The organism is Saccharothrix sp. DSM 118769, assembly GCF_052936295.1.
Window position 1 is genome coordinate 339,740 of the sequence record NZ_CP193627.1, and the last position, 56,065, is coordinate 395,804.

Sequence of the window (56,065 nt, forward strand, 5' to 3'; positions counted from 1 at the left end):
CCCGACCGAGCGGGTGAACCGGGGTGACGCGGCGGCCAGGCAGGCGCCCGCCCCGGCGGAACCGGCGAAGGCCGAGCACACCGCGCAGCGGCGCAGCCGGGTCGCCGAGCGCACCGAGATGATCAGCCGCGAAGCGGTGGCGCAGCAGGCGGTGGCGCAGCAGGCCGAGGCCGCCGCGCCGCCCGCGCGCCGACCCGAGCCGCCGCGGGGCGGGGCCGCGCCGGTGCGCCGGTCGCCCGCCGAGCGCGCGGCCGGGCGTCCCCCCGCGGAGTCGACGGGCGAGCACCGGCCCGTCCAGCCCCGCCGCGCCGAGCTGACGGGTGAGCACCGGCCGGTGCAGGCGCGCCGGGCCGAGGCGACCGGTGAGCACCGGCCGGTGGCGGGTCCCGCCGAGCCGCGCCGGGTGGACCTGGCCGGCGAGCACCGACCGGTCACGTCGACCACCGGGCGTCGCCCGGGGCTCGAAGCCCGCCGCGCCGAGCTGACCGGCGAGCACCGCCCCGTGTCGGGTGACCGGCGCACGGCGTCCGAGTTCACGGGTGAGCACCGTCCGGTGTCCGGCGATCGGCGCACGGCGTCCGAGTTCACCGGCGAGCACCGGCCCGTGCAGGCGCGTCGGGCGGAGGCGGCCGACGAGCACCGGCCGGTGCAGGCGCGCCGGGCCGAGCTGACCGGCGAGCACCGGCCCGTGTCGGGCACGCGGTCGGAGCAGAGCGGCGTCCAGCGGCCCGTGGCCGCCGAGGGCGGGCGCCGGTCGGCCGAGCGGCGGCCGGAACCCGAGGCCAAGCCCGGTCGCCGGTCGGCGGAGCGCCGCGAGCCGGACGCCGCGGTTGGTCGGTCGGCGGACTCGGCGTCGGCCTCGGTGGCCGGTCGCCGCCGCGCGCCGGAGCCGGAGACCGGTGGCCGTCGCCGCGCCGACGAGCGCGGTGACACGTGGGAGGAGATCTCCAAGCCCGTCCGGCGCACCGCGCCGACCCCGCCGCCGCCCCCCGCGCCGGTCGAGCCCGCCGGGGCCCACGCGGACGGCAAGTCGGTCAGCGAGCTGCTCGCCGCGTTCGGCGGGGGCGACTCGCCGCGCCGCCGGCGGCGCCGCGAGGACTGACCCGGCGAGGACTGACCCGGCGAGGACTGACCCGGCGAGGACTGACCCGGCGAGGACCGACCCGGCGAGGACCGACCCGGCGAGGACCGGCCCGGCGAGGACCGGCCTACTTGTCGATGTCGCCCACGACGACGGCGAACGACCCGAGCACGGCGGGCAGGTCCGCCACCCGCGTGCCGGGCAGCAGGGCGGACAGCGCCTGCACGTTGTTGAACGACGGCGTGCGCAGCTTGAGCCGCCACGGGGTCTTCTCGCCGCGCGACGCGAGGTGCACGCCGGACGTGCCCAGCGGCGCCTCGACCCACGTGTAGACCGACCCCTCGGGCGCCTTGACGGCCTTGGGCAGCCGCAGGTTCACCGGTCCGGCCGGCAGCGCGTCCAGCAGCTCCCCGGCGAGGCCGACGGACAGCCGCACCTCGTCCACCAGGCACCTGACCCGGGCCAGCGCGTCGCCCTCGGTGCGCACCACGGGCCGCACGTCCAGGTTCCGGTAGCCGGGCAGCGGGTCGTCGCGGCGCAGGTCGAAGTCCACCCCGGACGCCCGCCCGATCGGACCGGTCACGCCGTGCGCGAGCGCCGCGTCCCGGTCGAGCACGCCGAGCCCCGCCAGGCCCTCGGGCGCCTCGCCGGGGTCCACCGCGGCCAGCACCTCGCGCACCCGGTCGGTCCAGCCCGCCGGGACGTCCTCGCGCAGCCCGCCGATCCGGTTGAACATGAAGTGCACGCGCCCGCCGGACGCCTCCTCCAGCACGGCCTGCACGGCGTCGCGGTCGCGGGTGCCGGTGAGCGGGGCGAGGAACACCAGGTGCGCCATGACCCGGTTCAGCTCGCACAGCAGCGCGCGCAGCACCTGGGCGCGGGGCGGGACGTCCATGCCGGTCATCCGCTCGACGGCGAGCGCGACGGCGAGTTCGTTGCAGAACGCGGCGAGCCAGTCGTGCCGGTTCGCGAGGGTCAGCACCTGCCGGTAGTCGCGGACCTCGAACAGCTTCTCCGCACCCCGGTGGAGGTGCCCGACCAGCGGTTCGGCGGCGGTGATGACCTCGTCGTCGCGGACGGTCAGGCGCAGCCGGTACGCGCCGTGCGCCGACGGGTGCAGCGGCCCGAGGTCGACCACGCGGTCCACCCCGAGGTGCCGCGCGCCCGCGCCCACGCCAACGGTGATCTCCACCCGGTCATGCTCGCACGGGCCTCAGTCGCGGGTGACGGCGAACAGGTAGCACCCGTGCGAAGCACTGCGCACCTGGACCGTGTGGATCGCCGGATCGTTCAACAATCCGGCGATCCTCTCGTTCACCTCGTGGACCTGGGCGGTCTCGCCGTCGTGGATGCGGCCGTCGGCGGTGTAGGCGCGCAGGGTGCGCGGGGCGCGGACCAGCTCGGCGGGGAGGTCGGTGGTGCCGGCCGGGCCGCCGCACGGTTCGGCGTGGGCGAAGACGGGGCCGACCTCCTCGTACGGGCCGCGGCCGGAGGGTGGGGAGTAGCGGAACAGGACCAGCGGTTCGCCGGGGGCGGCCTTGCGCAGGCAGCAGCGCAGGGGACTGCCGGGGGCGTCGGGGTGCAGCTCGTGGTGCTCGTCGGTGCCGGCCAGGGCTCGGGCGCGGGTCAGGACGTCGGGGGGAAGCGGGTGGACGCGCATGGTCGCCGGCGTCGTCCGCGGCGGTGGCGGGGGCCGGCGGTCTTCGGCCGTGAGGGTCGTTCTAGGGCCGCCAGGGCGGCAGGGGTGGGAGCAGGGCCGACACCGGTACGCCCACGCCGTGCAGGAGCCAGCCGAACGAGCCCAGGCCGCCCTCCGCGCGCAGCTCGGCCACGCGGGACGCCCGTTCGGCCGAGGCCAGCCAGGCCATCGGGTCCACCGGCTCCATCCGACCGCTGGGCCCCGGCTCCACCCGACCGGTGGGCCCCGGCTCCACCCGACCGGTGGGCCCCGGATCGACCTGGCCGGTGAACCCCGGGTCCACCCGGCCGGTGAGCCCCAGGGCGGCCAGCGCGTCCCGTTGCGAGACCAGCACGCGGTCACCGCCCGCCGCCGCGCCGCACGCGTCCAGCGCCACGTGCGCGGTCAGGTCGCAGCTGCCGTCGAACACCGGCTCGACCCGCCGCCCGCCCCGGTAGGCCGCGAACGTGCCCGCCGCGTACCGGCCCGCCACCCGGTCGGCCAGCACGTGCCCGTAGTCGACCGCCAGCGCCGCGCCCGCCGCCACCCGCGATACCGCGTCCGCCCACGCCCGGTCGCGCGGCTCGCCCACCTCGGCCCGCTCACCGGGCCGCACGGGCCACCACCGGGCCAGCCACGGGTCGTCCGACGGGCCCTCCACCAGCGGGCACGGGATCGCGTCCAGCCACTCGTGCCCGACCAGCAGGCCGCGCACCGACGACGGCAGGGCCGACGTCCACACCACCCCGTGCAGCGACCGCGCCGGACCGACGTCCACCGCCGTCACCACCAGCCGCCGGGCCAGGGACGGGGGCGCGAGGGAGCGCACCGACGCGGACAGCTCGCCGCCGCCCGCGCCGACGTCCACGAAGTCGAGCCGGGCGGGCCGGTCGAGGGCGGAGTCCACCCGGTCGAGCAGCACGAGGAGTGCTTCGGCCAGCTCAGGGCCCACGAGGGGCGAGGTGCGGAAGTGGTCGGCGGGCACCGCGCCGCGGGTGAAGAAACCAGCCGGTCCGTACAGCGCCCCCCGCCACAGGGCTTCCGGGTCAACCACGGGTCAAGTGTCCCTTTAAAGTTCCACACCGTGACCACTCCCGCCCGCAAGCGCGTCGACCAGCGCCGGTGGACCGTGCTGCTCCCGGTGATCGGCCTGATCGCGCTGGGCGTGTGCGGCCTGGTGCTGCTCGGCCTGGGCACGAGCGCCATCGGGCTGCTGCCCATCCTGGTCGGCGCGGTCGCCGCCCTGGTGCCCGTCGCCGCGGTGATCGGCGCCTGCCTGTGGGTGGACCGGTGGGAGCCGGAACCGGCGCGCATCCTGCTGCTGGCGTTCCTGTGGGGCGCGTGCGGCGCGACCATCACGTCGCTGGTGTTCAACCAGACCGCGCACGTGCTGGGGGAGCTGCTCAACGGTGACGGGGCGACGTTCGCGGCGGTGGTCGGCGCGCCCATCACCGAGGAGGCGGCGAAGGCGGCGTTCATCGTCGTGCTGTTCCTGCGCCGCCGCCAGGAGTTCGACGGCGTGGTCGACGGCATCGTCTACGCGGGCGTGGTCGCCGCGGGCTTCGCGTTCACCGAGAACATCTGGTACTTCGGCCGGGTCTTCTCCGACAGCGGGTTCGGCGACCTGGGCAGCGGCGTGATCGCGCTGTTCATGCTGCGCGGCGTCCTCTCGCCGTTCGCGCACCCGCTGTTCACGGCGATGACCGGCATCGGCGTCGGCCTCGCGGCGCTGACCGGCAACCGCACGCTCAAGGTGGTCGCGCCCGTCCTGGGCTACCTGGGCGCGGCCGGGCTGCACTCGCTGTGGAACTTCTCCACGACCGTCGGCACCGGCTCGACGTTCATCAACCTGTACTTCCTGATCATGGTGCCGATCTTCGCCGGCATGGTGTTCCTGGTGGTCTGGCAGCGCCGCCGGGAGCAGCGGATCGTCGCCGCGCAGCTGCCCGCGATGGCCGAGCGGCGCTGGATCGCCTCCAGCGAGGTCACGCTGCTCGCGAGCCTCCAGGGCCGCAGCCGCTGGCGGCGGGCCGTGCGGCGCAAGGCGGGCGACGCGGCGGCCAAGGCCGTCGCCGGCTACCAGGTGGCGGCGACCGAACTGGCGTTCCTGCGGCACCGGATGGCGCTCGGCACGGCCGGCGCGAACGCCGAGGAACGTCACTCGACGATGCTGGAGGCCCTCGTCGCCGCACGTCAGGCCGCGATCGACGCACCGGGGGCGATGAAGGCCGCAGGTGGCGTTCGTCGCAGTTGAGGGCCCCTCGCCCCGCACCGGATTACGCTCGCGGCCGTCGTCCGGTACCCGCCCAACAGGGACTGGAACGCCGCATAAGGAGTACGTCGCATGGACGCGACCCCCCGCCCCGCGCGGCTGGCCGTGGGAGTGATCTCCGCCGGCCGGGTGGGCTCGGTGCTGGGCGCCGCGCTGTCCCGGGCCGGGCACGTCGTGAGCGCCGTGTCCGCGGTGTCCCGCGACTCGCTGCGCCGCGCCGAGGACCTGCTGCCCGACGTCCCCGTGCTGCCGCCGCCCGAGGTCGCGGCCTCCGCCGACCTGGTGCTGCTCGCCGTCCCGGACGACGCGCTGCCGGGCCTGGTGCGCGGGCTGGTGGCCACCGGTTCGCTGCGCGCCGGGCAGATCGTGGTGCACACCAGCGGCGCGCTGGGCGTCGGAGTGCTGGCCCCGGCCGCCGACGCGGGCGCGCTGTGCGTGGCGCTGCACCCGGTCATGACGTTCACCGGCCGGCCCGAGGACGTGGAGCGGGTCACGGCCTGCTCGATCGGCGTCACCGCGGCCGACGGCGACGAGATCGCCTGGAGCGTCGGCGAGGCGCTGGTGGTCGAGATGTCCGCCGAACCCGTGCGGCTGCCCGAGGCCGCCCGCCCGCTCTACCACGCCGCCCTCGCGCACGGCGCGAACCACCTGGTCACGCTGGTCGCCGACTGCGCGGACCTGCTGCGGGAGGCGGGCGTCGCCAACGCCGAGCGCGTGCTCGGGCCGCTGCTGTCCGCCGCCCTGGACAACGCCCTGCGGCACGGCGACCGCGCCCTCACCGGCCCCGTCGCGCGCGGTGACGCGGGCACCGTGGCCAAGCACCTCGCCGTGCTCGACGGGCACGACACCCTCCCCGCCTACCGGGTCCTGGCGCTCCGCACCGCGGCCCGCGCCCAGGCCGCCGGGCTGCTCAGGCCCGAGGCGGCGTCCGACGTCCGCTCCACCCTTCACGAGGACTGACACAGGCATGACCAAGCCGCTCACCAAGGACGACTACAAGCCCGGCGACGTGACCGTGCACCACGACCCGGAGCGCCTGCACCGGGTGGTGAAGGCGCTGCGGGCCGCAGGCCGCAACGTCGCGCTGGTGCCGACCATGGGCGCGCTGCACGAGGGGCACCGCAAGCTCATCCGCGAGGCCCACGTCATGCAGAACACCGTGGTCGTGGTCTCGATCTTCGTGAACCCGGCCCAGTTCGGGCCGGGCGAGGACTACGAGCGCTACCCGCGGACCCTGGAGTCCGATGTGGACATCTGCCGCGACGAGCGGGTCGGGCTGGTGTTCGCGCCCTCCGCCGACGACGTGTACCTGCCGGGGGCGTCGGTGACCGTGCACCCCGGCCCGCTCGGCGACGAGCTGGAGGGCGCCAGCCGGCCCGGCCACTTCGCGGGCGTGCTCACCGTGGTGGCCAAGCTGTTCAACATCGTGCAGCCCACCTACGCGGTGTTCGGCGAGAAGGACTACCAGCAGCTGACGCTGGTCCACCGGATGGCGCGCGACCTGAACCTCCCGACGCACGTGGTGGGCGTGCCCACCGTGCGGGAGGCCGACGGCCTGGCGCTGTCCTCGCGCAACCGCTACCTGTCCGAGGAGGAGCGGCACTCCGCGACCGCGCTGTCCGCCGCGCTGGTGGCGGGCGCGCACGTCAGCGGCCAGGGCGCGGACGCCGTGCTGGCCGCCGCCCGCGCCACCCTGGACGCGGTGCCCGGCGTCGACCTCGACTACCTGGAGCTGCGGGCGCCCGACCTCGGTCCGGCGCCCGAGAACGGCGACGCCCGGCTGCTCGTCGCCGCCCGCGTCGGCTCCACCCGACTGATCGACAACATCGCCGTGCTGCTCGGCACCGGTGACGAGTAAGGGGGCAACGATGTTCCGCACCATGCTCAAGTCGAAGATCCACCGCGCCACCGTCACCCAGGCCGACCTGCACTACGTCGGCTCGGTCACGGTCGACGAGGACCTGATGGAGGCCGCGGACCTGCTCGCGGGCGAACAGGTCGCCATCGTGGACGTCACCAACGGCGCGCGCCTGGAGACCTACGTCATCCCCGGCGAGCGCGGCACCGGCGTCATCGGCATCAACGGCGCGGCGGCGCACCTGGTGAAGCCGGGCGACCTGGTGATCCTCATCGCCTACGGGCAGATGGACGACGCCGAGGCGCGCGCGTACGAGCCGCGGGTCGTGTTCGTCGACGCGGACAACAAGGTCGTCGAGCTGGGCGCCGACCCGGCGCACGCGCCCGAGGGGTCGGGCCTCGTCAACGGCTCCGCGTCGGGGGTCGTGGTGGTCGAGACGGTCCCCCAGGCGGAGACCGAGGACGCGGCGGCGCTGGACGCGCTGATCCAGGCCGAGAACTAGCGAGAACTGGGGAAACGCACGTGCTGCTCGCCATCGACGTCGGCAACACCAACATCGTCCTGGGCCTCTACGACGGCACCGGGGACTCCGCCGCGCTCATCCGCGACTGGCGGATGCGCACCGACGCGCGGATGACGGCCGACGAGCTCGCGCTGACCATGCGCGGCCTGCTCGGCGAGTACGCCGACAAGATCACCGGCATCTCGGCGCTGTCCACCGTCCCGGCGGTGCTGCGGGAGCTGCGCGTGATGCTCGGCCGGTACTACTCGGCGGTGCCGAAGGTGCTGGTCGAGCCGGGCGTGCGGACCGGCGTGCCGCTGCTGGTGGACAACCCCAAGGAGGTGGGCTCCGACCGGGTCATCAACACCCTGGCGGCGCACCACCTGCACAGCACGGCGTGCGTGGTCGTGGACTTCGGCACGTCGACGAACCTCGACGTCATCTCGGCCAAGGGCGAGTTCCTCGGCGGCGCGCTCGCGCCGGGCATCGAGATCTCGGTGGACGCGCTGGCGGCGCGCGCGGCCCAGCTGCGCAAGGTCGAGCTGGTGCGGCCCCGGTCGGTGATCGGCAAGAACACCGTCGAGTGCCTCCAGTCGGGCATCGTCTACGGGTTCGTCGGCCAGGTCGACGGGCTCGTGCGGCGGATCGTGGACGAGCTCCAGACCGTCGACCCCGGCCCGGTGACGGTGCTCGCGACGGGCGGGCTCGCGCCCCTGGTGGTGGCCGAGTCGGCCACCATCCAGGCGCACGTGCCCGACCTGACGCTGCTCGGGCTGCGGCTGGTGTTCGAGCGCAACATGAAGTGAGCCGAGCCCTCCCCCGGCGAGCGGGCCCCGGGCGAACGATCGACGGGCACCGCCTCAGGCGAGGGCGCGCAGCCGTTTCACGTAGGTCCGGAGGGGGAGGTCGAACTCCCCCTCCGCCGTCTCCGGGGTGGACCTGAGGAACGCGAGCATCCGGGCGTTCAGCGCGGCGCGCTCCTCCTCCGGGATCACCAGCAGGTGCGAGTGCGTGTTGATCGTCGCCACCAGCGACTCGGCGGTGCGCCGCTGCGCGTGCGGGAACAGCTGCTCGGCGGCGCCGGTGAACAGCCCGTGCCCGGGCATCCAGTCGGCGCGGGCGTCCTCCGCGCTGACCGTGGACGTGCCGAGCCGCTTGAACTCCGCCATCCACGGGACCGAGGGGTCGTCGTCGTTCCACAGCCCCGCGAGCACGCCGCCGGGCCGCAGCACGCGGGCGATCTCCGGCATCGCCCGCGCCGGGTCGAACCAGTGGAACGCCTGGCCGACGAGCACCGCGTCCACGTCGTCGTCCGGCAGCGGGACCCGCTCGGCGGTGCCCGGCAGCGCGCGCACGTTGCGGTGCCGGCGCACCAGTTCCGACAGCATGTCCTCGTCCGGCTCGACGGCCGTCACCTGGTGGCCCTCGGCGAGCAGGACACCGGTGAGCTTGCCGGTGCCGGCGGCGAGGTCCAGGACCCGGTGCGGCCCCGCGCCCAGGGGTTCCAGCGCCCACCGCACGGCGGCGACGGGGTAGTCCGGTCGGTGTTCCGCGTACGCCGAGGCCGCCGTCCCGAAGGAGTTGGCCCGCCTCGTCCGCAAGTCTTCTCCGGTCACCACCCACAGCGTAGTGAGATCCGGTTCGATTTCCCGTCGGGTCTTTCCGTACGCTGCGCGTCGTGAGCGAGCAGCCTGCGACCGGTTCCCCGACCAGCGACGACGATCTCCCCGAGCAGCTCCGGGTGCGCCGGGAGAAGCGGGCGCGACTGCTGGAGCGCGGTGTCGATCCCTATCCCGTCGAAGTGCCCCGCACGCACTCGTTGCGCGAGGTCCGGGAAGCGCACCAGGGCCTGGAGCCCGACACCGCGACCGGTGAACTCGTCGGCGTCACCGGGCGCGTGATGTTCATCCGCAACACCGGGAAGTTGTGCTTCGCGACGCTGCGCGAAGGCGACGGCACCGAACTCCAGGCCATGCTGAGCCTGAACGCGGTCGGCGAGGAGCGGCTGGCCGAATGGAAGTCCGACGTCGACCTGGGCGATCACGTATTCGTCCACGGCGAGGTCATCACGTCGCGCCGCGGCGAGCTGTCCGTCATGGCCGACGCCTGGGCGCTGACCGCGAAGGCGCTGCGCCCGCTGCCCGTCGCGCACAAGGAACTCGCCGAGGAAACCCGCATTCGGCAGCGGTACGTCGACCTCATCCTGCGCGAGCAGGCCAGGAACACGGTCCGCAGCCGGGCCGCCGTGGTGCGGTCGTTGCGGGAGTCGTTCCACCGCCGCGGTTTCGTCGAAGTCGAGACGCCGATGTTGCAGACGTTGCAGGGGGGCGCCACCGCGCGGCCGTTCGTGACGCGGTCCAACGCGCTCGACATCGACCTGTTCCTGCGCATCGCGCCGGAGCTGTACCTCAAGCGGTGCGTGGTCGGTGGTATCGAGAAGGTCTTCGAGATCAACCGCAACTTCCGCAACGAGGGCATGGACTCGTCCCATTCGCCCGAGTTCTCCATGTTGGAGTACTACGAGGCGTACGCCACCTACGACTCCAACGCGGTGATGACCCGCGAGCTGATCCAGGAAGCCGCGCTGGCGGTCGCCGGTTCGCACGTGGTGACGCTGGCCGACGGTTCCGAGTACGACCTCGGCGGCGAGTGGACGACGTTGGGCATGTACGAGTCGTTGTCCGGCGCGGTGGGGGAAGACATCACGCCCGAAACCTCTTCCGAGCACCTGAGGAAGTTGGCCGAGAAGCACGGCCTGGAGACCGATCCCAAGATCGGCCACGGCAAGCTCGTCGAGGAGCTGTGGGAGCACCTGGTCGGCGACACCCTGCACGCGCCCACGTTTGTGCGCGATTTCCCGGTCGAGACCTCGCCCCTCACCCGGCAGCACCGCACCCGTCCGGGGGTGGCCGAAAAGTGGGACCTGTACGTGCGCGGTTTCGAGTTGGCCACGGGTTACTCGGAACTGGTCGATCCGGTGGTGGAACGAGAGCGGTTGGAAGCCCAGGCCCGCCTCGCCGCCGGCGGCGACGTCGAGGCGATGCCGGTGGACGAGGACTTTCTGCGATCGCTGGAGTACGGAATGCCACCGAGCGGTGGTGTGGGAATGGGCATCGACCGGCTGCTGATGGCGCTCACCGGCCTCGGTATCCGGGAGACGATCCTGTTCCCCCTCGTGCGCCCGGAATGAGTAACTTCTCGGACTCCGGGCGGCGCATTCCGGTAGTTGTGCGCTAACCTGCACTCGCCAATGCTTTAGGTCGCGGTCGGGGAACGCCGCGCATTCGAGTCCAGGAGGATACGCATGGCGCAGAAGGTCACCGTGACCCTGGTCGACGACCTGGACGGCGGGCAGGCCGAGGAGACGGTCGGTTTCGGCTTGGACGGTGTGTCCTACGAGATCGACCTTTCCGGTGCCAATGCGGGCAAGCTCCGCGATGCCCTCGCCGACTTCGTCGCCAGTGCCCGCAAGGCGGGGGGTCGCAAGCGCGGCCCGGGTCGACCGGCCGGTGTGAAGGCCGCACGTCCGGCTTCGGCCGACAGGGAGCAGAACCAGGCCATTCGGGAGTGGGCGCGCAAGCAGGGGATGAAGGTCTCCGACCGCGGGCGCATCCCGGCCGAGGTGCTGGAGGCTTACCACCAGCAGGGCTGAGGCCCGCATTGCCGTGGTGACCGTCACTCCGCCGGCGGTCGGCTCGTGTCCGGGGCAATGAAAACGTTGTTCTGTGAAGGGGTGCCGGTTTCCGGTGCCCCTTCACGCGTTTCGGGTCACCGGTGGCGGGTGGTGCGGGTGGTGGTGCGGAAGATCCATTTCCCGGACCGTTCGCCGTTCGCCGCGGGTCCTTCGCGCGGGCCTTCATGCGGGCCGTTCGCCGTGCGGTGATCTTCTGTTCGGGCGGCTTCCGTCTCGATTGGTGGCGGCCGGGCCGTTGTCGTCGCGGTGCGTGGGGAACGATCGACCGAACGCGTTCGGTTAGGCTTACCTCACTACGGTCGTCGCACAGGAGGAGCGGGACGTGGCCCTCCGCAGCAGTCGCCTGCTCTTGTTGCTCGGCCTGCTGGTCGTGGTCGTGCTCGCCGGCATCGCCCTGGGCGCGAAGGACATCCCCCTCGCCGACGTGTGGCACGCCCTCGTCTCGCCGACCGGGACCGAGAACGACCTGGTCGTGCGCGAGCTGCGGGTGCCCCGGACGGCGCTCGGCGTCCTCGCCGGGGTGGCCCTCGGCGTCGGCGGGGCGCTCATGCAGGGGCACACCCGCAACCCGCTCGCCGACCCCGGCGTCCTCGGCGTCACCCAGGGCGCGGCGTTCGCGGTCGTGCTGTCGATCTTCACGCTGGGTGTGACCAGCCTCTACGGGTACGTGTGGTTCGCGTTCGCGGGCGCGCTGGTGGCGAGCGTCGTGGTGTTCCTCCTCGGCTCGGGCCGGTCCGGACCCACACCGGTCACCCTGGCGCTGGCCGGCGCGGCGGTGTCCGCCCTGATGCACGGCCTGGTGTCGGCGCTGGTCCTGCTGGACAAGCAGAGCCTCGACGCGTTCCGGTTCTGGCAGGTCGGCGGCCTCGCCGGGCGCGACCTGGCGGTGCTGTGGCAGGTGCTGCCGTTCGTGCTGGTCGGGCTGGTGCTGGCGGCGTTCAACGCGGGCGGGCTGAACGCGCTGGCCCTCGGGGACGAGGTCGCCCGGTCGCTCGGGCAGCGGGTGGTGCTGACCCGCGTGCTGGGCGTGGTGGCCATCACCCTGCTGGTGGGCGGCGCGGTGGCGGCGTGCGGGCCGATCGGGTTCGTCGGGCTGGTCGTGCCGCACGTGGCGCGGGCGATGACCGGGCCGGACCACCGGTGGCTGCTGCCCTTCTCGGCCGTGCTCGGCGCGGTGGTGCTGCTCGCCGCCGACGTCGTGGGGCGGGTCGTGGCGCGGCCCGGGGAACTGGAGGTCGGCATCGTGATGGCCCTGCTCGGCGCGCCGTTCTTCGTCGCGCTGGTGCGGCGGCGGAAGTTGGTCCGGCTGTGAAGCCGGCGGGTGGGACCGCCGGGTCGGCGGGTGTGCCCGTGCGGGTCGGGGCCGTCTCGTGGCGGCTGCGGTGGCGGCCGGCCGCGCTGGTGCTGGTGGGGCTGGTGGCGGTGCTGTTCGCCGGCGCCCTGAGCATCGCCTTCGGCGACTTCCCCCTCGGGCTCGGCCAGGTGTTCGACGTGCTGCTCGGCGGCGGGGCGCGGAGCCATCGGTTCGTCGTGGTCGACCTGCGGCTGCCCCGGGCGTCGACGGCGGTGCTCGTGGGCGCGGCGCTGGGCCTGTCGGGGGCGATCTTCCAGGCCATCGCGCGCAACCCGCTGGCCAGCCCCGACATCCTCGGGGTGACCTGGGGCGCAGGCGTCGGCGCGGTGTCGGTCATCACGTTCGCCGGCTCGCTGGGCGCGGTGGGCGGGTCGCTGTCCGCGGTGGGCGTCCCGCTGGCGGCCCTGGCGGGCGGGCTGCTGGCCGGGCTGCTCGTGTACGGGCTGGCGTGGCGGCGGGGCATCGAGGGCTTCCGGCTGGTGCTCGTCGGCATCGGCGTCTCGGCGGTCACCGGCAACCTCACCCACTACCTGCTGACGGTCGGGGACGTCACCGACGCGGCGCGGGCGATGGTGTGGATCACCGGCAGCCTCAACGGGCGCGGCTGGGAGCACGTCGTGCCGGTCGGGCTGGCGCTGGCGGTGCTCGCCCCGGCGGCGCTGGTGGGCAACCGCCTGCTCGGCGCGCTCCAGTTCGACGACGACACGGTGCGCGGGCTGGGCGTGCGGCTCAACGGCGCGCGCAGCGCGATGCTGCTGCTCGCCGTGGTGCTGGCGGCGGTGGCGACGGCGGCGGCCGGGCCGGTGGCCTTCGTGGCGCTGGCCTCGCCGCAGGTCGCGCTGCGGCTGGCGGGCACGGCGACGCCCCCGCCGCTCGGGTCGGCGGTGGTCGGCGCGCTGCTGGTGGTGGGGTCGGACCTCGTGTCGCGGCTCGCGTTCGGCGGGCTGGAGCTGCCGGTGGGCGTCGTGACGGCCGTGCTGGGCGCCCCCTACCTCATGTACCTGCTGGTTCGGAGCCGTCGGGAGGCTCGGGTATGACTGCGGTTCGACTCCAAGCGCGGGACCTGTCGGTCGGCTACGGGGAGCGGTCGGTCGTGTCCGGGCTGGACCTGGACGTCGTGGCCGGGTCGGTGACGGCCGTCATCGGGCCGAACGGGTGCGGGAAGTCCACGCTGCTGCGGGCGCTGGGGCGGTTGCTCCCGGCGCGGGGCGGGGCGGTGCTGCTCGACGGCGAGCGCATCGACCGCACGCCCACGCGCGAGGTCGCCAAGGCGCTGGCCGTGCTGCCGCAGTCGCCGCAGGCGCCCGAGGGGCTGACGGTCGCGGACCTGGTGGCGCGGGGCCGCCACCCGCACCAGTCGTGGTACCGGCAGTGGTCGGCCGCCGACGAGGAGGCCGTGGGGGAGGCGCTGCGGATGACCGGGATGGCCGACCTGGCGACCCGGACCGTCGACGAGCTGTCCGGCGGGCAGCGGCAGCGGGCGTGGATCTCGATGGCGCTGGCGCAGGGGACCGAGCTGCTGCTGCTCGACGAGCCGACGACCTACCTGGACCTGGCCCACCAGATCGACGTGCTCGACCTCGTGCAGCGGCTGCACGTCGAGTTCGGCCGGACGGTGGTGATGGTGCTGCACGACCTCAACCTGGCCGCGCGGTACGCGGAGCGGCTGGTCGCGATGAAGGACGGCCGGATCGTGGTCGCCGGGACGCCGGACGAGGTGCTGACCGAGGCCACCCTGCTGGAGGTGTTCGGGCTGGAGGCCCGGGTGGTGGTCGACCCGGTGGCGGGGACGCCGCTGGTGGTGCCCATCGGGCACCGGCACCGGTGAGGCGGGCGACCCGGCCCCGGGAGGGGCGGACCCGCGGGTTTCAGGAGGAGCGGACCCGCGGGCAGGTCGCGCAGGCTTCCGCGTTCGGGAGGACGAAGTGGAAGCAGCAGCTCTCGCGGCGGCGGGTCCAGCCCGTCTCGGTGGCCTTGAGCGTCGACGCCGAGGTGAACGGGTCGAGCTTCGCGGGCAGCAGCAGCGCCGAGTCCATCACGCCGGACGTCTCGTCGCCGCACAGCTGGCCCGCGGTCCACGCGGCGCTGTCCAGGGCGTCCGTGGCGGCGGCCCACAGCATCCGGCGGCCCAGGCGGACGGTGGGGCCGAACGCGGTCACGAACCCGGCGGCGTGCGCGGCGAAGCGGGTCCGCAGCAGGGCGGCGAGCGCGGTGTCGTCGGCCACGACGGTGGCGGCCGGGTGGTTGCCGGCCGGGTCGTCGGGCAGGCACGCGAAGTCGTCGGTCAGCAGCGCCACGCCCACGGTGTGCGGGCGGCCCTCGGGGGCGATGCGCAGCGCCACGTCGGAGGGCCGCAGCGACGGCACCCGGCGGGCGGTGTGGAACAGGAGGCCGCCCAGGACGCCGACGACGTTGAGGTACCAGCTCATCACGTACCCGGCGGTCGTGCGGTCGGGCGCCTCGCCGTACTGCTCGCGCAGCCACTCGGCCAGGGACTTCCGCCACGCGTCGAACCGCTGCGGCTCGCCGAGGAACTCGGCGCACGTCGTCCACCCGGCGTGCTCGGCCGGGTCGGCCGGGAGGCCGAACCTGACCTCGAAGTGGGGGGAGTGCGAGGCCGCCCGTCGGAGTGACTCGGCGACCGGCGTCGTTGCGGTGCGCGCCCTGACCCTCGCCGGTACGGTCATCTCCAGAAGGTCCTCGTGTTCGGAGTGGTTGAGGTTTGCCTAACCTTACCCAGGTTTGCCTAACTTGCACGGTGGTGTGATGCCGCTCACTACGGGCGTCGCCGAACGGTTGAATGTTCGCGCTCAGCGGACACGGGCCGTTCCGTGGAATCTGCCTGGCAGATCACGCGTTGGTACCGATGTCAGAGATCCCCGAAGACGACTGCCAGCGAACGGGAACTGAGTGGGTCGGGGGCTGACGACTACAGTGGTCCCACGGTGCCGCGCTCTCCACGGTCGGCCAGACGGCCAGCCGGTGGTGAGCCCGAGGACCGCCGGCGCAGCAGTCAGGGAGTGCGAATGTTCGAAAGGTTCACCGACCGCGCGAGGCGGGTGGTTGTCCTGGCCCAAGAAGAGGCCCGGATGCTCAACCACAACTACATCGGCACCGAGCACATCCTCCTGGGGTTGATCCACGAGGGTGAAGGTGTCGCCGCCAAGGCGCTGGAGTCGCTGGGGATCGCGCTGGAGGGTGTGCGCCAGCAGGTCGAGGAGATCATCGGCCAGGGTCAGCAGGCCCCGTCTGGGCACATCCCCTTCACCCCGCGTGCGAAGAAGGTGCTGGAGCTGTCTCTGCGCGAGGCGCTCCAGCTCGGCCACAACTACATCGGCACGGAGCACATCCTGCTCGGCCTGATCCGCGAGGGCGAGGGTGTCGCCGCGCAGGTCCTGGTCAAGCTGGGTGCCGACCTCAACCGCGTGCGCCAGCAGGTGCTCCAGCTGCTGTCCGGCTACTCGGGCGGCAAGGAGCCCGCGGAGTCCGGCGGCCGCGGCGAGGGCACACCGTCGTCCTCGTTGGTGCTGGACCAGTTCGGGCGCAACCTGACCGCCTCGGCGCGTGAGGGCAAGCTCGACCCGGTCATCGGGCGCACCAAGGAGATCGAGCGGGTCATGCAGGTGCTGTCCCGCCGCACCAAGAACAACCCGGTCCTGATCGGCGAGCCCGGCGTGGGCAAGACCGCCGTCGTCGAGGGCCTGGCCCAGATGGTCGTCAAGGGCGAGGTGCCCGAGACGCTCAAGGACAAGCAGCTCTACACCCTGGACCTCGGGTCCCTGGTGGCGGGCTCGCGGTACCGCGGTGACTTCGAGGAGCGCCTGAAGAAGGTGCTCAAGGAGATCCGCACCCGCGGCGACATCATCCTGTTCATCGACGAGATCCACACCCTGGTGGGTGCGGGCGCGGCCGAGGGCGCGATCGACGCGGCCTCGATCCTCAAGCCGATGTTGGCGCGCGGTGAGCTCCAGACCATCGGCGCGACGACGTTGGACGAGTACCGCAAGTACGTCGAGAAGGACCCCGCGCTGGAGCGCCGGTTCCAGCCGATCCAGGTCGGCGAGCCGTCGCTGGAGCACACCATCGAGATCCTCAAGGGTCTCCGCGACCGGTACGAGGCCCACCACCGGGTCTCGATCACCGACTCCGCGCTGGTGGCGGCGGCCACGCTGGCGGACCGGTACATCAACGACCGGTTCCTGCCGGACAAGGCGATCGACCTGATCGACGAGGCCGGCGCGCGGATGCGCATCCGCCGGATGACCGCGCCGCCGGACCTGCGCGAGTTCGACGAGAAGATCGCCGACGTCCGTCGCGACAAGGAGTCCGCGATCGACGCGCAGGACTTCGAGCGCGCGGCGAAGCTGCGGGACGCGGAGAAGCAGCTGCTGGGCCAGAAGGCCGAGCGGGAGAAGCAGTGGAAGGACGGCGACCTCGACGTCGTCGCCGAGGTCGACGACGAGCAGATCGCCGAGGTCCTGGCGAACTGGACCGGCATCCCGGTGTTCAAGCTCACCGAGGAGGAGACCACGCGTCTGCTCCGCATGGAGGACGAGCTGCACAAGCGGATCATCGGCCAGGTCGACGCGGTCAAGGCCGTGTCGCAGGCGATCCGCCGCACCCGGGCCGGGTTGAAGGACCCGAAGCGCCCGTCGGGCTCGTTCATCTTCGCCGGCCCGTCCGGTGTCGGCAAGACCGAGCTGTCGAAGGCGCTGGCGAACTTCCTGTTCGGCGAGGACGACGCGCTCATCCAGATCGACATGGGCGAGTTCCACGACCGGTACACCGCGTCGCGGCTCTTCGGTGCCCCTCCCGGGTACGTGGGCTACGAGGAGGGTGGCCAGCTCACCGAGAAGGTGCGGCGCAAGCCGTTCTCGGTGGTGCTGTTCGACGAGATCGAGAAGGCCCACCAGGAGGTCTACAACACGCTGCTCCAGGTGTTGGAGGACGGGCGCCTGACGGACGGTCAGGGCCGCACGGTGGACTTCAAGAACACCGTCATCATCTTCACCTCGAACCTCGGCACCTCGGACATCTCGAAGGCCGTGGGCCTGGGCTTCACCTCGGGTCAGGACACCGCGTCCAACTACGAGCGCATGAAGAACAAGGTCAACGACGAGCTGAAGAAGCACTTCCGGCCCGAGTTCCTCAACCGCATCGACGACATCATCGTCTTCCACCAGCTCACGCAGGTCGAGATCATCAAGATGGTGGACCTGATGATCGCCCGCGTCGAGACGCAGTTGAAGAACAAGGACATGGCGATCGAGCTGACGGATCGCGCGAAGATGCTGCTGGCCAAGCGCGGGTTCGACCCGGTGCTCGGTGCCCGGCCGCTGCGCCGGACCATCCAGCGCGAGATCGAGGACCAGCTGTCGGAGAAGATCCTGTTCGGGGAGATCCAGCCCGGCCAGATCATCATCACCGACGTCGAGGGCTGGGACGGCGGCGAGGGCGAGCCGGACGACAAGGCGCACTTCGTGTTCCGCGGCGAGACCAAGCCGCTGCGGGTCCCGGACGCGCCGCCGGTCGACATGGCCGCCTCCGGTGGCGACGGCGGTGGCGAGTCGGACGCCGAGTCCGCCTAGTCACCGGTCCTGAGCAGTGCCGAAGCGCCCCCCGGGTTTCCCGGGGGGCGCTTCCGGTTCGGAGGACCGCGAGCGCGCCCGCCCCGTGGGAGGGGACCGGGTCAGTGCAGGGTGCCGGCCGTGGTGCGCAGGTCGGTGGTGGTGCCCAGGGTGGTGCGGATGACCAGGTCCAGCGCCCTGGCGGTGGTGCCGACGGGGAGGCTGGGGGCGTCCTCGGTCTGCTCCGGTGAGAAGGGGACGTGCACGAACCCGGCCCGGGTGCCCGGGTGCTCGGTGGCCGTGAGGTGCATCAGCCCGTAGAAGACGTGGTTGCAGACGAAGGTGCCCGCCGTGTGGCTGACGGAGGCCGGGATGCCCTCGGCGGTGAGGGCGGCCACCACCGCCTTGACCGGGAGGGTGCTGAAGTAGGCGGTGGGGCCGTCGGGGACGACCCGGTCGTCCACCGGCCGGTTGCCCCGGTTGTCGGGGATGCGGGCGTCGTCGAGGTTGACCGCCGTGCGCTCCGGGGTGATGTCCGGCCTGCCGCCCGCCTGGCCGGTGGCGATGACCAGGTCGTAGCGGCGCTCGTCCAGGGCGTCCTTCAGGACCTTGAGGGACTCGTGGAAGACGCACGGCAGTTCCAGGGTGGTCAGCGCGTAGCCGGTGGGTTCCACGGCCTTCACCGCTTCCCAGGACGGGTTGGTGCGCTCCCCGCCGAACGGTTCGAAGCCCGTCAGCAAAACCTCCATTCGGGCAGACTAGAGGGCGTGGCCCAGGTGGAGGAACGCCGCACCAGGCGAGGGGGCGTCACGTTCCCGCTGGTCGTGGCGGCGGTGCTGTTCTCGGGGGCGGCGTTCGTGCGGCTGCTCGGGGTCGACGGCACGCGGCACATGGTGGCGACGACGGCGTTGACGCCCTACTGGACGGCGGCCGGGGTGCTGCTGGGCGCGGTGGCGCTGCTGCTGCGCCGGTGGGGGGTCGGGGTGGTGACGCTGCTCGTGGCGCTGGTGCTCGTGTCCGCGGTGGCGCCCCGGGCCTTCCCCGACTCGCGGCCCGTGGGGGTCGGCCGGTCGGTGGTGGTGATGTCGGCGAACCTGCTGGTGGGGAAGGCCGTCGCCGAGGACGTGGTGGCGGCGGTGCGGGAGCGCGCGGTGGACGTGCTGGCGCTGCAGGAGCTGACGCCCGCGATGGTGGCGGACTTCGAGCGGGCCGGGTTGGCGCGGGAGCTGCCGTACCGGCACTTCGTGGACGAGCCGGGCGGGTCCGGGTCGGGGATCGCGTCGCGGTACCCGCTGACGCCCCGCGCGCTGACGCCGCCCAGCACGCTGCGGCAGGCCGGGGCGCTGGTGGACCTGCCGGGCGACGACGTGGAGGTGCTGTCGGTCCACCCGCTGCCGCCGGTGGTGGAGGCCGGGCCGGAGGCGTGGCAGCGGGACCTGGCGGGGCTGCCCGAACGGGACCTCAACGCGCCGGTGCGGGTGCTGGCGGGGGACTTCAACGCGACGCTCGACCACGTGGGGATGCGGCGGCTGCTCAACGGCGGGTACGTCGACGCGGCCGACCAGGTGGGGGCGGGGCTCGCGGTGACGTGGCCGGCCGGGGCCCTGTGGCCGCCGCCGGTGGCCATCGACCACGTCCTGGTGGACAACCGGTGCCCGGTGGACTCGTTCGAGGTGGTGGACATCGCGGGGAGCGACCACCGGGCCGTCGTCAGCCGGTTCGTCGTGCCAGCTCGGTGAGGGCCTCGGCCGCGTTCATCGGGAGGGACACGCCCCGGTCGTGCCGGATCGCCGGCTCCCGGGGGTTGATGCGGATCAGGTTGCCCGAGGCGGCGGAGGCCAGCTCCGCCTGCCGGCGGACGGTGGGCACGGCGGTGCCCGCGCCGATCTCGACGACCGTGACGCGGTGGTGGGCGCGGCGCCAGGCGTCGAGCTCGTCCAGGGCGCGCCGCGACCGGGTCGGCACCCAGGAGCCGTCGCCGAACATGAGGATGTTCGGCCTGGCCAGGGCGCCGCAGCGGGGGCACGTGGGCAGCGCCGACGTGGCCCGCACGGTGGCGGGGTCGACGGTGACGTCCTCCGTGTTCGGCCACACCTCCGCGGTGCACGGGGTGGTGCACTGGAGGTGGTGGATCGAGCCGTGGACCTCGGCCACGTGGGGCAGGCCGGCCTCCTGGAACTGGCCGTCCACGTTCGAGGTGAACACGCGGGCGCCCCAGCGGCGGAGGACGTCGAAGCCCTCGTGGGGCGTGGTGTCGCGGTAGAGGCGCAGGCGGTGCCCGTAGAAGCCCCAGGCCAGCGTCGGGTCCTCGGCGAAGTGCACCGGGTCGGCCAGCTCCTCGAAGCGCAGGCCGAGGCGCTCGTAGGGCGGGTACGCCTGCCAGAAGCCCGTCGTGCCGCGGAAGTCCGGCAGGCCCGAGTCCACGCCCATGCCGGCCCCCGCGCACACGAGGAGCGCGTCGGCGTCGCGGATGAGGTCGGCGGCCCGGTCGAGGGCCTCGCTCACCCCTTGTTCTTGGAGTCGAGGACGACCTCGAACTCCAGCAGGTCGGAGCCGGTGCCCACGGGACGAGCGCGCTCGCCCGAGTGGGCCTCCTTGGCGCTGCCCTGCATCCAGTTCCGGAAGTCCTCCTCGGTCTCCCAGTGGGTGACCACGAAGTACCGCTCGTCGCCCTTGACCGGGCGCAGGAGCTGGAAGCCGAGGAAGCCGGGTTCGTTGTCCACGGCGCCGAGGCGCGCGGCGAACCGCTTCTCCAGCTCGGGGCCGGAACCGTCGGGCACGTGGATCGCGTTGATCTTCACAACCGCCATGGGGACGACGTTACCGGAGCGGGCCCGGGTAGAGGTGGTCGTCGGAGGGGCGTTCGCCGCCGCGGAACCAGTCGGCGAAGAAGGCGTCGAGGTCCTGGCCCGACGTCCTCTCGACGTGCTGCTCGAACTCGGGCCAGCTCGCGTTGCCGTCCCGGTGGTCGGCCAGCCAGGTCTTGACGGTCCGGTCGAAGTCCTCGTCGCCGACCTGGCGGCGCAGGGCGTGCAGGGCCAGCTGGCCCTTGTCGTAGACGCCGCGGAACTCGTTGCCGCGGCCCATGTCGTAGAGCTTGCGGCCCCAGTACGAGTCGCGGTCGGCGACGCGCTCCAGCTCGGCGCGGTAGCGGGCGTCCAGGTCGGCGCCCTGCCGCTCGTCCCACAGCCACTGGGCGTAGCTGGCGAAGCACTCGTTCAGGCAGATGTCGGCCCAGTTCTCCAGGGACACGGAGTCGCCGAACCACTGGTGGGCGTTCTCGTGCACCACGGTGTCCAGGTCGGCCCACCCGGCGTAGATCGGCCGGGTCTGGGTCTCCAGGGAGAAGCCGATGTCGTCCGCCAGGAAGATGCCGCCGGCGGCGGTGAACGGGTAGGGGCCGAACTCCTCGGCGAGGAAGGCGAGGACCTCCGGCAGGCGCTGCTGGTGCCGGCGGGCCCCTTCGGCGCCGGGGGCGTAGGCGTCGACGACGGGCGTGCCGTCGGGGAGGGTGGAGCGCTCGACGGTCCACTTGTCGATGGCGATCGTGGTCAGGTAGGTCGCCATGGGCTGCTCGGCCTCCCAGCGGAACGTCGTCCAGCCGTCGGCGGTGGTGGAGCCCTTCTCCAGGCCGTTGGAGACGACGGACCAGCCCTCGGGGACGCGGGCTGTCAGGGCGAAGGCGGCCTTGTCGCGGGGGGTGTCGTTGGCCGGGAACCAGGTGGTCGCCGAGTGCGGCTCGCCCGCGGCGAACGCGCCGCCGCTCGCCGAGACCTGCCAGCCGCTGCGGCCCAGGGCGCGGTCCTCGAAGAGGGTCGGTTCGCCGCGGTAGCGGACGGTGGTGGTGAACTCCCGGTCGCGGGGCAGCGTCGCCCCGGGGGTGATCACCAGTTCGTGGTCCCCCTCCTGGGTGAAGGTCGCCGGGGTGCCCCCGATGGTGACCTCGGTGGCCCGGAGGGCGTGGAGATCGAGGTTGAAGCGGGAGAGGTCCGCCGCGGCCCGCGCGGTGACGGCGGCGGTGCCGTCGAGCTGCCTGGTCGCCGGGTCGTAGCTGATCGACACGTCGTAGCGGGTGACGTCGTAGCCGGTGTTGCCGTCCCGCGGGTAGTACGCGTCGCCCGCGCCGTCGCCGCCCGCCTCGCCCGCGCCGCCCCCGGCGTCCACCGCGGCGGGCGTCGTCGGGCCGGTGGCGGCCCCGTCCTCGCGGGGGATGCGGGCCACCACGATCCCGGCCACCACCAGCACCAGGGCGGTGACGAGCAGGTACGGGCGCGCCTTGGTGCTGATGGCCATGCCGACATGATGCACGCATGGGCGTTGCGGAGTTCGGCGGATCGGGTCGGGGCATCCTGCTGCTGCACGGGCTGATGAGCCGGGCCAGCACGTGGTGGACGGTGGCGCAGTGGCTGAAGCCGTACGGGCGGGTCGTGGCGCCCGACGCGCGGGGGCACGGGCGGAACCCGCGGCGGGGCCCGTTCCGGACCGGGGACTTCGCGGCCGACGCGGCGGCGGTGGTCGAGGAGCGCGGGCTGGGGCCCGCGGTCGTCATCGGGCACTCGATGGGCGGGCTGCACGCGTGGGCGCTCGCGGCGTCGCGGCCGGACCTGGTGGCGGCGGTCGTCGTGGAGGACGTCGTGCCGGACAACCGGGGGAAGAGCGTCGACGAGTGGCGCTGGTACTTCGACTCGTGGCCGGTGTTCGAGTCGTTGGCGCACGTGCGGTCGGTGGTGGACGTGCCGCGGGTGGAGGAGATGTTCGAGGAGCGCGAGGACGGGTGGCACCTGGTCGCGCGGGTGGAGGACCTGTACGAGATCGCCGCCGAGTGGGGCGAGCGGTCCTACTGGGACCTGGTGGACGCGGTGCGGTGCCCCATGCTGGTGATCGAGGCGGGCCGGGGCGGGATGCGGCCCGGGCAGATGGCGGAGGTCGCGCGGCGGACCGGCGCGTCGTACCTGCTGGTGCCCGAGTCCGGGCACGTCGTGCACGACCAGGCGCCGGAGGTCTACCGGGGCGCGGTGGAGGCGTTCCTGAGCGGGTCGGTGCCGCCCGTCTGAGTGTCGACGACCGCCACCTCGCGGACCTTGGCGCGCAGGGGCGTGACGGGGTGCAGGGCGGCGAACGCCCGGGTGACGTCCTCGTCGTCGCCTTCGAGGAGGGTGCAGCGCGGGGTCCAGCTGCCCGGCAGGTAGTGGGCGACGGGGTGCTTCACGCGGCCGGCGAGGACGTCGTGGACGGCGGAGTGGACGGCCAGCAGCTCGCCGTCCACGACCGCGGTCAGGTGCAGGTGGCCCTCGGTGGCGCCCAGGGCGTGCAGCCACAGGTCGGGCAGCCAGAGGCGGGACAGGTCCTCGCGCAGCTCGGCGCGCACCTTGGGGCCGATCGTGCCCGCGGCGGCGAACGCCAGGTGCGGCGGGTGCGGGTGGGTGGCGCCCGCGCGGCGCCGGAGGTCGCGGACCGCCCGGTCGGCCTCGGCGTCGAACAGCACGACCAGCTTGTGCATCAGTGCTCCCCGGGCAGCGCGAACAGCCCGTCGGCGGTCTGCTCCACGAGGCCGTCGACGAGCAGCGAGTGCAGGCAGCGGTCGCGCTGGCCCGCGTCCGCCCAGGCCAGGTCCAGCACGGCCTTCCCGACCGGTTCGGCGGTGCCGCGCAGGACGTCCAGCAGGCGGCCCCGGACCTGGCGGTCGGTGCCCGCGAACTTCTGCACGGCCTTCACCGGGCCGTCGTAGGCGGGGCGGCCGTCGCGCTGCCAGCGGCACGTGGCGAGGACGGGGCAGTCGGCGCACCGGGGCGTGCGGGCGACGCAGACCAGCGCGCCCAGCTCCATGAGGGCGGCCGAGTAGGTGGCGGCCCGGTCCTCGGGGAGCAGCGCCTCGACGTCCCGGAGGTCGCGGGTGGTGGAGGGCGGGCCCGCGTCGCCCGCGCCGTGCACCGCGCGGGCCACGACGCGCCGCACGTTCGTGTCGACCACCGGGACGGCCTGGCCGTAGGCGAAGGCGGCCACCGCGCGGGCGGTGTAGGCGCCGATGCCGGGCAGGGCGAGCAGCGTGTCGACGTCGTCCGGCACGACGTCGTCGTGCTCCCGGGCGATGGCCCCGGCGGCGGCGTGCAGGCGCAGGGCGCGCCGGGGGTACCCCAGCTTGCCCCACGCCCGGACCACCTCGCCCTGCGTGGCGGCGGCCATCGCGGACGGCGTCGGCCAGCGCTCCAGCCAGTCCCGCCAGATCGGCTCGACGCGGTTCACGGGCGTCTGCTGGAGCATGACCTCGCTGACCAGCACGCCCCACGCGGTGCACTCCGGGCGGCGCCAGGGCAGGTCGCGGGCGGTGTCGGCGAACCAGTCGAGCAGGGTCTCGGCGGGGAGGCTCATAGCGCCCGACAGTGTGTCAGACGACCCCGGCCGGCCGTGTCAGACGACCTCGGTCAGCTCGCCGGTGCGCACGTCGTAGACGAAGCCGCGGACGTTGTCCCGGTGGATCAGGAACGGGCTCTGCCGGACGCGGTTGACCGAGCCGCGGACGCTGTCCTTCACCTCGCGGAACGCCTCCACCGACCACGGCGGGCGCAGGCCGGAGTCCTGTTCCAGCTCGTCCTTGAAGTCGTCCTCGGTGACCAGCTCCAGGCCGCAGTTGGTGTGGTGCACCAGCAGGACCTCCCTGGTCCCGAGCTTGCGCTGGCTCAGGGCGAGCGAGCGGATCATGTCGTCGGTGACGACGCCGCCCGCGTTGCGCAGCACGTGCGCCTCACCCTGCTTGAGGCCGAAGATCTCGAACACCCGGATGCGGGAGTCCATGCAGGTGAGGATGGCGACCTGCATGGACGGCTTGGGCGACGAGCGGTCGCCCGGCACGATGTTGCCGAGTTCGGTGTTCCGGCGCAGCAGTTCGTCGATGGCGGTCATGGCACGCACCTCCCGTTTCCCCGGGATTGGAACCCGGGTCCCGCATGCCGGCAAGTGATTCGGGCGGAGATCACGTTCACCGCATCGGGCGACCGGCACCTGCCGCGGTGTTCCGGGCCGCGCGGTTACCGTTGATCGGTGATCGACCCCGCGGGCACGGACCCCGCCGCCGTGTACCGGCGGCGGCGGGTGCTGGCGGCCGGCGCGGCGGTGACCGCCCTGGTCCTCGTCGTGTGGCTGGTGGGCGTCCTCGTCGGCCGGGGCGACCCGTCGCCGGTCGCCGCGCACCCCTCCTCGTCGAGCCCGCCCCCGCCGGCGGAGACGCCGGTGGCCGCGTCGTCGTCCTCGTCGACCACCCCGCCCGCCCCGAAACCCTCGCCGCCGCCCGGACCGCCGCCGCCGTGCGAGGACCGGCAGGTGTCCGTGGTGGCCGAGGTGGACGCGCCGTCGACGCCCGCGGGGCGGGGCGTGGGGTTCACGATCGTGGTGTCCAACACGGGCGAGCTGCCGTGCGCCAAGGAGATCGGCCGCCGGGTGCGCGAGCTCGTCGTGACGACCGCCGACGGCGCGACGCGGCTGTGGTCGAGCAACGACTGCTTCGCCACGGCCGGCTCGGAGGTGCGCGTGATGTGGCCGGGGGAGCGGTTCACCTACGGCCTGCGGTGGCCCGGCACCACGTCGGCGCCGGGCTGCACCGCGGTCGAGCGGGTCGGCCCGGGCGACTACCTGCTGTCGGCGGTCGTGGCCGGCCTGGTGGGCGACCCGGTGGTCTTCCGGCTCACGTGACCGGCCGCCAGTTCAGGGCGGGCCCCAGGCCGGTGGCGATGTCGGTGAGGATCTGCGCGTAGTCGTCGTGCCCGAAGGTGAACGGCAGGGCGAACGCGACCTCGTCGACCAGCCGGAAGGCGGCGTGGGCGTGGAGGCGCTCGGCGATCTCGGCCGAGGTGCCGACGAAGTCCGGCGAGAACAGCAGCCCGGCCGGCCCCTGCGGGGTGCCCGTGCGGGGCAGCCGCTTCGCCGCGTACTCCTCGTAGCGGGCGCGCTGCGCGGGCGTGGCGCTGTCGGTGGGGATGACGACCAGGCCCTGCGAGACGCGCCCCCGCGGCCGGGCGGCGCGGTACGCCTCGACGAGGTCCGCCTGGATCGCGGCGAAGTCGGTCCGGCCGTCGGACTTCACGACGCTGCTCAGCAGCAGGTTCATCCCGTGCTCGCCCGCCCACGTGGCCGAGGCGGGGCTGCCGCCGCCGTACCAGAGGCGGTCGGCCAGGCCCGGTGAGTGCGGCTGGACGCGGCGGGAGAAGACCTCGATGCCCTCGGTGCCCTCGAAGTCGGTCGCCGGGGCGCCCCGGACGTGGTCGAGGAAGCGCTCGACGCGCCGGTAGCCGAAGTCCTCGGCGTCGTGGGTGTCCGGGTAGAGCGCTTCTTTCACCCGTTCGTAGTGCATCGGCGGGCCGACGCTGACCCCCGGGTTGAGGCGCCCGCCGGAGAGGACGTCGACCGTGGCCAGGTCCTCGGCGAGGCGCAGCGGGTTCTCCCAGCCGAGCGGGACGACGGCCGTGCCGAGCTCGATCCGGCGCGTCCGCTGCGTGGCGGCGGCCAGCACGGCGACGGGGGAGGAGACGCCGAACTGGAGGTGCCGGTGCCGGACCCAGGCGCTGTCGAAGCCGAGGTCCTCGCCGAGCCGGATGATGTCGAGCGTCGACTCGTGGCCCGCGCGGGGGTCGTCCTCGTCGAACAGGCCGATGGTGAGGAAGCCGAGCTTGCGGAGCGGTGCGTCGGGCAGCGGCATGCACCCGATTGTCGCAGCGTTCCGCGGGCGGTCCACGGGGTGGAACGGCCGGCTCCCCGAGGGGGCCGGTCCCCGGTGAGGAGGACCGGGACCCCGGGGTCAGCCGGTCACGGGCCGAACCAGCGCTCCTCGGCGGTGCCGCGGGGGGCGGCGGCGGTGGAGCCCTCGACCAGTTCCGTCGACAGGGTCACCGCGCGCGGGCGGGAGCGCTCGGCCGAGTCCAGGAGGAGCTTGCCCGCCGCGCGGCCCTTCTCCAGGACCGGTTGGCGCACGGTCGTCAGGCCCGCCTGCTCGGCTTCCCGGATGCCGTCGAAGCCGGTGATGGTCAGGTCCTGCGGCACGCGCAGGCCGCGGCGCTCCGCCTCGGTCATCGCGCCCAGGGCGAGGATGTCCGAGGTGCACACGAGCGCGGTGATCTGGGGGTCGCGGTCCAGCAGCTGCGCGGCGGCGGAGGCGCCGGAGGCGATGGTGTGGTCGAAGCGCTCCACGACGGGCACGTCCGTCCACTCGACGCCGACCGCGCCGAACGCCTGCGCCAGGCCGGCCAGGCGGGACCGCTGCACGTGGAAGTGCGCGGAGCGCTGGCGGACCGGGTCGACGAAACCGTCGTTGCGGTCGCGGTTCAGGCGCATGCACACGACGCCGACGCGGCGGTGGCCCAACGAGATCAGGTGCTGCGCCATCGCGTGCATGGCCGCCTGGTCGTCGATGCCCACCCGGTCGACGTTGTCGAGGTCCGGCTGGTCGCACAGGACCGTCGGCACGGGGCGTTCGAGGACCGCCGCGAGGTGCGGGTCGTCGTCCGGCACGGAGTAGACGACGAAACCGTCGACCCCCGCGCGGTGCACGGCCGCCACGTCCTCGCGCTCGGGGTTCGCGGGCACGAGGAGCAGGCCGGTGCCGGCGTCCTCGCAGGCCAGGGCCAGACCTTCGAGGAACCCGATCGCCGCCGGGTCGCGGAAGGCGTAGGACAGGTTCTCGGTGAGCAGCAGGCCCACCGCCCCCGCCTTGCGGGTCCTCAGGGAACGGGCCACCGGGTCGGGCCCCGGGTACCCGAGTCGTCTCGCTGTCTCCAACACCCGGCGTCGCAGCTCCGGTGAGAGCTGGTCGGGACGGTTGTACGCGTTGGACACCGTTGTCCGGGAGACACCCAGCTCCGCCGCCAGTGAGGCGAGCGTCGCGGGGCGTCGCACATGCATCGACCGCGCCATGAAGTGACCGTAACGGTTCAGAACCAATTACAGAAGTGGGGGTGACCGGCGTCCCTCAAAAACACCATCGGCGCAGGTGGTACTACGTTACCTCGGAGTACATTGGTCTAAACCAATGAGGGTGCGGCGGACGACTCGCGCACCACGAGCCGGGGTCGGAAAACGCGCGTGTAATTGCCGGCCGGGCGCCTGCGCCGATCGGGGTCCAGGCGGTGCACCAGCTCGTCCACCGCCGCCGCCGCCATCTCCTCGATCGGCTGCGCCAGGGTGGTCAGCGACGGCGAGCAGTACGACGCCAGCGGGATGTCGTCGAACCCCACCACGGACAGGTCGCCGGGCACCGACAGGCCGCGCCGGTGCGCCTCCCGCAGCACGCCGATCGCCATGTGGTCCGACGAGCAGATCACCGCCGTCGGCCGCACGGTGTCCAGCAGCGTCGCCACCGCCGCCGCGCCGCCCTCCGGCCCGAACGGCCCGTGCGCCACGAAGTCCGACGTCGCGGGCAGCCCGTCCTCCTCCAGCGCCGCCGCCCACCCGGCGCGCTTGAGCCGCGACGGCAGCGACCGCGCCGGGCCCGACACGAACCCGATCCGCCGGTGCCCCAGCTCCACCAGGTGCCGCGTCGCCGCGTACCCGGCGTGCTGCTCGTCCACGGTCACGTCCGGCACGTCCAGCGACGGCGTGGCCCCGTTGAGGAACACCATGTGCACGCCGTCGGCGATCAGCTTCGCGTAGTACGACGGCCGGGGCGCCTGGCCCAGCGGCACCTCGACGTTGGTGATCTCCGGCGACACGAACACCATGCCCTCGACGCCGCGCGCGAGCAGCATCCGGACGTACTCCTCCTCGCCCATCGCGGCCGAGCCGGTGGCGCGGGTGTTGCACAGCAGCGACGAGTACCCCAGCCGGGCCGCGCGCACCTCCAGCGCCTCGGCGAACGCCGGGAACACCGGGTTGGACAGCTCCGGCACCAGCAGCCCGATGACGCCGGTCCGCTGGAGCGCGCCGAGCCCGCGCGGTGTGTAGGGCATCTCGGCGAGGACCGCGAGCACGCGTTGGCGCGTCTCGTCGTTCACACCCGCACGGCGGTTGAGCACCCGGCTGACCGTGGAGATGCTGACCCCGGCTGCCCTGGCGATCTCGGACAGACCGGACACAGTGCGCCTCCTCGCGTGGGATGTGGTGACGTGCAGCCTGCCGCCAGCGGCAAATTTTTGCAACGCCCATCACGGTTTCGCCCGTACAGGTGCGGCCGTTACGGCTTGGTTACCGTCCTGCCCTTGACCCGGCCCTGGTCGGCGGGATGAAATCCGCGTCAACAATTTCGCAAGTTCTTGCAAGAGCCTTCATCGCCGATGAAGGGCAGCATGGAGGGACGACAGCAACGATGCGACGTACCACCCTCGTGACCGCGGTGGCGGCAGCCTCCGCCCTCGTCCTCACCGCGTGCGGTGGTGGCGACGGCGGCTCGGCGTCCGGCGACTCCGGCGAGATCACCTTCTGGGACACCAGCGGCCCGAACGAGAGCCCGGTGTTCGCCAAGATCGCGCAGGACTGCGCGACCAAGGGCGGCTACAAGGTCAAGACCGAGACCGTCGCCTTCGACCAGGCGCTGAACAACTACCGGACCGCCGCGCAGGGCGGGCAGGGCCCCGACGTGTTCCGCGCCGAGGTCGCCTGGGTGCCGCAGCTGGCCAAGCTCGGCTACGTCGTCGACCTGACCGGCACCGAGCTGGCCACCGACACGTCCGACTTCCTGGAGACCCCGCTCGGCTCCACGAAGTTCGAGGGCAAGACCTACGGCGTCCCCCAGGTCACCGACTCGCTGGCCCTCTTCTACAACAAGAAGCTGCTGGCCGACGCCGGTGTCGAGCCGCCGAAGACGTGGGACGAGGTCAAGGCCGCCGCGGCCAAGCTCGGCGGCGAGAAGACGATCTTCATCAACAACGACGCGTACTACGCGCTGCCGTTCATCTACGGCGCGGGCGGCGACCTGGTCGACGCCGACGCCAAGAAGATCGTGGTCAACTCGCCGGAGAACGTGAAGGCGCTGGAGACCGCCAAGGGCCTGCTCGACGCCAAGGCCGCGTCCACCGCGCTCGACCCGGCGAACTCCTACAACAACATGCAGGCCGCGTTCACCTCGGGCGAGGTCGCCATGGTCGTCAACGGCCCGTGGTCGGTCGCCGACTACCTCAAGGGCGCCGCGTTCACCGACGCCGCCAACCTGGGCATCGCGCCCGTGCCCGGCGACACCGCCGGCGAGGGTTCCGCGCCGGTCGGCGGGCACGACTACGTCATCCGCCAGGGCACCAAGGCCAAGGACTCGTCGGTCAAGTTCATCGCCTGCATGAGCGGCGTCGAGTCGCAGGTCGCCGTGGCCAAGGAGCTGGGCCTGCTGCCGACCCGCAAGTCGGCCTACGAGAACGCCGACGTCAAGGCCAACGCGGTCGTGTCCGCGTTCGAGCCGGTCGTCACCTCCGCGCACCCGCGCGCCTGGATCCCCGAGGGCGGCCAGCTGTTCGACCCGCTGAAGATCGCCTACGCCGACGTGCTCGCCGGCAAGAAGGACGCCAGGACGGCGCTCGACGAGGTGGCCAAGTCCTACAAGGACACCGTCGTCACCGAGTACACCGTCGGCTGATCGCGCCCCCGCGCGGACCCCGGCCACCGGGGTCCGCGCGAGGACCGCTCGAAGGGAGGCTTCGGTGCGCAGGTTCCTGGACCGGCACTGGTACGCGTACGCGATGGTGCTGCCGGTCGTGGTGGTCATCGCCGTGCTGGTGCTGTTCCCGCTCGCCCAGGGCGTGTTCTTCACCTTCACGAACATCAACGAGGGCAACATCGCCAACCCGGTCCTGGACCGGCCGGCGACCTACGTCGGCGTCGGGCTGGACAACTACCTGAACATCCTGTCCGGCGACTCCAGCTACGGCGCCTTCTGGGGCACGCTGGTGCGCACGCTGATCTGGACGTTCGGGTGCGTGTTCTTCCACTACACGATCGGCCTGGGCCTGGCCCTGCTGCTCAACCGGCAGGTGCGCGGGCGGTCGGTGTACCGGGTGCTGCTGATCCTGCCGTGGGCGGTGCCCGCGTTCATCAGCGCGTTCACCTGGAAGTACATGTTCAACGCGCAGTACGGGATCATCAACCAGGCGCTGCGCGCGGTGGGCCTGCCCGACCCGGTGTGGCTGGGCCAGTCCGACTGGGCGCTGGTCGCGGTCATGATCGTGAACACCTGGCTGGGCGTGCCGTTCATGATGGTGGCGCTGCTCGGCGGCCTCCAGTCGATCCCCGGCGACCTCTACGAGGCGGCCGAGGTGGACGGCGCGACGCCGTGGCAGCGGTTCCGGCACGTCACCCTGCCCGGCCTCCAGGCGGTGTCCAGCACGGTGGTGCTGCTCGGCATCATCTGGACGTTCAACATGTTCGCGATCATCTACCTGATCACCGGGCCGAACCCGAACACCCGCATCCTGGTGACCTACGCGTTCGAGCGGTTCTTCTCCGGCGCGTCCCGCGACTTCGCGGTCGCGTCGACCTACGGCGTGCTGATCCTGTCCGTGCTGCTCGTGTTCGCGGGCGTGTACCGGCGGGCGCTGCGCGAGCAAGGCGAGGTGTGGTGATGACGGTCGAGGCTGTTTCGCTCAAGGCCGCCGCGCCGGTGCGCCAACCCAAGCGCTCGGACCGGTCGCGGCTGGCCAGCGTCGGGCTGCACGCGGCCCTGGTGGTGGCGTCGCTGATCGCGGTGTTCCCGGTGTTCTGGGTGCTCGTGACCTCGTTCAAGCCCGACGCGCGGGCCGTGGAGACCACGCCGAAGCTCGTCAACGAGTCGAGCCTGGACAACTACACCCGCATCCTGGCGGGCGAGAAGGGCGACTTCCTCGCCTGGTTCGGCAACTCGGTGGTCATCGCGCTGATGACCACGGTGCTGGCGGTGTTCCTGTCCGCGACGACCGGGTACGCGGCCTCGCGGTTCCGCTTCCCCGGCAAGCGGTCGCTGATGCTGTCGTTCCTGGTCGTGCAGATGTTCCCGTTCGCGGTGCTGATCGTGCCGCTCTACAACATCCTGCTCGCGCTGGGGTTGCAGGGCACCTCGTTCGGCCTGGTGCTGGTGTACTGCACGACCGCGGTGCCGTTCTGCACGTACATGCTGAAGGGCTACTTCGACACCATCCCCACCGACATCGACGAGGCGGGGCGCGTGGACGGCCTCACGCCGTTCGGCGTGTTCTGGCGGCTCGTGCTGCCGCTGGCCCGGCCGGGCCTCGCGGTGACCGCGTTCTACGCGTTCCTCACGGCGTGGGGCGAGGTGGCGTTCGCGTCGGCGTTCCTGTCGGCGGCCGACGAGTCGAAGACGCTGGCGGTCGGCCTGCAGGTGTTCGTGCAGCAGAACCGCACCGAGTGGGGCCACCTGGCGGCGGCGTCCATCCTGGTGGCGATCCCGGCGATCGTCGTGTTCTACCTGGTGCAGCGGTTCCTGGTGACCGGCCTGGCGTCGGGCGCGGTCAAGGGGTAGCCCGCGGGGACGGCGGTCGCCCCCGGCCGCCGTCCCACCGGACCACGTGGACCACCGGCACGGGCGGCCCGCGAGGAACGGCCGTCGTCCTGCCGGGCGAGCACCAGGTCGGTGGCCCTGCCTCCGGGCGTACCACTCGCGGTCAGACCGTGATGATCTCGACCACCGACTCCAGCCCGACGAAGTCCTTCGGGTTGCGCGTGTACAGCGGCAGGCCGTGGACCGAAGCGATGGCGGCGATCATCAGGTCCGTCTTGCGCGGCCGCGGGTCGCGGTTCGCGGCACGCGTCAACCCGACCAGCGAGCCGTACCGGGCGGCCGCCCGGCCGTCGAAGGGCAACGGCTCGAAGTTCGCGATGGCGACGCCCAACCTCTCGGCGCGCACCGCTTGGGACACTGAGTCCTTGGCCGCCGTGATGCCCTGGTGGAGTTCCGCCAGGGTGATCGCGGTCAGCTCTGAAGATCGCGGGAGCGTGGCCCTGTCCAGCTTCGCCAAGTCGATGTAGACGCAGGTGTCGAGTACGCCGGACGGTCGTCGTTCAGACACTGGGGCGCTCCCACGGGTCGTCGTCGTCATCGAGGCGGTCTTCGCCGAACAGTTCGTCCGACTCCGCGCGCATGGCCGCGTAGTCGACCTCCGGCAGGTTCTTGTGCAGTTCGATGAGCTCGTCGGTGGTGAGCTTCCGCCGACGAGGCAGTGGGCGCACCTCGGCGATCTCCACGCCGTTGCGCGTTACGTGGTACGTCTCGCCCGCCTCCACGGCGTCCATCACGGCGGCGGAGTTGTTGCGGAACTCCCGCTGGCTGATGACCTTCACAACACCAGTGTAGCGAGGTGTGTCCCGGTGTGTCACAGCACCTTGTAGAACGATTCAGAACTAGACCAATCCACCTGTTCCCGTAAGCGCTTGCAATCCCTACCGTTACCCGAAAGCGTGGTAGCGAAAGGTGCGTTTCAATGGCTGAGGTCGCCTACGTCAAGGCTTCGCGGGTGTTCTCCGGCAACCCGCCGGTCCGCGCGGTGGACGAGTTGTCCCTGGACGTCACCGACGGTGAGTTCCTGGTCCTGGTCGGTCCGTCCGGCTCCGGCAAGTCGACCGCCCTGCGCATGCTCGCGGGCCTGGAGGACGTCGACGAGGGCGCGATCCACATCGGCGGCAAGGACGTCACGAACGTCCCGCCGAAGGGCCGCGACATCGCGATGGTGTTCCAGTCCTACGCGCTGTACCCGCACATGACGGTCGCGGAGAACATGGGCTTCGCGCTCAAGCTGCGCGGCGTGAACAAGGCCGAGATCAAGGAGAAGGTCGCCGAGGCGGCCAAGATGCTCGACCTCACCAAGTACCTCGACCGCAAGCCGAAGGCGCTCTCCGGCGGCCAGCGGCAGCGCGTCGCGATGGGCCGCGCCATCGTGCGCGAGCCCTCCGTGTTCCTCATGGACGAGCCGCTGTCGAACCTCGACGCGAAGCTGCGCGTGGAGACCCGCGCGAACATCGCCGCCCTCCAGGCCCGGCTCGGCACCACCACGATCTACGTCACGCACGACCAGGTCGAGGCCATGACGATGGGTCACCGGGTCGCCGTGCTCAAGGACGGCCTGCTCCAGCAGTGCGACACCCCGCGCGCCCTGTACGACAAGCCGGCGAACGCGTTCGTCGCCGGGTTCATGGGCTCGCCCGCGATGAACCTCAAGACCGTGCCGGTGACGTCCGAGGGCGCGAAGCTCGACGGCATCGTGGTGCCGCTGGAGCGCAGCTACCTGGACAAGGTCGCGGCCGAGGGCCTGTCCGAGGTCACCTTCGGCGTCCGGCCCGAGGCGCTGGCGCTGGTCGGCTCCTCCGAGCAGGGCATGGACATGACCGTCGAGCTGGTCGAGGAGCTGGGCGCGGACGCGCTCATGCACGGCTCGGTCCGCATCGGCGACGTCCCCGAGCGGTTCGTGGTCCGCGTCGACGGCCGCACGCCGCCCACCCTGGGCCAGCACGTCAAGGTCGCCGTCCGCGACACCTCCGACGTGCACCTGTTCCACCCGGAGTCGGGTGCCCGGCTCACCGACTGACAGGCACCACCGCGCGTCCCACGGGGGCCGTCCCGCAGCCGGGGCGGCCCCTGTGGCGTGCGGAACACCCGGTCGGTGGGGCGCGCGGTCGCGGAGCGTTTAAACTGAACTCGACAACGGTTTCCATTGCCTGTACGTGTGTCAGTCGAGGAGTGCTCTGATGACCGTCCGCAACGCGTTGCTCGGCGCGGTGGCCGCCGTGACCGCCGTCGCCCTGACCGCCTGCGGCGGCGGCCAGGAGACCCCGGCCGCCGCGCCGGGCAAGATCAAGGTCGTCGCCTCCACCAACGTGTGGGGCAGCGTCGTGAAGGCCGTCGGCGGCGACGACGTCGAGGTCACGTCGATCATCGACGACCCGTCCGGCGACCCCCACTCCTACGAGAGCAAGCCGTCCGACGTGGCCGCGGTGCGCGACGCCGGGCTCGTGATCTTCAACGGCGGCGGCTACGACGACTTCTTCGCCACCCTGCTCGGCCCGGAGACCGAGGGCGTGAAGAAGATCGAGGCGTTCCCGCTCTCCGGCAAGGCCGACGGGCACGAGGAGCCGTCGGGCCACGAGGAGCCCTCGGCCACCGGGACGCCGGAGCACGCCGACGAGCCGGCGGAGCACGCCGACGAGGCCGGCCACGACCACGCCGTGAACGAGCACGTCTGGTACGACTTCGCGACCGTCCGCGAGGTCGCCGACCAGGCCGCCGCCGACCTGTCCGCCCTCGCCCCGGACAAGAAGTCCGCCTTCGAGGCCAACGCCCGGACCTTCACCGACGGCGTCACCGCCCTGGAGGAGAAGGCGAAGGACAAGGGCGCAGGCAAGAAGGTGCTGGAGACCGAGCCGGTCGCCCACTACCTGCTCGACACCGCGGGCGTCGAGAGCGCCACGCCCGAGGCGTTCGCCGACGCCGTCGAGGAGGAGGGCGACGTGCCCGCCGCCGCCCTGGCCGAGGTGCTGACGCTGGTCGAGCAGAAGCAGGTCGTCGCGGTGGTCAACAACGCGCAGACCGAGAACGCCGCCACCGGGCAGGTGCTCGCCAAGGCCGCCGAGGCCGGGCTGCCCCTCGTCGAGGTGACCGAGACGCTGGCCGAAGGTGCCACCGGCTACCTTGACTGGATGACGAAGCAGGTGGACTCCCTGGTGGGGGCGCTCTCCGCATGACCTCTCCGGGCACGACCCCCCTGGGCGAGACGGCCCGGACCACGGGCACGCGCGCCGCGGTCACCCTCCGCGGCGCGCGGCTGTCCTACGGGGACCGGGTGCTGTGGGACGGCCTGGACCTCGACGTGGCGCCCGGCGAGTTCGTGGCCGTGCTCGGCCCCAACGGCTCCGGCAAGACGTCCCTCATCCGCGTCCTGCTGGGCCTCCAGCCGCTGTCCGGCGGCACGGTGCGCGTGGCGGGCGGCAACCGGCGCATCGGGTACGTCCCGCAGCAGCGGGCCCTGGACTCCACGCTGACCCTGCGCGGGCGCGACCTCGTCGGCTTCGGCCTCGACGGCCACGGCTGGGGCGTGGGCCTGCGCGGCAGGCGCGAACGGCGCCGGCGGGTCGACGAGGCGCTGGCCTCCGTCGGCGCGACCCGGTACGCCGACGCGCCGATCGGGCTGCTCTCCGGCGGCGAGCAGCAGCGGCTCAGGGTCGCGCAGGCGCTGGTCGGCGACCCCGAGGTGCTGCTGTGCGACGAGCCGCTGCTCTCCCTCGACCTCGCCCACCAGCGCGTGGTCAGCGACCTGATCGACGCGCGGCGGCGGTCCGCGGGCACGGCCGTGCTGTTCGTGACGCACGAGATCAACCCGATCCTGCCGCTGGTCGACCGGGTGCTCTACCTGGTGGACGGCCGGTTCCGGATCGGCACGCCCGCCGAGGTCATGACCTCGCGGACCCTGACCGAGCTGTACCGCACGAACGTCGAGGTGGTCCGCGTGCGCGACCAGGTCCACGTGGTCGGCGCGCAGCACGTGTGCGAGGACGGACCGCACCACGTGGCGGATGAGGACTGATGGAGAACTTCTTCGACTGGCGGCTCACGGCGGAGCTGCTGGGGTACGACTTCGTGCGCGACATGCTGGTCGCGGGCGCCGTGCTGGGCCTGGTGGCGGGCGTCCTCGGCCCGCTGGTGGTGACCCGCAAGATGGCGTTCGCCGTGCACGGCACGAGCGAGCTGGCGTTCACCGGCGGCGCGGCGGCCCTGCTGCTCGGCGTCGGCGTCGGCTACGGCGCGCTGGCCGGGTCGGTCGTCGCCGCGCTGCTGCTGGGGCTGCTGAGCAGGCGCGACTCCGACCGCGACTCGGTGATCGGCGCGATCCTGGCGTTCGGGCTCGGCCTGGGCGTGCTGTTCCTCGCCCTCTACAAGGGGCGCGCGGCGAACAAGTTCGGCCTGCTCACCGGCCAGGTCGTGAGCGTGGGCTCCACGGACCTGTGGCTGCTCATCGGCGCGTCGGTGGCGGTCCTCGCGGTCCTCGCGGTCATCTACCGGCCGCTGCACTTCGCGAGCGTGGACGCCGCCGTGGCCACCGCGCGGGGCGTGCCGGTGCGCACGCTGGCCGTCGTGTTCGCGGTGCTGGTGGGCGTGGCGACCGCGTTGAGCGTGCAGCTCGTCGGCGCGCTGCTGGTGCTGTCGCTGATGATCACCCCGGCCGCGGCGGCGTCGCGCGTCACGGCCAGCCCGCTGCGGGCGACCGTGCTGGCCGTGGTGTTCGCGGAGGTGTCCGTGCTGGGCGGCATGCTGCTGTCCCTCGCGCCGGGCGTGCCGGTGAGCGCGTTCGTCACGGCCCTGTCGTTCCTGATCTACCTCGTGTGCCGCGTGCTGGGCCGAACGAGGGAACGTGTCCGGTGACACGTTTGGGGTTCACCCGAAACGGGTAGACGCCTCCCAGGGGCACCCTGGCCCAGCTCCGGGCCGCGCGGAAGCGAGTGCCACATGGGACGGTCGTGGGCGTCACCGGACCACCGCAGCCGAGGCGGCGGTGGCGATGGCGCACGCCCCGCCCCGGTCACCCCGCGCCCGGCCTCCCGGTACCCGGTCACCCCGCCCTCAGGCGGACCTGGTGACCTCGGCCTGCTCCCGCGTCCCCTGCGCCCGCTGGTCGTGCGCCCCGTCGGCCGGCGCGTCCAGCCTCGGCGCGGGCAGCAGCCGGATCTCGCCCGCCGACACCCGGACCTGGTTGCGGCCGTTCTCCTTGGCCGCGTAGAGCGCCGCGTCGGCGCAGTGCTGCGCGTCGGCCAGGGCGTCGCCGTTGTCCGGCAGCACGGCCACGCCGATGGACGCCGAGATGGCGCGCACCTCCGGGCCGTCGGCGGTCAGCGGCAGGTTGCGGCCCCGCAGCGTCACGGTGTTGCGGTGCTTGTCGGTCGTCACGACGGACATCTCGCCGATCGCCTCGCGCACCCGCTCGGCGATGGCCGTGCCCTGGGCGAGGCCCGTGTCGGCGAGCACCACGACGAACTCCTCGCCGCCGTCGCGCCCGGCCACGTCGCCCGGCCGCAGCTTCTCCCGCAGGATGCGGCCCACCTCGGCCAGCACCGCGTTGCCCGCCGGGTGGCCCCACGTGTCGTTGATGCGCTTGAAGTGGTCCAGGTCGATGGCCAGCACGGTCACCGGCTGCCCGTCGCGCCGGCAGCGCTCGGCGAGCCGGGAGCCGTACTCGGCGAGGCCGTTGGTGTTGAGCAGGCCGGTCCGGTAGTCGGTGTGCGCGTCCTCGGCCAGCCGCGCCTGGAGCTGCTCCTGCTCGCGCAGCAGCCGTTCGAGGTGGGCCCGGCGCTCGGTGGCGCGGTAGAGCAGCGAGTTGACCAGGACCACCGGGAACACCAGCAGCAGCGGGCCCACCCAGTGCGTCGTCATCAGCATGCCGAGCATGGCGCCCGCGCCGAGCGTGGACAGCTCCAGCATGTTGTCCGCCCGCGAGCCCAGGAACTCCTTGATGCGGGTGTGCGGGGTGACGATCTTCAGCGCGACGGCGATGTTCATGCCCTGCGCGCCCCAGTTGACCACCGCGGCCACGATCAGCACGAGCACGAGGCCCAGGTCGGGCAGGATGCGGCCGGTCGAGAGCAGCGACAGGCCGGACATGTGCACGACGAACCAGGCGAGCAGCGTGCCGCCCAGGATGCTCGCCGAGGAGAACACGAACCGGTACGGCTGGCGACGCGCGATGGGCTGGATCAGGATGCGCATCCAGATCGTGGCCAGCACGGCGAGCGCGCCGGGCAGCGCGATGGCCGCCGCGAACGTCCAGACGGACGTGAGGTCGATGTGCGGACCGGCCGACTCGTCGCGGCGGGACTCCTCCGCGCGGCGGACGATCATGAGGTGCACGGTGATCGCGAACATGACCGCGCCGAACCGCAGCCAGTCCGCGTCCGACACGTTCCCCAGGGTGGTGAGCAGCCAGATGGAGACCGCCGCCACGGCCGACTCGACCAGGAAGAAGTAGGTGAACGCGGCGGGCCGCAGCGTCCAGATGTCCCAGTTCCGGATCGAGGCCGAGCCGAGTGCCCTGGAAGCGTCCTGGCCAGTCACACTGTTCTTCACCACGACCCCCTGCCCTCTGACCGGCACCGCGTGGCGAACGTCGTTCGCGGGCGCGCGCCGGCGTCCGTGACGCGTTCCGAGGAGGTGTTCACCATGCGCAACCGCGACATGTAGGCCACCTTCCCTCCAACCCGGACCGAACGCTCACCGTACGTGCCCGCTGGCTAGCGGGCCGCAGCCGAGGGGTCCTTCATGTTTGACAATCGCGATATGTGATGGCTCCGTTTCAGATCGCCACCGCCTCCGGGTCGTGCCGGGAGCGCGCTCGCCTCCAGGCTACGGTCGCCTGGGTCGCGAGGAGCAGTCCGATGCCGCCCGCGCCCGCGATGGTCGCGGTGACCGACCCGATCGAGTGCGCGACGACGCCGGCCACGGCCATGCCGCCCCCCTGCGAGGACCGCAGCGCCGCCCGGCCGATGCCGTACGCCCGACCGCGGTACGCGTCGGGCAGGATGCGCATCCACGCCGACCGCGCCGGCGTGTGGTACGCACCGGCCATACCGGCGATGACCAGCAGGACGATGGTCCACGTCAGGTTCGGGTCCAGCGCGAACATGACCAGCGGGGCCAGCGACAGGATGGCGAGCGGCCCGATGAGCCGCTCGCGCTTCGCGGGGTCGCGCACCAGCCGGAACAGCACGGCCACGCCCAGCACGTTGGCGGCCGGTTCGATGGCCAGGATGAGCCCGACGGCCCACACCGCGTCCAGCTTCGCCGCCAGCGGCACGGCGAGCCCCTCGGGGACCATGGCCAGCCCGGCCAGCAGCCGCATGCCCATCAGGCTGCGCAGCCGCGGCTCGGTGACCAGCAGCGTGAACGCGCCGCGCGGACCTTCGGGGTCCCGATGCGCGCCCAGCGGGTCCGCGGCCGGTCGGTGCCGCACCGAGAACTGCACCAGGATCGCCACCCACACGAACGTCGCCGCGTTGATCGCGAGCGCGACGGTGGAGCCGGCGCCGGTGACCAGGAACCCCGCCGCGGCCAGGCCGGCCATCTGCGCGACGTCCACCGACGTGCCGAACAGCGCCACGCCGTCGTCGTAGCGGTCCTCGGGCAGCACGGACGGCAGGCTCGCCTCCTGCGCCGCGAGGAACGGCGACGAGATCATCAGGACCACGACCAGCAGCACGATCATGACCCACAGCGGCATCCCCGGCACGGCCATCAGCGCCATCAGCGCGGCCTGGAGCCAGGCGCAGCAGACCATCACCGTGCGGCGCGGGAAGCGGTCCGCGACCCAGCCCAGCAGCGGTCCCGAGATCAGCGGCGGGAACAGCGTCAGCGACCACGTGAGGGCGGTCCACGCGGCCGACTGGGTGCGCTCGAACACCAGGAGGGACAGCGCCACGGCGGCGAGCTGGTCGCCCACGGTCGACACCGTCGAGCCGATCCACATGCCGCGGAACTCGCGGTTGCCCACGAGCGCGCGGAGTGTCCCCCCGGAAGTCACAACTCCTCCAGGAGGTCGGTCGGCCCCGATGAGTGAGTCACGTTACCCCCACCCGAAGTAACAATTCCCTCGGTTAGCACGGTAGAAGCTGCCGGATCTGCAATCTCTGTCCTACCACAGTGTGTACCCGAACGGAGCAGGTCAGTTACCTAAAGTAGTTACAAAGGCGAAAAACCGGCCACTTATTCTTGACAGTTGACCGTAGGTGACCCGCCGTGAGCAATGCTCGCCTACCCTGTGTTGACGTAAGCCTCCATTGGGTCCGTCCCGGCTGGGCCGACCGGGCGAGCGCGTACCTGCGGTCGCGCAGCGCGCACCGGGCCCGCAAGTGCGTCAATTGTCGAAACTGCGCCGGTTGTCGATCATCAGAACTGGTAGTACAGGAACGGGCTGAACGTACCGCTGGCGACCAGGATCGCCGCGTAGCCCACGCCGACCGTCATCAACGAGACCCGGGCCGCCGTGGCGACCTTCGCGCGGGAGGACTCCAGGTAGGGGCCGGTCACGGGGTGGTCGGGCATCACGACGACGGCCAGTGCGACCAGCAGCAGAACAATGCGCTGATTGGTCGTCGCGGCGCTCACCGCTTCGGTCAACCCGCTGAAATCCGGCAACAGCATGTGACCGAGCATTGTGAACGCGGTCCCCAGATCCGGTGACCGGAAGAACACCCAGCCGATTACCACCAGCAACGTGGTGAGGGCGCGCCGGGCAATTCGGGTACGCGTAGTGACCGGAGCCGATTCCCATCCGAAACGGCGTTCCAGCACGAGCAGTCCACCGTGGAACAAACCCCACACGAGGAACGTCCAGTTCGCCCCGTGCCAGAAACCGGTGAGGACGAAAACGATCGCGAGGTTGCGGTAGGTCAGCAGCACGCCGCCGCGGTTGCCGCCGAGGGGGATGTAGACGTAGTCGCGGAACCAGCGCGACAGCGACATGTGCCAGCGCCGCCAGAACTCCGTCACGGTGACCGACGAGTAGGGGCGGGCGAAGTTCTCCGGCAGCCGGAAGCCGAGCATCCGGCCCAGGCCGATCGCCATGTCGGAGTAACCGGAGAAGTCGAAGTACAGCTGGAGCGTGTACGCGACCGCCCCGAGCCACGCGACGCCCGTCGTCATCTCGTCCGACGGGGTGGCGAAGCAGGCGTCGACCACCGGCGCCAGCGAGTCGGCGATGATCACCTTCTTGCACAGGCCCAGCGCGAACCGGGGGAACCCGGCGGCCACGTCGTCCCAGCGGTGCGTGCGCTCCTGCGGGAGCTGGTCGGCGATCTCCCGGAACCGCACGATCGGGCCGGCCACCAGCTGCGGGAACATCGCGATGTAGGTGACGAACGAGACGGGGTCGCGCAGCGCCGGCCGCTCGCCCCGGTACACGTCCACGACGTAGGAGATGTGGTGGAACGTGTAGAACGAGATGCCGATCGGCAGCGCCAGCTCCAGCACCGGCAGGTCCGCGCCCACCACGGACGCGATGTCGTGCAGCTGCTGCGACGCGAACCCGGCGTACTTCCACACCAGCAGCACGCCCAGGTTCAGCGCGATCGTGCCGACCAGCACGAGCCGCCGGTCACCGGGGCTGTCCGGCTCCAGCCGCCGGCCGGCCAGGTAGTTGGCGACCATGCAGCCGACGAGCAGCAGCGTCGTGCCGCCCGCGCCGGAGACGTAGAACACCAGGCTCGCCACGGCGACCACGACGTTCCGCCTGCGCCCGGGTGCGACGAGGACGGCCGCGAGCACGACCGGCAGGAAGAACCACAGGAACAGGGGCGTGGCGAAGGACATCGCCGCAGACTTTAACCGCCCGGCCCCGCCCCCGACCCGAAATCCGCGACGAACTCACATCACATCTCCGAGCGCGGAACTCGAGCCGCCCGAACGTACGACTCTCCCGACCCGGGCGTTGGACTCTCGCGAGAGTCCAACACCCAGGCCCCGAGAGTCCAACGCTCAGGGCAGGTGAGTTCTGCGTTCAGGCCCCTGGGGTCTGGGTCAGGTGCGGGCTTCGACGCGGCGGCGGCGGGCGATCTCGGCCAGCACCACGCCGGCCGCGACCGACGCGTTCAGCGACTCCACGCCCGCCGACATCGGGATCGACACCGTCTGGTCGCACGTCTCCCGCACCAGCCGGGACAGGCCGCGCCCCTCCGAGCCGACCACCACGACCAGCGGCCCGGTGGCCAGGTCCAGGCCGTCCACGTCGACGTCGCCGTCCGCGTCCAGCCCCACGACCATCAGCCCCGCCTCGGCCCACTCCTTGAGCTGGCGGGTCAGGTTGGTCGCCACCGCGATCGGCATCCGCGCCGCCGTGCCCGCGCTGGTCCGCCACGCCACCGCCGTGATCCCCGCCGAACGGCGCTGCGGCAGCACGACCCCGTGCGCCCCGAACGCCGCCGCCGACCGCACCACGGCACCCAGGTTGCGCGGGTCCGTCACGCCGTCGAGCGCCACCAGCAGCGGCGGGTTGCCCGACTCGCGCGCGATCTTGAGCAGCTCGCGCGGCTCCGCGTACTCGTAGGGCGGCACCTGGAGCCCGAGGCCCTGGTGCATCGCGCCGCCCGTGATGCGGTCCAGCTCGCCGCGCTGCACCTCCAGCACGGAGATGCCCCGCGACGCCGCCAGCTGCACCGCCTCGGCGACCCGGTCGTCCGCGTCGATGCCCAGCGCCACGTACAGCGCCGTCGCCGGGATGCCCGCGCGCAGGCACTCGACCACGGGGTTGCGCCCGGCGACGGTCTCCGGCCCGGTCTCGGCGGCCCTGCGCCGCTGCGCGCGCTGCTGCTCGACCTTCGCCACCGCGTTGGCCCGCTTGTGCGCGGGGTGGTTGGGCCGTTCGGTCGCCTTCGGCGTCGGGCCCTTGCCCTGGAGTCCCTTGGACTTCTGCCCGCCGGAACCGACGACCGCGCCCTTCTTGGAACCTGGGTTGCGCATAGCGCCACGGCGCTTGGAGTTACCAGCCACGAGCTCAGTCGTCCTTCAAGGTCCACATCGGACCGTCGGGGGTGTCCTCGACGGCGATCCCGGCCAGGAGCAGGCTGTCGCGCAGGGCATCCGCCCGTGCGAAGTCCCGGTCCTTGCGGGCCTGCTGCCGCTCTTCCAGCAGCCGCTCCACCAGCACGCCCAACGCCTGCCGGCCCGCGCCGCCGGTCGACGCCGCGTCGTGCCACCGCTCCGAGAGCGGGTCCAGCCCGAGCAGCCCGGTCATCGCCCGCACCGACGACGCCGCGGCCCGCGCCCCGGTGTCGTCCCCAGACTCCAGGGCGGTGTTGCCCTCGCGCACCCGCCGGTGGATCGCGGCCAGCGCGCCGGGCGTGCCCATGTCGTCGTCCATCGACGCGACGAACGGCTGCGACAGCACGCCGTCGTCCTCCACGGCGCCGGTCCGCTCGACCACGCGCCGCAGGAACGACTCGACCCGGCGGTACGCCGACACCGACTCGTCCAGCGCCTCGGGGGAGTACTCGATCGTCGACCGGTAGTGCGGGCCGACCAGGTAGTAGCGCAGCTCGGGCGCGCGCACCTTCTCCAGCATCGCCGGGATGGTCACGGTGTTGCCCAGCGACTTCGACATCTTCTCGCCGGACAGCGTCACCCAGGCGTTGTGCATCCAGTACTCGGCGAAGTGGTCGCCCGCCGCCCGGGACTGCGCCTGCTCGTTCTCGTGGTGCGGGAAGATCAGGTCGATGCCGCCGCCGTGGATGTCGAACGCCGACCCCAGGTAGGCGGTCGCCATCGCCGAGCACTCCAGGTGCCAGCCCGGCCGGCCCGGCCCCCACGGCGTCGGCCACGACGGCTCGCCCGGCTTCGCCGCCTTCCACAGCGTGAAGTCGCGCGGGTCGCGCTTGCCGCGCGTCGCCGTCTCGCCCTGGTGCACGTCGGCCGGCTTCTGCCCGGACAGCGCCCCGTACTCGGGGAACGAGGTCACCGAGAAGTACACGTCGCCGTCCGAGGCGTACGCGTGGCCCTTCCCGATCAGGCGCTCCATCAGGTCGACCATCTGCGTGACGTGGCCGGTGGCGCGCGGCGAGTACGACGGCGGCAGGCAGCCCAGCGCCTCGTAGGCGTCGTCGAACGCCCGCTCGTGCTCGTACGCCCAGTCCCACCAGTGCCTGCCGTGCTCGGCGGCCTTGGTCAGGATCTTGTCGTCGATGTCCGTGACGTTGCGCACCAGGTGCACGGTCGAGCCGTCGCGGCCCAGCCAGCGGCGCAGCACGTCGAAGTTCAGGCCGCTGCGCACGTGCCCGATGTGCGGAACGCCCTGCACGGTGGCCCCACAGACGTAGATCGACGCCGTTCCGCTGACCTGCGGGACGAACTCCCGCATGGACCGGGTCGCGGTGTCGAAGAGGTGGAGGCTCACACCGGAATGGTACGGGCGGTGGCCAGAGGGGGTTGAATCGACCGGTCAGATGTGCTTGCGGAGGACCTGGAGGAGACCGTCCGGCCTACCGGCCGTGGGCAGCGGTTCGACGATCTCGACCGCGCAGCCGATCGCCGCCGCGCCGCCGTCCGCCTCCTCGCTGTCGCCCACCATCAACACCTCGGACGGGTGCACGCCGAGCCGGTCGCAGGCGATGCGGAACAGCTTCGGGTCCGGCTTGACGAAACCCTCCTGGAACGACAGCACGTACTCGTCCACCCGGTTCTCGACGCCGTGGCGCGCGAAGACGGCCCGGATGTCCCACGCGATGTTGCTGACCACGGCGGTGGGCAGCTCGGTGCCAAGCGCTTGCGCGGTGTCCGGGTAGGGCTGCCAGAACGGCGGGCTGCACAGGTTCTCGTAGAACCCGGCCGGGTCCGGCGCGCCGGCCCTCGCCAGCACGGCCAGGTGCAGGTCGCGGTGCGCGACCGGGTCGAGGTCGCGCCGCTCCCAGTCGTCGGGCGACACGTCGAGGCCCTCGGCCACGCCCGTCGGGGCGGTGAGGGCGCGCATCAGCTCGGCGTGCGCGGTCAACGAGTCGTGCTCCAGGCGGAACAAGGTGCCGGAGAAGTCGAAGAGGACGGCGCGGATCGTCACCGTTGAGACGCTACTGGTCTGGACCTCGGAGGTCTCGGGTCACAGGCGAACGGAGACCAGGGTCACCGCCGCCCGCGCGCGCCGCGTCAGGCCGTCGGCACGAGCAGCGCCGTCGCCACGGCCGCGATGCCCTCGCCGCGCCCGGTCAGGCCCAGGCCGTCCGACGTCGTGCCGCTGACCGACACGGGACCGCCCACGGCCTCGGACAGCACTTGTTGAGCTTCGTCACGCCGCTTGCCGACCTTCGGCGCGTTCCCGATGACCTGCACCGCCGCGTTGCCGACCCGGAAACCGGCCTCCTCGACCAGCCGCCGCGCCTCCGCCAGGAAGTCCACGCCGTGCCGGCCCGCCCAGCGCGGGTCGCTCGTGCCGAACACGGCGCCCAGGTCGCCCAGGCCCGCCGCCGACAGCAGCGCGTCGCACAGCGCGTGCGCGGCCACGTCGCCGTCCGAGTGCCCGGCGCAGCCGTCCGCGCCGTCCCAGCGCAGGCCCACCAGCCAGCACTCCCGACCGGGCTCGACCTGGTGCACGTCGGTGCCGATGCCGACCCTCGGGATCACTGCGCTCCTCGTGGTGCCCCGACCAGCAGCGCCTCGGCCACCGCCAGGTCGAACTTCGTGGTGATCTTCATGGCGTCCGGGTGACCCGGGACCGTGACGACCGGCACACCCAGCCGCTCCACCAGCCCCGCGTCGTCCGTCGCGTGCAGGCCCGACCCGTGTGCGCGCAGCAGCACGGCCGCGTCGAAGCCCTGCGGGGTCTGCACCACCCGCAACGACGCCCGATCGGGTGTGTCGACGACTACGCCGTCCGGGTCGACCCGCTTCACCGTGTCCGCGACCGGCAGCACCGGGACCACCGCGGGGTGACCGGCGGCCACGGCGTCGATCACGGCCCTGACCACCTCGGGAGGGGTGAACGCGCGGGCCGCGTCGTGCACCAGCACGATCGTCGTGCCGGGGATCTCGCGCATCGCGTGCTCCAGCGCCAGGCGCACCGAGTCCGAGCGCTCGGCGCCCCCGGCCAACACGTGCACCGCCCCGCCGGCCTGGGCCAACGGGGCGGTGACAGTACTCACAGTGTCCACATCGGACGGAGGTGCGGCGATCACGACGTGCTGCACGCCGGCCTCCAGCAGGCCGCGCACGGCACGCACCAGCAGCGGAACGCCGTCGACCGGCACGAGCGCCTTGGGCATGCCGAAGCCCAACCGCTCACCCCGGCCCGCCGCGGGCACGAGCGCTACCACACCCATGTTCGCGGTGTCCGTGTGCGGGTCTACCGGTCAGGACGCGGTGGCGAGGACTTCGTCGAGGAGGACCTCGGCCTTGTCCTCGTCGGTGCCCTCGGCCAGCGCCAGTTCGCTGACCAGTATCTGTCGAGCCTTCGCCAGCATCCGCTTCTCACCAGCGGACAGTCCGCGATCCTTCTCGCGCCGCCAGAGGTCGCGCACCACTTCGGCCACCTTGTTCACGTCGCCGGACGCGAGCTTCTCCAGGTTGGCCTTGTACCGCCGCGACCAGTTGGTCGGCTCCTCCGTGTGGGGAGCACGCAAGACCTCGAAGACCCTGTCGAGACCCTCCTGGCCGACGACGTCGCGCACGCCCACGATCTCGGCGTTGTCGGCGGGGACGCGAACCGTGAGGTCGCCCTGGGCGACCTTGAGGACGAGGTACTTCTTCTCCTCGCCCTTGATCACACGGGTCTCGATTGCTTCGATGAGAGCGGCACCGTGGTGCGGGTAGACGACGGTCTCTCCGACCTTGAAAACCATGTGTCCTCTGCCCCTTTCGCTAACCCCATCCTAACACGACGGGCAATCCCCTCTTCGGCGTCCGGAGATCAGTTAGCGCTGGTCAGGGCCGCGCGGGGGGTTGACAAACCACCCCCGCACGTGCAACGCCCGAGGTCGATCTTGCTCCACTGTGGACGAGCGCGACCCCCTGTGAGGTACCACGTGCCGCCGAGTCGGCGGGTCCCCGTTAGGCTCACCGACTGGTGGTCGAACCCGTCACTACCGGGGACGACCCGCCTCGTCAGCACTTCGGGAGGGATCGAGCAGCCGTGGGTCGCGCACACCAGAAGTCCGCAGCGCCTCGCCGCCTGGCCGTCGTGGCCGCGCTGGCGACGGGCCTCGGTCTGTTCGCCGCAGGCTGCGGCGCAGGGCAGATCACCCAGACCGACCAGCAGGTCGCAGCGGTGAACGGGGCGAGTGGCCAGGCGGGCACCGTCACCGTCCGGGACGCCCAGTTCCTGTTCCCGGCGCAGCACGGCGCGTACGAGGAGGGCGAGGACGCCCCGATCGTGGTCGTGATCGCCAACAACGGGTTCGAGGCGGACAGGCTGCTGGCCGTGACCAGCGAGTCCGCCGAGCCCGCGCAGATCGAGGGTGACGTCGAGCTGGAGGCCGGCTCGTCCATCCTCGGCGGCGGCGACCCGGGCACCGCCGGGGACGACGAGACGTCCTCCGCGAAGCCGACCGCGTCGGTCACCCCGACCTCGGGCTCGGCCGCGTCCAGCTCCGCCGCGTCCAGTTCCGCGGCCTCCAGCTCGGCCGCGTCCAGCTCCACCCCGTCGACCGCGGGTTCCGCGTCCGGCGCCACCGTGACGACGACCGGTTCGCCCACGGCCGGCGCGTCGACCACGCCGACCACGGTGTCCCGCGACACGTCGATCTCGAACCCGCCGACCACGTCGGGCAAGAAGCCGTCGTCGGCCGAGCCGGCCGAGCCGGGGCAGGTCAGGATCGTGCTGAAGGGCCTGAAGAAGGCGCTGCGGCCGGGTGAGACGCTGCGGGTGACGTTCCTGTTCGAGAAGGCGGGCGAGGTCACGCTGGAGCTGCCGATCGGCGCCACCTCCGAGCCCCGCAAGGACGCGCCGGCCGAGCACTGAGGCCGGCGGTGGCCGGGCGTCGAGCCCGGTGCGAACGCTGCGCAGGGGTCCCCGCCCAGGGGACCCCTGTTTTTTATTCTGCCGGCGGGCACCGACAATTCCGGGTCCGCGCGGGGCGGCTGCCGCCGTCCTGTGGCTCGCCGACCTGCGGTCCGGTGGGGTCGGTCGTCCGGTGGCTCGCTGACCTGCGGCTCGCTGACCGGTGCGCACTACCCGGCCGCCGGCTGATCGGTGGCCCGCTGCCTGCTGCCTGCTGCCCTGCTGGCCGCTGCCCTGCTGCCCGGTGGCCACCGGCCCTGCCGTCCACCGGCCGCCCACCGGCCACCCACCCGCTGACCGGTGGTCCGGCGGGACCTGTCGGAGGTGGCGGCTAGCCTGCGTCACCGTGGCTAAGACAGTGCGTGCGGCCAAGCCGACCTACCGGTGCGCCGAGTGCGGGCACGAGGTGGCGAAGTGGGTCGGGCGCTGCCCCGAGTGCCAGGCGTGGGGCACGGTCGAGGAGCGCGGCGCCCCCGCTCCGACGCGCTTCCTCGCCGGCACGCCCAGCAGCGAGGCCCGGCCCATCGGGCAGGTCGACATCGAGTCCGCCCGCGCCGTCCCCACGGGCGTCGGCGAGCTGGACCGGGTGCTCGGCGGCGGCCTGGTGCCGGGTGCCGTCGTCCTCCTCGCGGGTGAACCCGGGGTCGGCAAGTCGACGCTGCTGCTGGAGGTGGCGCACCAGTGGGCGCTGGCGGGCAGCCGGTGCCTCTACGTCACCGGCGAGGAGTCGGCGGGCCAGGTGCGGCTGCGCGCCGACCGGACCGGGAACCTGCACGACGAGATCTACCTGGCCGCCGAGAGCGACATCTCCGCGGTGCTCGGGCAGGTCGACGTCGTCAAGCCCGGCATGTTGATCGTCGACTCGGTGCAGACGATGTCCTCGCCGAGCGTGGACGGCGCGCCCGGCGGAGTCAGCCAGGTCCGCGCGGTCACGTCCGGCCTGATCGCGGTCGCCAAGGAACGCGGCCTGCCGATCGTCCTGGTGGGGCACGTCACCAAGGACGGCTCGGTCGCCGGCCCCCGCGTGCTGGAGCACCTGGTGGACGTCGTGCTCCAGTTCGAGGGCGACCGCCACTCCACGCTCCGCCTGCTGCGCGGCATCAAGAACCGGTTCGGCGCGGCCGACGAGGTGGGCTGCTTCGAGCTGCGCGACGACGGTATCGCGGGCGTGCCCGACCCGTCCGGGCTGTTCCTCAACCGCCGGGAGCAGGCGGTGTCCGGCACCGCGGTCACGGTGGTGGTCGAGGGCAAGCGGCCGATGCTGGGCGAGGTGCAGGCGCTGGTCGCCCCGACCGCCCTGCCCGCGCCGCGCCGGGCCGTGAGCGGCCTGGACTCGGCCCGCCTCGCCATGGTGCTCGCCGTGCTGGAGAAGCGCGGCCGGGTCGCGCTGGGCAACAAGGACGTGTTCACCGCCACGGTCGGCGGCATGCGGCTCACCGAGCCCTCCGTGGACCTCGCGGTGGCGCTGGCGGTCGCCTCGGCGGCCACGGACACCCCGCTGCCGCACGACCTGGTCGTCGTGGGCGAGGTCGGCCTGTCCGGCGAGCTGCGCCGCGTCAACGGCGTCGGCCGCCGGCTCACCGAGGCGGCCCGGCTCGGCTACACCAAGGCCCTGGTGCCGCCGGACGCCGGGAAGCTGCCCGCCGAGACCCGCGCGCTCGTCGCCAACGACCTGTTCGAGGCGCTCCAGCTGCTCAAGCTCAAGAAGTGACGAACGGCCCCCCACCGCGCGGGTGGGGGGCCGTTCGTGCCGTGCCGGGACTGCCTGGGCCGTGCCGGGACCTACTTGGACGCCGCCAGCAGCTGGGCGCAGCGGATGAGGCCCAGGTGGCTGTACGCCTGCGGGTGGTTGCCCAGGGAGCGCTCCGCGATGGGGTCGTACTCCTCGGGCAGCAGGCCGGTGGGTCCGGCGGCGTCGACCATCTGGGCGAACAGCTCCTCGGCCTCGGTGCGGCGGCCGGTGAGCAGGTACGCCTCGATCATCCAGGCGGCGCACAGGTGGAAGCCGCCCTCGTCGCCGGGCAGGCCGTCGTCGCGCCGGTAGCGGTAGACGGTGGACCCGGAGCGCAGCTCGGCCTCGATCGCCGTCACGGTCGCCTGGAAGCGGTCGTCCGCGGGGTCGATCAGGCCGGACAGGCCGACGTGCAGCGAGGCGGCGTCGAGGTCGTCGCCGTCGTACGCCGTGGTGAACGACTGCGCCTCCTCGCTCCACCCGTGCTTGAGCACGTCGTTGGAGATGGTGTCGCGCAGCACGGGCCACGACGGGTCGACGTCCCGGCCGTAGGTCTCGGCCAGGGTCACCGCCCGGTCCAGCGTGACCCAGCACATCACCTTGGAGTACACGTGGTGGCGCGGCGCGTGCCGCTCCTCCCAGATGCCGTGGTCGGGCTCGTGCCAGCGGCGGGCGACCGCCTCGGCCATCGCCTGCACCATCGCCCAGTCGGGGTCGGTGAGCGTGCCGCGCGCGGCGGCGAGCTGCACCACCAGGTCCACGACCGGGCCGAACACGTCGAGCTGGACCTGCTGGTTGGCGAGGTTGCCGACGCGCACCGGACGTGACCCGGCGTAACCCGGGAGGGTGTCGATGACGGCCTCGGCGCCCAGCATGGTGCCCTGGAGCGTGTAGAGCGGGTGCAGCCGCTCCGGGCCGGGCAGCGTGGCCAGCACGCCGTGCACCCAGCCCAGGAACGACTCGGCCTCGCCGAGCGAGCCGACCGAGACCAGGGCCTGCGCGGTCAGCGCGGCGTCGCGCAGCCAGCAGTACCGGTAGTCCCAGTTGCGGATGCCGCCCAGCTCCTCCGGGAGCGAGGTGGTCGCGGCGGCCATGATCGCGCCGGTGTCGTGGTGCACCAGCCCCTTGAGGGTCAGCGCGGAGCGCAGCACCAGGTCGGGCTCGACGGCGGGCACCTTGAGGGTGGCCGCCCAGTCCGACCAGAACGAGCCCGCCCGCGCGCGGCGCTCGCCCTCGCCGAGGGTGGCCTCGGACAGGTCGTCCGTGCCGCAGCGGAACTCCAGCAGGATCGGCGCGCCCTCGCGGGGGCGGACGACCGCGGTGGCGGTCTCCTGCTGGCCGTCGCTGGTGATCTGCCAGTCCACGCCCGGCGAGCGCAGCACCATCGGGTCGGAGGTGCCGACCACGCGCAGGCCGTCGCGCTCGCGCAGCAGCCTGACCGGGACCTGCCCGAACTCCGGGCGCGGCGCGAAGGTGATCACCGCGTTGGTCGAGCCGGAGATGCGCCGCACCAGGTCGGTGCGGTGCGAGGCCAGGTCGTGGTCCAGGTAGTCGGTGACCAGCAGCCGCGACCAGCGGGTCTCCACGATCATCGTGCCGGGCACGTAGCGCTGGCCCAGGGGCAGCGACCCGTGCTCGGGCTTGATCGAGAAGTGCCCGGCGGCGGGGCCGCCGAGCAGGTCGGCGAACACCGCCGCCGAGTCCGGCTCGGGGTGGCACAGCCAGTTCACCCGCGCGTCGGGGGTGAGCAGCGCCACGGACCGCTCGTTGGCGAGCATGGTCAGCCGCTCGATCGGCACGGCCTGGTCGCCGTGCAGCCACGCCCGGCGCTCCTCCAGCAGGAACGCCAGCACCGTGGCCACGTCGTGCGGGTCCCCGACGAGGTACTCGGCCAGCGACTCGCCGTCGCCGACCTTGATGCCCACGTCCGGCCCGGACAGCCGGGCGAACGCCTTCTCGTCGGTCACGTCGTCGCCGACGAACACCGCCGCGGTGGCCGACGCGCGGTGCCGCAGGACGTCGAGCGCGTGGCCCTTGTCCGTCTGCACCACGGCCAGCTCGATCACGGCCTTGCCCTCGGTGACCTGCACACCGTCCCAGGTGGCGGGACCGGTGCGCACGGCGTCCAGAACCCGCTCCCCCACGGCGGGGTCGGCACGCCGCACGTGCACCGCGATGCTCGCGGGTTTCACTTCGAGCCCGACGCCCTCGTTCCCGGCGACGACCTCTTCCAATGCTGTTTCCAGACGGCGGTGCAGCGCGCGCGCCTCGCTGTCGAGCGCGTGCACGAACCCGACGTCGAACTCCGAGCCGTGCGAGCCGACCAGGTGCACCTCGGACGGCAGGCGGGACAGCGTCGCCAGGTCGCGCAGCGCGCGCCCGGAGATCACCGCGGTCGTCGTCTCGTGCAGACCGGCCAGCGAGCGCAGCGCGCCCACCGACTCGGGCAGCGGGCGCGCGTCTTCCGGGTTCGCCACGATCGGAGCCAATGTCCCGTCGTAGTCGCAGGCGACCAGCAGGCGCGGTGTGCGCGCCAGCTGAACGATCGCACGACGAAGTTCGGCGGGGAGGGCCTCGGCGGTCAACGCCCCTCCTCAAATGCTCGGTGGGACAGGTCGGTGGTGTGGTCTGAACTGATTCAGATCGCGGTCTGCGTGCCCAGTGCGTCGAGGAACGATCGCGCCCATCGGTCTACGTCGTGTGTCAGAACTTGGCGCCGCAGCGCGCGCATCCTACGGCGGCCTTCCGCCGGATCGAGCGTGAGGGCGGATTCGAGCGCGTTCTTGACCCCGTCGAGATCGTGCGGGTTGACCAGGAACGCGCTCGTCAACTCGGCCGCCGCGCCCGCGAACTCGGAGAGGACGAGCGCGCCGCCGAGGTCGTAGCGCGTCGCCACGTACTCCTTGCACACGAGGTTCATGCCGTCGCGCACCGGGGTGACCACCATGACGTCGGCGGCCGACATGAACGCCGTCAGCTCCCGCTTGTTGACCGATTGGTGCAGGTAGTGGACCACGGGGTGGCCGACGGTGGAGAACTCGCCGTTGATCCGGCCGACCGCCTGCTCGATCTCGCCGCGCATCTGCTTGTAGTGCTCGACGCGCTCGCGGCTCGGCGTGGCGAGCTGGACCATGGTCACCTCGGTCGGGTCGATCCGGCCGTCGGCGAGCAGTTCGTGCAGGGCGCGCAGGCGCACGTCGATGCCCTTGGTGTAGTCGAGGCGGTCGACGCCGAGCAGGATCTTCTTCGGGTTCCCGAGGTCTTCCCGAATTTGCCTCGCGTGCTTTTGCACCTCTTTGTCGCGGGCGAGCGCGTCGAGTCCCGCGGAGTCGATCGAAATCGGGAACGCGCCGACCCGGACCGTGCGGTCGCCGACCTGCACGACACCCGGCCGGGTGCGCACGCCGACCGCGCCGCGGCTGGGCTCCAGGCCCACCAGGCGCCGGGCCAGCCACAGGAAGTTCTGCGCGCCGCCGGGCCGGTGGAAGCCCACCAGGTCCGCGCCGAGCAGGCCGCGGATGATCTCGGTGCGCCACGGCAGCTGCATGAACAGCTCGACCGGCGGGAACGGGATGTGCAGGAAGAAGCCGATGCGCAGGTCGGGGCGCAGCTCGCGGAGCATCGCGGGCACCAGTTGGAGCTGGTAGTCCTGCACCCACACCGTCGCGCCGTGGGCGGCGACCTTCGCGGTCACGTCGGCGAAGCGCTGGTTCACCCGCACGTAGGCGTTCCACCAGTGCCGGTGGAACGCGGGCGGCGCCACCACGTCGTGGTAGAGCGGCCACAGCGTGCCGTTGGAGAAGCCCTCGTAGTAGTCGGCCACCTCGGAGGCGCTGAGCGACACCGGGTGCAGCTGGAGGCCGTCCTCCTCGAACGCCTCCACCTCCGCGTCCGCGATGCCCGGCCAGCCGATCCACGCGCCGCTGCGCGTGCGCAGGAAGGGCTCCAGGGCGCTCACCAGGCCGCCGGGGCTGTGCTTCCAGCGCTGGGTGCCGTCGGGCAGGCGCTCCAGGTCTACCGGGAGGCGGTTGGCCACGACCAGGAACTCCGCGCCGTTCTCGCCGATGCTGCTGCTCACCGGGTAGCGCCTCCTCAGGGATTCGTCTCGCCCACGTCGAAGGTTAGTGGGAACGCGCAGGTTGGATGCCCTGTCGTCGGTCCCGTCACACTGTGTTGACTTGACGAAAGTCAATCAGGTGAGCCTTCTCACGTGGAAACCCGGTGCTCAGGGCCTCACCTGCGGGAGCGCGCCGCGGCCGACCCGTTCGGGTGCGCTCCGGGTGACCCGGATGTTCACCCGGGAGACGTCCGCCGCCCCGCTCCACGGCCGTCCGCGCCCCACCGACGCGGGGTGCGGGGCGAGGTGCCCGCCACGCCCGACCGCGGCAAATTTGGGGCTGTGTCATGCGCCACCCCCGGTCGGGGTACCCAGAGCGGGTGAGTTGATCACTGTCCGTTCATTACTGTTGATACCGCTGGCCAGGCGTTATGCCGTCCGGCAAGACCACCCGGACGGTACCCGCGCACTCCGGACGGACCAACCCGGTCCCACCGTGAGCAGACCGTTCGCCGCAGGTGGCACCCCGTGCGGGCGCTTACGATGTTCCCGGCCTCCGGGCCGTGCCGGTGTAGCTCAATTGGCAGAGCACTCGCCTTGTAAGCGAAAGGTTGCGGGTTCAAGTCCCGCCACCGGCTCCGAGACGGTCGTGACAGGTCTCCCCGGGACCCCGCCGCACCGCCTCCGAGGTGTGGTGTGGTGATCGCGGCCCGCGTCGGGGGTCGCGGGCCGCGATCACCCCGCGCCTACTCGCGGTCGGTCAGGACCTGGTAGGCGACGCCGCCGTGGTCCTCGCCCTCCACGAACTGGACCAGGTTGGTCAGGTACTCGCCCGCCACCTCCGGGGTGAAGGTCAGCTCCGCCGTGAACCGCTCACCGGGCTTGAGCGGCACGCCGAACAGGCCCGACCGCTTCGGGTCGAACTGGAGCGCGGTCTCGCCGACCTGCCTCACGCCCTCCGCCTGGCCGCCGCCCGCGCGCCAGCGCTCGAACAGCTCCCGGCCCAGGTCCACCACCACGGCGCCCTGCACCGGCTTCTCACCGGTCAGCACCAGGTCGGTCCTGGCCTCGCGCTCGGTCGCGTTGCCCAGGGTGAACCAGGACTTCACCGGCTCCAGGACGCGACCGCGGATCGTCTGGAAGTTCTTCCACGCGATGTTGTTGTTGTTCTTGGTGTTCAGCGCGGTGTTCGGGCCCTCCGCGAACGTCATCGGGTCCGTCGCCGACACCCAGCGCGCGAGCAGGCAGAAGTGGCCGGGACCGGGGATGTTCGACCACGGGATCTTCGCCACCGTCACGCCGGCGGGCACGGTCAGCGCCTGCTGCCCGATGGACACCCAGTCGCCGTTCGTCGCGTTGTTCCACGTCGTGCCGCCGCCGGCGGGCGTGCGGTAGACCTTGAGCACGCCGGACGCGGTGCCCGCGCCGTACGGGCCCGGGTTGTTCAGCCGCACGTGGACGTAGTTCGTCGCCCCCACGACGGGCTGGGTGCCCGCGCCGCAGTCCGCGAGCCCCGGGCAGACCTTGATGTCCGGGCTGTTCCACACCGTCCCGTTGGGGTTGGTCTCGACGCCCGTGTCGGCCGCCTGGTCCCGGATGAACACGTCGGTCCGCCGGCAGTCGGACAGCAGCTTGCGGATCGCGTCCGCCGTGCCCGCGCCGGTCGACGTGGTCTGCGTGAACACGCCGCCGGTGGTGGTGGCGTAGTTCTGCATGATCGGCGTGATCACCGGCGTGTAGGTCGCCGACGTCGGCACGTACACCGGGCTGATCTTGATGCCCTTGCCGAGGGCGTCGTTGGCCCACTGCGCGGCGTTGGCGACGTCCACGGGCGCGTGCACGTTGTCGAACCCGCCGGGGCGGGCGTCG

General features: G+C 72.5%; 53 protein-coding genes and 1 tRNA gene (2 of these 54 cut by a window edge). 25 read left to right on the top strand and 29 right to left on the bottom strand.

Translation table 11 applies throughout. The annotated features are described in order from the left end of the window. Nucleotides 1–1,102, top strand: partial view of a DUF6779 domain-containing protein gene (locus ACRAKJ_RS01680; protein WP_438922286.1) — the 3' portion only. Its footprint begins 950 nt before the window's first position; 1,102 of the gene's 2,052 nt are visible here — the last part of the coding sequence; its start codon lies beyond the left edge, outside the window; the stop codon is at nt 1,100–1,102. A gap of 106 nt (nt 1,103–1,208) precedes the next feature. Here ACRAKJ_RS01680 and ACRAKJ_RS01685 read toward each other — a convergent pair whose 3' ends face one another. From ACRAKJ_RS01685 to ACRAKJ_RS01695, 3 genes are all read right to left on the bottom strand, one after another. Continuing rightward, entirely contained in the window at nt 1,209–2,273 is a 1,065-nt protein-coding gene (locus ACRAKJ_RS01685) for an NADH-quinone oxidoreductase subunit D-related protein (RefSeq protein WP_438922285.1), read from the bottom strand. A 21-nt stretch (nt 2,274–2,294) separates the two neighbouring features. Further along, nucleotides 2,295–2,741: a DUF1203 domain-containing protein gene (locus ACRAKJ_RS01690; RefSeq protein WP_438922284.1), complete on the bottom strand. Its 447-nt coding sequence runs from the start codon at nt 2,739–2,741 to the stop codon at nt 2,295–2,297. A gap of 61 nt (nt 2,742–2,802) precedes the next feature. Next, a complete protein-coding gene (locus ACRAKJ_RS01695) occupies nt 2,803–3,813 on the bottom strand; it encodes an SAM-dependent methyltransferase (RefSeq protein ID WP_438922283.1) in 1,011 nt (336 codons plus the stop codon). 75 nt (nt 3,814–3,888) lie between these two features. Here ACRAKJ_RS01695 and ACRAKJ_RS01700 point away from each other — a divergent pair, with 75 nt between their 5' ends. The 5 genes from ACRAKJ_RS01700 to ACRAKJ_RS01720 all read left to right on the top strand — a co-directional run bounded on the left by ACRAKJ_RS01700 (nt 3,889) and on the right by ACRAKJ_RS01720 (nt 8,197). Next, nucleotides 3,889–5,013: a PrsW family glutamic-type intramembrane protease gene (locus ACRAKJ_RS01700; RefSeq protein ID WP_438922308.1), complete on the top strand. Its 1,125-nt coding sequence runs from the start codon at nt 3,889–3,891 to the stop codon at nt 5,011–5,013. Nucleotides 5,014–5,103: 90 nt separating this feature from the next. Then, on the top strand, nt 5,104–5,991 hold the full coding sequence (locus ACRAKJ_RS01705) for a DUF2520 domain-containing protein (protein WP_438922282.1): 888 nt from the start codon (nt 5,104–5,106) through the stop codon (nt 5,989–5,991). Nucleotides 5,992–5,998: 7 nt separating this feature from the next. Beyond that, nucleotides 5,999–6,889: a pantoate--beta-alanine ligase gene (gene panC, locus ACRAKJ_RS01710; RefSeq protein ID WP_438922281.1), complete on the top strand. Its 891-nt coding sequence runs from the start codon at nt 5,999–6,001 to the stop codon at nt 6,887–6,889. A 10-nt stretch (nt 6,890–6,899) separates the two neighbouring features. Then, complete coding sequence (panD, locus tag ACRAKJ_RS01715; protein WP_438922280.1) at nt 6,900–7,391, top strand: aspartate 1-decarboxylase; 492 nt, start codon at nt 6,900–6,902, stop codon at nt 7,389–7,391. A 20-nt stretch (nt 7,392–7,411) separates the two neighbouring features. Beyond that, nucleotides 7,412–8,197 carry a type III pantothenate kinase gene (locus ACRAKJ_RS01720; RefSeq protein WP_438922279.1) on the top strand — a complete coding sequence of 262 codons (786 nt, stop codon included), beginning with the start codon at nt 7,412–7,414 and terminating at the stop codon, nt 8,195–8,197. 54 nt (nt 8,198–8,251) lie between these two features. Here ACRAKJ_RS01720 and ACRAKJ_RS01725 read toward each other — a convergent pair whose 3' ends face one another. Next, nucleotides 8,252–9,007, bottom strand: a complete 756-nt coding sequence (locus tag ACRAKJ_RS01725) for a methyltransferase domain-containing protein (protein ID WP_438922278.1) — start codon at nt 9,005–9,007, stop codon at nt 8,252–8,254. A 62-nt stretch (nt 9,008–9,069) separates the two neighbouring features. On the opposite strand from ACRAKJ_RS01725, the gene lysS reads away from it, so the two are divergent. The 5 genes from lysS to ACRAKJ_RS01750 all read left to right on the top strand — a co-directional run bounded on the left by lysS (nt 9,070) and on the right by ACRAKJ_RS01750 (nt 14,267). Beyond that, nucleotides 9,070–10,581 (top strand): lysine--tRNA ligase, encoded by a 1,512-nt coding sequence (gene lysS, locus ACRAKJ_RS01730; protein ID WP_438922277.1) that lies wholly within the window; start codon nt 9,070–9,072, stop codon nt 10,579–10,581. A 114-nt stretch (nt 10,582–10,695) separates the two neighbouring features. Further along, nucleotides 10,696–11,043, top strand: a complete 348-nt coding sequence (locus ACRAKJ_RS01735; RefSeq protein ID WP_310311346.1) for a histone-like nucleoid-structuring protein Lsr2 — start codon at nt 10,696–10,698, stop codon at nt 11,041–11,043. 364 nt (nt 11,044–11,407) lie between these two features. Next, entirely contained in the window at nt 11,408–12,397 is a 990-nt protein-coding gene (locus ACRAKJ_RS01740) for an iron chelate uptake ABC transporter family permease subunit (protein ID WP_438922276.1), read from the top strand. A 32-nt stretch (nt 12,398–12,429) separates the two neighbouring features. Further along, nucleotides 12,430–13,476: an iron chelate uptake ABC transporter family permease subunit gene (locus ACRAKJ_RS01745; protein ID WP_438922307.1), complete on the top strand. Its 1,047-nt coding sequence runs from the start codon at nt 12,430–12,432 to the stop codon at nt 13,474–13,476. Then, nucleotides 13,473–14,267 (top strand): ATP-binding cassette domain-containing protein, encoded by a 795-nt coding sequence (locus ACRAKJ_RS01750; protein ID WP_438922275.1) that lies wholly within the window; start codon nt 13,473–13,475, stop codon nt 14,265–14,267. Before ACRAKJ_RS01745 ends, ACRAKJ_RS01750 begins: the two co-directional genes overlap by 4 nt. A gap of 40 nt (nt 14,268–14,307) precedes the next feature. Here ACRAKJ_RS01750 and ACRAKJ_RS01755 read toward each other — a convergent pair whose 3' ends face one another. Beyond that, nucleotides 14,308–15,126 (bottom strand): (2Fe-2S)-binding protein, encoded by an 819-nt coding sequence (locus ACRAKJ_RS01755; RefSeq protein WP_438922274.1) that lies wholly within the window; start codon nt 15,124–15,126, stop codon nt 14,308–14,310. A gap of 339 nt (nt 15,127–15,465) precedes the next feature. Here ACRAKJ_RS01755 and ACRAKJ_RS01760 point away from each other — a divergent pair, with 339 nt between their 5' ends. Next, nucleotides 15,466–18,027, top strand: a complete 2,562-nt coding sequence (locus tag ACRAKJ_RS01760) for an AAA family ATPase (RefSeq protein ID WP_438922273.1) — start codon at nt 15,466–15,468, stop codon at nt 18,025–18,027. A 101-nt stretch (nt 18,028–18,128) separates the two neighbouring features. Here ACRAKJ_RS01760 and pcp read toward each other — a convergent pair whose 3' ends face one another. Continuing rightward, the gene (gene pcp, locus ACRAKJ_RS01765) at nt 18,129–18,755 is read right to left on the bottom strand and encodes a pyroglutamyl-peptidase I (RefSeq protein WP_438922272.1); all 627 of its coding nucleotides are present in this window, start codon (nt 18,753–18,755) and stop codon (nt 18,129–18,131) included. Nucleotides 18,756–18,773: 18 nt separating this feature from the next. Here pcp and ACRAKJ_RS01770 point away from each other — a divergent pair, with 18 nt between their 5' ends. After that, entirely contained in the window at nt 18,774–19,745 is a 972-nt protein-coding gene (locus ACRAKJ_RS01770) for an endonuclease/exonuclease/phosphatase family protein (RefSeq protein ID WP_438922271.1), read from the top strand. Here ACRAKJ_RS01770 and ACRAKJ_RS01775 read toward each other — a convergent pair. From ACRAKJ_RS01775 to ACRAKJ_RS01785, 3 genes are read right to left on the bottom strand one after another with little or no spacing between them, the layout of a single operon-like run. Then, a complete protein-coding gene (locus ACRAKJ_RS01775; protein ID WP_438922270.1) occupies nt 19,717–20,511 on the bottom strand; it encodes a Sir2 family NAD-dependent protein deacetylase in 795 nt (264 codons plus the stop codon). The genes ACRAKJ_RS01770 and ACRAKJ_RS01775 overlap by 29 nt on opposite strands. After that, nucleotides 20,508–20,816: an antibiotic biosynthesis monooxygenase gene (locus ACRAKJ_RS01780; protein ID WP_438922269.1), complete on the bottom strand. Its 309-nt coding sequence runs from the start codon at nt 20,814–20,816 to the stop codon at nt 20,508–20,510. The genes ACRAKJ_RS01775 and ACRAKJ_RS01780 overlap by 4 nt, the downstream gene beginning before the upstream one ends. A 10-nt stretch (nt 20,817–20,826) precedes the next feature. Beyond that, nucleotides 20,827–22,299 (bottom strand): M1 family aminopeptidase, encoded by a 1,473-nt coding sequence (locus ACRAKJ_RS01785; RefSeq protein WP_438922268.1) that lies wholly within the window; start codon nt 22,297–22,299, stop codon nt 20,827–20,829. 17 nt (nt 22,300–22,316) lie between these two features. On the opposite strand from ACRAKJ_RS01785, the gene ACRAKJ_RS01790 reads away from it, so the two are divergent. Then, nucleotides 22,317–23,060 (top strand): alpha/beta fold hydrolase, encoded by a 744-nt coding sequence (locus ACRAKJ_RS01790; protein WP_438922267.1) that lies wholly within the window; start codon nt 22,317–22,319, stop codon nt 23,058–23,060. Here ACRAKJ_RS01790 and ACRAKJ_RS01795 read toward each other — a convergent pair. Genes ACRAKJ_RS01795 through ACRAKJ_RS01805 form a run of 3 tightly spaced genes read right to left on the bottom strand, consistent with a single transcriptional unit; the run spans nt 23,009 to nt 24,906 of the window. Beyond that, complete coding sequence (locus ACRAKJ_RS01795; RefSeq protein ID WP_438922266.1) at nt 23,009–23,506, bottom strand: 2'-5' RNA ligase family protein; 498 nt, start codon at nt 23,504–23,506, stop codon at nt 23,009–23,011. The genes ACRAKJ_RS01790 and ACRAKJ_RS01795 overlap by 52 nt on opposite strands. Continuing rightward, on the bottom strand, nt 23,506–24,375 hold the full coding sequence (locus ACRAKJ_RS01800; protein ID WP_438922265.1) for an A/G-specific adenine glycosylase: 870 nt from the start codon (nt 24,373–24,375) through the stop codon (nt 23,506–23,508). Before ACRAKJ_RS01800 ends, ACRAKJ_RS01795 begins: the two co-directional genes overlap by 1 nt. Before the next feature lie 39 nt (nt 24,376–24,414). Further along, the gene (locus ACRAKJ_RS01805) at nt 24,415–24,906 is read right to left on the bottom strand and encodes a carbonic anhydrase (RefSeq protein ID WP_438922264.1); all 492 of its coding nucleotides are present in this window, start codon (nt 24,904–24,906) and stop codon (nt 24,415–24,417) included. Nucleotides 24,907–25,044: 138 nt separating this feature from the next. Between ACRAKJ_RS01805 and ACRAKJ_RS01810 the strand changes: the two genes are divergently transcribed. Continuing rightward, the gene (locus ACRAKJ_RS01810) at nt 25,045–25,692 is read left to right on the top strand and encodes a hypothetical protein (protein ID WP_438922263.1); all 648 of its coding nucleotides are present in this window, start codon (nt 25,045–25,047) and stop codon (nt 25,690–25,692) included. Here the strand turns inward: ACRAKJ_RS01810 and ACRAKJ_RS01815 are convergent. The 3 genes from ACRAKJ_RS01815 to ACRAKJ_RS01825 all read right to left on the bottom strand — a co-directional run bounded on the left by ACRAKJ_RS01815 (nt 25,685) and on the right by ACRAKJ_RS01825 (nt 29,063). Next, entirely contained in the window at nt 25,685–26,695 is a 1,011-nt protein-coding gene (locus ACRAKJ_RS01815; protein ID WP_438922262.1) for an LLM class flavin-dependent oxidoreductase, read from the bottom strand. The two genes, ACRAKJ_RS01810 and ACRAKJ_RS01815, sit on opposite strands and share 8 nt — an antisense overlap. A gap of 107 nt (nt 26,696–26,802) precedes the next feature. Further along, nucleotides 26,803–27,906 carry a substrate-binding domain-containing protein gene (locus tag ACRAKJ_RS01820; RefSeq protein WP_438922261.1) on the bottom strand — a complete coding sequence of 368 codons (1,104 nt, stop codon included), beginning with the start codon at nt 27,904–27,906 and terminating at the stop codon, nt 26,803–26,805. Nucleotides 27,907–28,013: 107 nt separating this feature from the next. Continuing rightward, the gene (locus ACRAKJ_RS01825) at nt 28,014–29,063 is read right to left on the bottom strand and encodes a substrate-binding domain-containing protein (RefSeq protein ID WP_438922260.1); all 1,050 of its coding nucleotides are present in this window, start codon (nt 29,061–29,063) and stop codon (nt 28,014–28,016) included. A 230-nt stretch (nt 29,064–29,293) separates the two neighbouring features. Between ACRAKJ_RS01825 and ACRAKJ_RS01830 the strand changes: the two genes are divergently transcribed. The 3 genes from ACRAKJ_RS01830 (at nt 29,294) to ACRAKJ_RS01840 (ending at nt 32,425) form a co-directional block, all read left to right on the top strand. Next, nucleotides 29,294–30,550 carry an extracellular solute-binding protein gene (locus tag ACRAKJ_RS01830; protein ID WP_438922259.1) on the top strand — a complete coding sequence of 419 codons (1,257 nt, stop codon included), beginning with the start codon at nt 29,294–29,296 and terminating at the stop codon, nt 30,548–30,550. A 64-nt stretch (nt 30,551–30,614) separates the two neighbouring features. Then, complete coding sequence (locus tag ACRAKJ_RS01835; protein ID WP_447008855.1) at nt 30,615–31,532, top strand: carbohydrate ABC transporter permease; 918 nt, start codon at nt 30,615–30,617, stop codon at nt 31,530–31,532. Further along, the gene (locus ACRAKJ_RS01840; protein ID WP_438926956.1) at nt 31,532–32,425 is read left to right on the top strand and encodes an ABC transporter permease subunit; all 894 of its coding nucleotides are present in this window, start codon (nt 31,532–31,534) and stop codon (nt 32,423–32,425) included. The genes ACRAKJ_RS01835 and ACRAKJ_RS01840 overlap by 1 nt, the downstream gene beginning before the upstream one ends. A 142-nt stretch (nt 32,426–32,567) precedes the next feature. Here ACRAKJ_RS01840 and ACRAKJ_RS01845 read toward each other — a convergent pair whose 3' ends face one another. Then, the gene (locus ACRAKJ_RS01845) at nt 32,568–32,972 is read right to left on the bottom strand and encodes a type II toxin-antitoxin system VapC family toxin (protein WP_438926955.1); all 405 of its coding nucleotides are present in this window, start codon (nt 32,970–32,972) and stop codon (nt 32,568–32,570) included. Beyond that, the gene (locus ACRAKJ_RS01850) at nt 32,965–33,243 is read right to left on the bottom strand and encodes a type II toxin-antitoxin system prevent-host-death family antitoxin (RefSeq protein ID WP_438926954.1); all 279 of its coding nucleotides are present in this window, start codon (nt 33,241–33,243) and stop codon (nt 32,965–32,967) included. Before ACRAKJ_RS01850 ends, ACRAKJ_RS01845 begins: the two co-directional genes overlap by 8 nt. 140 nt (nt 33,244–33,383) lie before the next feature. On the opposite strand from ACRAKJ_RS01850, the gene ACRAKJ_RS01855 reads away from it, so the two are divergent. The 4 genes from ACRAKJ_RS01855 to ACRAKJ_RS01870 all read left to right on the top strand — a co-directional run bounded on the left by ACRAKJ_RS01855 (nt 33,384) and on the right by ACRAKJ_RS01870 (nt 37,312). Further along, a complete protein-coding gene (locus ACRAKJ_RS01855; protein WP_438926953.1) occupies nt 33,384–34,484 on the top strand; it encodes a sn-glycerol-3-phosphate ABC transporter ATP-binding protein UgpC in 1,101 nt (366 codons plus the stop codon). 160 nt (nt 34,485–34,644) lie between these two features. Beyond that, on the top strand, nt 34,645–35,637 hold the full coding sequence (locus ACRAKJ_RS01860; protein WP_438926952.1) for a metal ABC transporter solute-binding protein, Zn/Mn family: 993 nt from the start codon (nt 34,645–34,647) through the stop codon (nt 35,635–35,637). Continuing rightward, nucleotides 35,634–36,476 carry a metal ABC transporter ATP-binding protein gene (locus tag ACRAKJ_RS01865; RefSeq protein WP_447008856.1) on the top strand — a complete coding sequence of 281 codons (843 nt, stop codon included), beginning with the start codon at nt 35,634–35,636 and terminating at the stop codon, nt 36,474–36,476. Before ACRAKJ_RS01860 ends, ACRAKJ_RS01865 begins: the two co-directional genes overlap by 4 nt. Continuing rightward, entirely contained in the window at nt 36,476–37,312 is an 837-nt protein-coding gene (locus tag ACRAKJ_RS01870; protein ID WP_438926864.1) for a metal ABC transporter permease, read from the top strand. Before ACRAKJ_RS01865 ends, ACRAKJ_RS01870 begins: the two co-directional genes overlap by 1 nt. A 198-nt stretch (nt 37,313–37,510) precedes the next feature. Here the strand turns inward: ACRAKJ_RS01870 and ACRAKJ_RS01875 are convergent, their stop codons facing one another. From ACRAKJ_RS01875 to ACRAKJ_RS01915, 9 genes are all read right to left on the bottom strand, one after another. Beyond that, complete coding sequence (locus tag ACRAKJ_RS01875; protein WP_438926865.1) at nt 37,511–38,995, bottom strand: diguanylate cyclase; 1,485 nt, start codon at nt 38,993–38,995, stop codon at nt 37,511–37,513. Nucleotides 38,996–39,233: 238 nt separating this feature from the next. Further along, on the bottom strand, nt 39,234–40,457 hold the full coding sequence (locus ACRAKJ_RS01880; protein ID WP_447008857.1) for an MFS transporter: 1,224 nt from the start codon (nt 40,455–40,457) through the stop codon (nt 39,234–39,236). Between the two features lie 365 nt (nt 40,458–40,822). Continuing rightward, nucleotides 40,823–42,244 carry an MBOAT family O-acyltransferase gene (locus tag ACRAKJ_RS01885; protein ID WP_438926867.1) on the bottom strand — a complete coding sequence of 474 codons (1,422 nt, stop codon included), beginning with the start codon at nt 42,242–42,244 and terminating at the stop codon, nt 40,823–40,825. Nucleotides 42,245–42,451: 207 nt separating this feature from the next. After that, nucleotides 42,452–43,420 (bottom strand): 23S rRNA (guanosine(2251)-2'-O)-methyltransferase RlmB, encoded by a 969-nt coding sequence (gene rlmB / locus ACRAKJ_RS01890; protein WP_438926381.1) that lies wholly within the window; start codon nt 43,418–43,420, stop codon nt 42,452–42,454. A 4-nt stretch (nt 43,421–43,424) separates the two neighbouring features. After that, nucleotides 43,425–44,819 carry a cysteine--tRNA ligase gene (cysS, locus tag ACRAKJ_RS01895; RefSeq protein ID WP_438926382.1) on the bottom strand — a complete coding sequence of 465 codons (1,395 nt, stop codon included), beginning with the start codon at nt 44,817–44,819 and terminating at the stop codon, nt 43,425–43,427. A gap of 45 nt (nt 44,820–44,864) precedes the next feature. Continuing rightward, the gene (locus ACRAKJ_RS01900; RefSeq protein ID WP_438926383.1) at nt 44,865–45,476 is read right to left on the bottom strand and encodes an HAD-IA family hydrolase; all 612 of its coding nucleotides are present in this window, start codon (nt 45,474–45,476) and stop codon (nt 44,865–44,867) included. A gap of 86 nt (nt 45,477–45,562) precedes the next feature. After that, nucleotides 45,563–46,036 carry a 2-C-methyl-D-erythritol 2,4-cyclodiphosphate synthase gene (gene ispF / locus ACRAKJ_RS01905; RefSeq protein WP_438926384.1) on the bottom strand — a complete coding sequence of 158 codons (474 nt, stop codon included), beginning with the start codon at nt 46,034–46,036 and terminating at the stop codon, nt 45,563–45,565. Next, complete coding sequence (ispD, locus tag ACRAKJ_RS01910; RefSeq protein WP_438926385.1) at nt 46,033–46,731, bottom strand: 2-C-methyl-D-erythritol 4-phosphate cytidylyltransferase; 699 nt, start codon at nt 46,729–46,731, stop codon at nt 46,033–46,035. The genes ispF and ispD overlap by 4 nt, the downstream gene beginning before the upstream one ends. A gap of 30 nt (nt 46,732–46,761) precedes the next feature. Continuing rightward, entirely contained in the window at nt 46,762–47,250 is a 489-nt protein-coding gene (locus ACRAKJ_RS01915) for a CarD family transcriptional regulator (RefSeq protein ID WP_065915127.1), read from the bottom strand. A 290-nt stretch (nt 47,251–47,540) separates the two neighbouring features. Between ACRAKJ_RS01915 and ACRAKJ_RS01920 the strand changes: the two genes are divergently transcribed. Together ACRAKJ_RS01920 and radA are read left to right on the top strand one after the other, a co-directional pair. Beyond that, the gene (locus tag ACRAKJ_RS01920) at nt 47,541–48,368 is read left to right on the top strand and encodes a hypothetical protein (RefSeq protein ID WP_438926386.1); all 828 of its coding nucleotides are present in this window, start codon (nt 47,541–47,543) and stop codon (nt 48,366–48,368) included. Nucleotides 48,369–48,753: 385 nt separating this feature from the next. Then, complete coding sequence (gene radA, locus ACRAKJ_RS01925; protein WP_438926387.1) at nt 48,754–50,118, top strand: DNA repair protein RadA; 1,365 nt, start codon at nt 48,754–48,756, stop codon at nt 50,116–50,118. Nucleotides 50,119–50,189: 71 nt separating this feature from the next. On the opposite strand, the gene otsB is transcribed toward radA, so the two are convergent. Together otsB and ACRAKJ_RS01935 are read right to left on the bottom strand one after the other, a co-directional pair. Continuing rightward, entirely contained in the window at nt 50,190–52,724 is a 2,535-nt protein-coding gene (gene otsB / locus ACRAKJ_RS01930) for a trehalose-phosphatase (protein WP_438926388.1), read from the bottom strand. A gap of 53 nt (nt 52,725–52,777) precedes the next feature. Further along, a complete protein-coding gene (locus tag ACRAKJ_RS01935) occupies nt 52,778–54,217 on the bottom strand; it encodes a trehalose-6-phosphate synthase (RefSeq protein ID WP_438926389.1) in 1,440 nt (479 codons plus the stop codon). Between the two features lie 544 nt (nt 54,218–54,761). Here ACRAKJ_RS01935 and ACRAKJ_RS01940 point away from each other — a divergent pair. Further along, a tRNA-Thr gene (locus ACRAKJ_RS01940) sits at nt 54,762–54,834 on the top strand. A gap of 108 nt (nt 54,835–54,942) precedes the next feature. Here ACRAKJ_RS01940 and ACRAKJ_RS01945 read toward each other — a convergent pair. After that, on the bottom strand, nt 54,943–56,065 hold the 3' portion of the coding sequence (locus tag ACRAKJ_RS01945) for a vWA domain-containing protein (protein ID WP_447008858.1). It continues 464 nt past the right edge of the window; only the last 1,123 of its 1,587 coding nucleotides appear in the window; its start codon lies beyond the right edge, outside the window; its stop codon occupies nt 54,943–54,945.

Coding starts and splice junctions, on each gene's coding strand:
- ACRAKJ_RS01690 (WP_438922284.1), bottom strand. CDS start 2,741: ATGCGCGTCCACCCGCTTCCCCCCGACGTCCTGACCCGCGCCCGAGCC.
- ACRAKJ_RS01705 (WP_438922282.1), top strand. CDS start 5,104: ATGGACGCGACCCCCCGCCCCGCGCGGCTGGCCGTGGGAGTGATCTCC.
- panC (WP_438922281.1), top strand. CDS start 5,999: ATGACCAAGCCGCTCACCAAGGACGACTACAAGCCCGGCGACGTGACC.
- panD (WP_438922280.1), top strand. CDS start 6,900: ATGTTCCGCACCATGCTCAAGTCGAAGATCCACCGCGCCACCGTCACC.
- ACRAKJ_RS01735 (WP_310311346.1), top strand. CDS start 10,696: ATGGCGCAGAAGGTCACCGTGACCCTGGTCGACGACCTGGACGGCGGG.
- ACRAKJ_RS01750 (WP_438922275.1), top strand. CDS start 13,473: ATGACTGCGGTTCGACTCCAAGCGCGGGACCTGTCGGTCGGCTACGGG.
- ACRAKJ_RS01755 (WP_438922274.1), bottom strand. CDS start 15,126: ATGACCGTACCGGCGAGGGTCAGGGCGCGCACCGCAACGACGCCGGTC.
- ACRAKJ_RS01760 (WP_438922273.1), top strand. CDS start 15,466: ATGTTCGAAAGGTTCACCGACCGCGCGAGGCGGGTGGTTGTCCTGGCC.
- pcp (WP_438922272.1), bottom strand. CDS start 18,755: ATGGAGGTTTTGCTGACGGGCTTCGAACCGTTCGGCGGGGAGCGCACC.
- ACRAKJ_RS01780 (WP_438922269.1), bottom strand. CDS start 20,816: ATGGCGGTTGTGAAGATCAACGCGATCCACGTGCCCGACGGTTCCGGC.
- ACRAKJ_RS01785 (WP_438922268.1), bottom strand. CDS start 22,299: ATGGCCATCAGCACCAAGGCGCGCCCGTACCTGCTCGTCACCGCCCTG.
- ACRAKJ_RS01790 (WP_438922267.1), top strand. CDS start 22,317: ATGGGCGTTGCGGAGTTCGGCGGATCGGGTCGGGGCATCCTGCTGCTG.
- ACRAKJ_RS01795 (WP_438922266.1), bottom strand. CDS start 23,506: ATGCACAAGCTGGTCGTGCTGTTCGACGCCGAGGCCGACCGGGCGGTC.
- ACRAKJ_RS01800 (WP_438922265.1), bottom strand. CDS start 24,375: ATGAGCCTCCCCGCCGAGACCCTGCTCGACTGGTTCGCCGACACCGCC.
- ACRAKJ_RS01805 (WP_438922264.1), bottom strand. CDS start 24,906: ATGACCGCCATCGACGAACTGCTGCGCCGGAACACCGAACTCGGCAAC.
- ACRAKJ_RS01815 (WP_438922262.1), bottom strand. CDS start 26,695: ATGCCGCTGCCCGACGCACCGCTCCGCAAGCTCGGCTTCCTCACCATC.
- ACRAKJ_RS01820 (WP_438922261.1), bottom strand. CDS start 27,906: ATGGCGCGGTCGATGCATGTGCGACGCCCCGCGACGCTCGCCTCACTG.
- ACRAKJ_RS01830 (WP_438922259.1), top strand. CDS start 29,294: ATGCGACGTACCACCCTCGTGACCGCGGTGGCGGCAGCCTCCGCCCTC.
- ACRAKJ_RS01840 (WP_438926956.1), top strand. CDS start 31,532: ATGACGGTCGAGGCTGTTTCGCTCAAGGCCGCCGCGCCGGTGCGCCAA.
- ACRAKJ_RS01855 (WP_438926953.1), top strand. CDS start 33,384: ATGGCTGAGGTCGCCTACGTCAAGGCTTCGCGGGTGTTCTCCGGCAAC.
- ACRAKJ_RS01860 (WP_438926952.1), top strand. CDS start 34,645: ATGACCGTCCGCAACGCGTTGCTCGGCGCGGTGGCCGCCGTGACCGCC.
- ACRAKJ_RS01865 (WP_447008856.1), top strand. CDS start 35,634: ATGACCTCTCCGGGCACGACCCCCCTGGGCGAGACGGCCCGGACCACG.
- ACRAKJ_RS01870 (WP_438926864.1), top strand. CDS start 36,476: ATGGAGAACTTCTTCGACTGGCGGCTCACGGCGGAGCTGCTGGGGTAC.
- ACRAKJ_RS01885 (WP_438926867.1), bottom strand. CDS start 42,244: ATGTCCTTCGCCACGCCCCTGTTCCTGTGGTTCTTCCTGCCGGTCGTG.
- ispD (WP_438926385.1), bottom strand. CDS start 46,731: ATGGGTGTGGTAGCGCTCGTGCCCGCGGCGGGCCGGGGTGAGCGGTTG.
- ACRAKJ_RS01915 (WP_065915127.1), bottom strand. CDS start 47,250: ATGGTTTTCAAGGTCGGAGAGACCGTCGTCTACCCGCACCACGGTGCC.